Annotated in this window: 44 protein-coding genes, 1 tRNA gene and 1 riboswitch (1 of these 46 running past the window's edge); of the genes, 31 read left to right on the top strand and 14 right to left on the bottom strand. The window is 41.9% G+C overall.

The genetic code is table 11. From position 1 onward, the window contains the following. The 3 genes in view from H5058_RS06150 to dapA are tightly spaced (at most 15 nt apart) and all read right to left on the bottom strand, a layout consistent with a single transcriptional unit that may run on beyond the window. Window positions 1–693, bottom strand: the 5' portion of a protein-coding gene (locus tag H5058_RS06150; protein ID WP_182677320.1) for a PLP-dependent decarboxylase. The gene continues 513 nt to the left of window position 1, outside the view; 693 of the gene's 1,206 nt are visible here — the first part of the coding sequence; its start codon is at window positions 691–693; its stop codon lies beyond the left edge, outside the window. Continuing rightward, window positions 693–1,433, bottom strand: coding sequence for a 2,3,4,5-tetrahydropyridine-2,6-dicarboxylate N-succinyltransferase (locus H5058_RS06155; protein ID WP_182677322.1), 741 nt, complete (start codon window positions 1,431–1,433; stop codon window positions 693–695). The genes H5058_RS06150 and H5058_RS06155 overlap by 1 nt, the downstream gene beginning before the upstream one ends. Window positions 1,434–1,448: 15 nt before the next feature. After that, the gene (dapA, locus tag H5058_RS06160) at window positions 1,449–2,333 is read right to left on the bottom strand and encodes a 4-hydroxy-tetrahydrodipicolinate synthase (RefSeq protein WP_011326898.1); all 885 of its coding nucleotides are present in this window, start codon (window positions 2,331–2,333) and stop codon (window positions 1,449–1,451) included. Window positions 2,334–2,485: 152 nt separating this feature from the next. Then, window positions 2,486–2,683: riboswitch (Lysine riboswitch) on the bottom strand. A gap of 203 nt (window positions 2,684–2,886) precedes the next feature. Here dapA and H5058_RS06165 point away from each other — a divergent pair. The 6 genes from H5058_RS06165 to H5058_RS06190 all read left to right on the top strand — a co-directional run bounded on the left by H5058_RS06165 (window position 2,887) and on the right by H5058_RS06190 (window position 11,370). Continuing rightward, on the top strand, window positions 2,887–3,585 hold the full coding sequence (locus H5058_RS06165) for a DNA-3-methyladenine glycosylase I (RefSeq protein ID WP_011326899.1): 699 nt from the start codon (window positions 2,887–2,889) through the stop codon (window positions 3,583–3,585). A 9-nt stretch (window positions 3,586–3,594) separates the two neighbouring features. Further along, window positions 3,595–5,004: a YdiU family protein gene (locus H5058_RS06170; protein WP_179807390.1), complete on the top strand. Its 1,410-nt coding sequence runs from the start codon at window positions 3,595–3,597 to the stop codon at window positions 5,002–5,004. Window positions 5,005–5,334: 330 nt separating this feature from the next. Further along, window positions 5,335–6,399 carry an OmpA family protein gene (locus tag H5058_RS06175; RefSeq protein WP_179807391.1) on the top strand — a complete coding sequence of 355 codons (1,065 nt, stop codon included), beginning with the start codon at window positions 5,335–5,337 and terminating at the stop codon, window positions 6,397–6,399. Window positions 6,400–6,695: 296 nt separating this feature from the next. After that, window positions 6,696–9,293: a bifunctional aconitate hydratase 2/2-methylisocitrate dehydratase gene (acnB, locus tag H5058_RS06180; RefSeq protein WP_011326902.1), complete on the top strand. Its 2,598-nt coding sequence runs from the start codon at window positions 6,696–6,698 to the stop codon at window positions 9,291–9,293. A gap of 199 nt (window positions 9,294–9,492) precedes the next feature. After that, complete coding sequence (locus H5058_RS06185; RefSeq protein ID WP_011326903.1) at window positions 9,493–10,125, top strand: 2OG-Fe dioxygenase family protein; 633 nt, start codon at window positions 9,493–9,495, stop codon at window positions 10,123–10,125. A 9-nt stretch (window positions 10,126–10,134) separates the two neighbouring features. Then, complete coding sequence (locus H5058_RS06190) at window positions 10,135–11,370, top strand: cysteine desulfurase-like protein (RefSeq protein WP_182677324.1); 1,236 nt, start codon at window positions 10,135–10,137, stop codon at window positions 11,368–11,370. A 19-nt stretch (window positions 11,371–11,389) separates the two neighbouring features. Here H5058_RS06190 and H5058_RS06195 read toward each other — a convergent pair whose 3' ends face one another. After that, a complete protein-coding gene (locus H5058_RS06195; protein WP_179807393.1) occupies window positions 11,390–12,094 on the bottom strand; it encodes a 2OG-Fe(II) oxygenase in 705 nt (234 codons plus the stop codon). Between the two features lie 33 nt (window positions 12,095–12,127). On the opposite strand from H5058_RS06195, the gene H5058_RS06200 reads away from it, so the two are divergent. Further along, complete coding sequence (locus H5058_RS06200; RefSeq protein ID WP_011326906.1) at window positions 12,128–12,526, top strand: thioesterase family protein; 399 nt, start codon at window positions 12,128–12,130, stop codon at window positions 12,524–12,526. Here H5058_RS06200 and glpD read toward each other — a convergent pair. The 3 genes from glpD to H5058_RS06215 form a co-directional block, all read right to left on the bottom strand. Then, entirely contained in the window at window positions 12,523–14,043 is a 1,521-nt protein-coding gene (gene glpD / locus H5058_RS06205) for a glycerol-3-phosphate dehydrogenase (protein WP_179807394.1), read from the bottom strand. The two genes, H5058_RS06200 and glpD, sit on opposite strands and share 4 nt — an antisense overlap. Before the next feature lie 58 nt (window positions 14,044–14,101). After that, window positions 14,102–15,607, bottom strand: a complete 1,506-nt coding sequence (gene glpK, locus H5058_RS06210) for a glycerol kinase GlpK (RefSeq protein ID WP_182677326.1) — start codon at window positions 15,605–15,607, stop codon at window positions 14,102–14,104. A 202-nt stretch (window positions 15,608–15,809) separates the two neighbouring features. Next, window positions 15,810–16,052 (bottom strand): YdcH family protein, encoded by a 243-nt coding sequence (locus H5058_RS06215; RefSeq protein WP_011326909.1) that lies wholly within the window; start codon window positions 16,050–16,052, stop codon window positions 15,810–15,812. Window positions 16,053–16,323: 271 nt separating this feature from the next. Here H5058_RS06215 and H5058_RS06220 point away from each other — a divergent pair, with 271 nt between their 5' ends. The 8 genes from H5058_RS06220 to speD all read left to right on the top strand — a co-directional run bounded on the left by H5058_RS06220 (window position 16,324) and on the right by speD (window position 24,225). Then, window positions 16,324–16,905: an aminodeoxychorismate/anthranilate synthase component II gene (locus H5058_RS06220; RefSeq protein WP_011326910.1), complete on the top strand. Its 582-nt coding sequence runs from the start codon at window positions 16,324–16,326 to the stop codon at window positions 16,903–16,905. A gap of 45 nt (window positions 16,906–16,950) precedes the next feature. Continuing rightward, window positions 16,951–18,111 (top strand): HDOD domain-containing protein, encoded by a 1,161-nt coding sequence (locus tag H5058_RS06225; protein WP_182677328.1) that lies wholly within the window; start codon window positions 16,951–16,953, stop codon window positions 18,109–18,111. A gap of 368 nt (window positions 18,112–18,479) precedes the next feature. Continuing rightward, on the top strand, window positions 18,480–19,685 hold the full coding sequence (locus H5058_RS06230; RefSeq protein WP_011326912.1) for an aspartate aminotransferase family protein: 1,206 nt from the start codon (window positions 18,480–18,482) through the stop codon (window positions 19,683–19,685). A gap of 87 nt (window positions 19,686–19,772) precedes the next feature. After that, window positions 19,773–20,789: an arginine N-succinyltransferase gene (gene astA, locus H5058_RS06235; RefSeq protein WP_011326913.1), complete on the top strand. Its 1,017-nt coding sequence runs from the start codon at window positions 19,773–19,775 to the stop codon at window positions 20,787–20,789. Between the two features lie 16 nt (window positions 20,790–20,805). Next, on the top strand, window positions 20,806–22,275 hold the full coding sequence (gene astD, locus H5058_RS06240) for a succinylglutamate-semialdehyde dehydrogenase (RefSeq protein WP_179807397.1): 1,470 nt from the start codon (window positions 20,806–20,808) through the stop codon (window positions 22,273–22,275). A 128-nt stretch (window positions 22,276–22,403) separates the two neighbouring features. Then, on the top strand, window positions 22,404–22,742 hold the full coding sequence (locus tag H5058_RS06245; RefSeq protein WP_011326915.1) for a DUF3802 family protein: 339 nt from the start codon (window positions 22,404–22,406) through the stop codon (window positions 22,740–22,742). A gap of 169 nt (window positions 22,743–22,911) precedes the next feature. Next, window positions 22,912–23,325 carry an OsmC family protein gene (locus tag H5058_RS06250; protein ID WP_011326916.1) on the top strand — a complete coding sequence of 138 codons (414 nt, stop codon included), beginning with the start codon at window positions 22,912–22,914 and terminating at the stop codon, window positions 23,323–23,325. An 87-nt stretch (window positions 23,326–23,412) separates the two neighbouring features. Beyond that, window positions 23,413–24,225 carry an adenosylmethionine decarboxylase gene (gene speD / locus H5058_RS06255; protein ID WP_011326917.1) on the top strand — a complete coding sequence of 271 codons (813 nt, stop codon included), beginning with the start codon at window positions 23,413–23,415 and terminating at the stop codon, window positions 24,223–24,225. Window positions 24,226–24,308: 83 nt separating this feature from the next. Here the strand turns inward: speD and H5058_RS06260 are convergent, their stop codons facing one another. Continuing rightward, on the bottom strand, window positions 24,309–25,568 hold the full coding sequence (locus tag H5058_RS06260; RefSeq protein WP_182677330.1) for an aromatic amino acid transport family protein: 1,260 nt from the start codon (window positions 25,566–25,568) through the stop codon (window positions 24,309–24,311). Between the two features lie 332 nt (window positions 25,569–25,900). Between H5058_RS06260 and H5058_RS06265 the strand changes: the two genes are divergently transcribed. Beyond that, window positions 25,901–26,407: a GNAT family N-acetyltransferase gene (locus tag H5058_RS06265; RefSeq protein ID WP_182677332.1), complete on the top strand. Its 507-nt coding sequence runs from the start codon at window positions 25,901–25,903 to the stop codon at window positions 26,405–26,407. A gap of 143 nt (window positions 26,408–26,550) precedes the next feature. On the opposite strand, the gene cysQ is transcribed toward H5058_RS06265, so the two are convergent. Genes cysQ through cysG form a run of 6 tightly spaced genes read right to left on the bottom strand, consistent with a single transcriptional unit; the run spans window position 26,551 to window position 33,515 of the window. Then, window positions 26,551–27,321 (bottom strand): 3'(2'),5'-bisphosphate nucleotidase CysQ, encoded by a 771-nt coding sequence (cysQ, locus tag H5058_RS06270; RefSeq protein ID WP_086995166.1) that lies wholly within the window; start codon window positions 27,319–27,321, stop codon window positions 26,551–26,553. A gap of 10 nt (window positions 27,322–27,331) precedes the next feature. Beyond that, a complete protein-coding gene (gene cysC / locus H5058_RS06275) occupies window positions 27,332–27,925 on the bottom strand; it encodes an adenylyl-sulfate kinase (protein ID WP_011326927.1) in 594 nt (197 codons plus the stop codon). Window positions 27,926–27,959: 34 nt separating this feature from the next. Further along, on the bottom strand, window positions 27,960–29,684 hold the full coding sequence (locus tag H5058_RS06280) for an SLC13 family permease (RefSeq protein WP_086995169.1): 1,725 nt from the start codon (window positions 29,682–29,684) through the stop codon (window positions 27,960–27,962). 30 nt (window positions 29,685–29,714) lie between these two features. After that, complete coding sequence (gene cysN / locus H5058_RS06285; RefSeq protein WP_011326929.1) at window positions 29,715–31,139, bottom strand: sulfate adenylyltransferase subunit CysN; 1,425 nt, start codon at window positions 31,137–31,139, stop codon at window positions 29,715–29,717. Beyond that, entirely contained in the window at window positions 31,139–32,038 is a 900-nt protein-coding gene (gene cysD / locus H5058_RS06290; protein ID WP_011326930.1) for a sulfate adenylyltransferase subunit CysD, read from the bottom strand. The genes cysN and cysD overlap by 1 nt, the downstream gene beginning before the upstream one ends. Window positions 32,039–32,093: 55 nt before the next feature. Beyond that, window positions 32,094–33,515 (bottom strand): siroheme synthase CysG, encoded by a 1,422-nt coding sequence (gene cysG, locus H5058_RS06295; RefSeq protein WP_182677334.1) that lies wholly within the window; start codon window positions 33,513–33,515, stop codon window positions 32,094–32,096. Window positions 33,516–33,782: 267 nt separating this feature from the next. Here cysG and deoC point away from each other — a divergent pair, with 267 nt between their 5' ends. The 15 genes from deoC to H5058_RS06370 all read left to right on the top strand — a co-directional run. Then, window positions 33,783–34,529 carry a deoxyribose-phosphate aldolase gene (gene deoC, locus H5058_RS06300; protein WP_086995174.1) on the top strand — a complete coding sequence of 249 codons (747 nt, stop codon included), beginning with the start codon at window positions 33,783–33,785 and terminating at the stop codon, window positions 34,527–34,529. Further along, window positions 34,519–35,019: a hypothetical protein gene (locus H5058_RS06305; protein ID WP_089367604.1), complete on the top strand. Its 501-nt coding sequence runs from the start codon at window positions 34,519–34,521 to the stop codon at window positions 35,017–35,019. The genes deoC and H5058_RS06305 overlap by 11 nt, the downstream gene beginning before the upstream one ends. A 175-nt stretch (window positions 35,020–35,194) precedes the next feature. After that, window positions 35,195–35,271: transfer RNA gene (locus H5058_RS06310), tRNA-Trp, on the top strand. A gap of 132 nt (window positions 35,272–35,403) precedes the next feature. Then, window positions 35,404–35,781, top strand: a complete 378-nt coding sequence (gene secE / locus H5058_RS06315) for a preprotein translocase subunit SecE (protein ID WP_086995177.1) — start codon at window positions 35,404–35,406, stop codon at window positions 35,779–35,781. Between the two features lie 4 nt (window positions 35,782–35,785). Then, complete coding sequence (gene nusG, locus H5058_RS06320; protein ID WP_002958878.1) at window positions 35,786–36,349, top strand: transcription termination/antitermination protein NusG; 564 nt, start codon at window positions 35,786–35,788, stop codon at window positions 36,347–36,349. Between the two features lie 210 nt (window positions 36,350–36,559). Beyond that, window positions 36,560–36,988 (top strand): 50S ribosomal protein L11, encoded by a 429-nt coding sequence (gene rplK, locus H5058_RS06325; protein WP_058372361.1) that lies wholly within the window; start codon window positions 36,560–36,562, stop codon window positions 36,986–36,988. A 4-nt stretch (window positions 36,989–36,992) separates the two neighbouring features. Beyond that, window positions 36,993–37,697, top strand: a complete 705-nt coding sequence (gene rplA / locus H5058_RS06330; protein WP_011326937.1) for a 50S ribosomal protein L1 — start codon at window positions 36,993–36,995, stop codon at window positions 37,695–37,697. A gap of 322 nt (window positions 37,698–38,019) precedes the next feature. Further along, window positions 38,020–38,514, top strand: coding sequence for a 50S ribosomal protein L10 (gene rplJ, locus H5058_RS06335; protein WP_011326938.1), 495 nt, complete (start codon window positions 38,020–38,022; stop codon window positions 38,512–38,514). Between the two features lie 74 nt (window positions 38,515–38,588). After that, a complete protein-coding gene (gene rplL / locus H5058_RS06340; protein ID WP_011326939.1) occupies window positions 38,589–38,951 on the top strand; it encodes a 50S ribosomal protein L7/L12 in 363 nt (120 codons plus the stop codon). Between the two features lie 270 nt (window positions 38,952–39,221). After that, a complete protein-coding gene (gene rpoB / locus H5058_RS06345) occupies window positions 39,222–43,247 on the top strand; it encodes a DNA-directed RNA polymerase subunit beta (protein ID WP_086995185.1) in 4,026 nt (1,341 codons plus the stop codon). Between the two features lie 104 nt (window positions 43,248–43,351). Beyond that, window positions 43,352–47,524, top strand: a complete 4,173-nt coding sequence (gene rpoC / locus H5058_RS06350; RefSeq protein WP_182677336.1) for a DNA-directed RNA polymerase subunit beta' — start codon at window positions 43,352–43,354, stop codon at window positions 47,522–47,524. 192 nt (window positions 47,525–47,716) lie between these two features. Continuing rightward, on the top strand, window positions 47,717–48,091 hold the full coding sequence (rpsL, locus tag H5058_RS06355) for a 30S ribosomal protein S12 (RefSeq protein ID WP_008165517.1): 375 nt from the start codon (window positions 47,717–47,719) through the stop codon (window positions 48,089–48,091). Window positions 48,092–48,189: 98 nt separating this feature from the next. Beyond that, window positions 48,190–48,660 carry a 30S ribosomal protein S7 gene (rpsG, locus tag H5058_RS06360; RefSeq protein WP_011326942.1) on the top strand — a complete coding sequence of 157 codons (471 nt, stop codon included), beginning with the start codon at window positions 48,190–48,192 and terminating at the stop codon, window positions 48,658–48,660. Between the two features lie 27 nt (window positions 48,661–48,687). Continuing rightward, the gene (fusA, locus tag H5058_RS06365; protein WP_182677338.1) at window positions 48,688–50,802 is read left to right on the top strand and encodes an elongation factor G; all 2,115 of its coding nucleotides are present in this window, start codon (window positions 48,688–48,690) and stop codon (window positions 50,800–50,802) included. A gap of 62 nt (window positions 50,803–50,864) precedes the next feature. Next, window positions 50,865–51,361: GTP-binding protein (locus tag H5058_RS06370; protein WP_182677340.1), on the top strand; the 497-nt coding region annotated here is incomplete at its 3' end.

The following is a 51,361-nucleotide window of genomic DNA, read 5'->3' on the forward strand; positions in this document are numbered from 1 at the left end:
AATACCTAAGCCGCCACCTAAATCTAAAATTTTAAGGTTTATATTTAAATCGCGGGCAAGTTGGCTAAGTGGTGCAATCATTTGTGACCACAACTCACTGAGTTTTTGCGTGCTGAGCATATTTCCCCATTGAAAAATATGCAGGCCATCAAAGCTAAGTGCGTCATAGTCGGTAATATTAAGTGCCTGCCACTCTGTACAACCGAGTCCAAATGGCGTGAGGCTATCGCCACCTAGTGGATTTTTTTCGCCCTCGGGCCAACGTAACTGTACGCGCAGTAATACCTGTAGTTGACAGTTTTGTAGCTTGGCTTGCTCATTGAGCCAGCGAACTTGATTAAGACTTTCGGCAACAAAAGTACGTACGCCGCGCTCAATAAAGTGTTTAATTTGTTTTGGGCTTTTAGCTGGCCCGGTGTTGAGCACGCGATCGCTACTAACGCCTTGAGCAAGTACTTGCTCAAGCTCGCCTTTACTGGCTACGTCAAAATTAAACCCGGCGTTATCTAAGCATTGAATAATTTTAGACAGCGGATTCGCTTTAACCGCATACCAAAGTTTTACCTCGGTTTGTGCGACCAATTGTGCCAAGTGACTATTTAGCGTATCTAGGTCGTAAACAAAAAATGGGCTATCGAGTTGGCTTGATAATTCATTAATTGCCGTTTTAACGCCCGTGCTCAAAAAGCTCATTAACGTAAAACCTCTTCAAGTAGTAATGATGCATCACTTTGCTCATCGCGGTACTTAACAATTAACGCGCACGACATGCTTAAACCTTGTGCACGCGCCCATTCGTTTGAAGCAGGGCGAGAGCCTGGTATTACAATAGCGTACTCAGGAATTGGCTCGCCTTTGTCAAGTTGGCGCTCGTTTACACAGTCGTAAACCGGAATTGTGGCCGATAAACGCACACCAGGGGCAAGTACTGCGCCTTTTTTAATTACTACGCCTTCAACAATTACGCAGCCTGCGCCAATAAATGCATCATCTTCAACTACCACTGGGCTGGCACCAATTGGCTCTAACACACCGCCAAGTTGCACGGCTGCGCTAAGGTGGACATTTTTACCTACTTGCGCGCACGAGCCAACTAAAGCGTGACTATCTACCATAGTGCCTTCGTCAATGTATGCGCCAATATTTACATACGCTGGTGGCATAATAATAGTGCCTTTAGCTACATAAGCACCACGGCGAACGTTTGAGCCACCCGGGACCATACGTACGCCATCGGTGGCACTAAACTGTTGTGGCGCTAAGTTATGTTTATCAACAAAGCCACCGACAAATTCGGTGTTTGTACCATTTTTAAAGGCTTCTAAAATACCCTGTTTTACTGCAACGTTAGCCTGCCATTGGCCGCTTTCGTTTTGTGATGCTGCGCGTACTGCGCCCGACTCTAAATTATTTAATAGTTCTAACCAGCTCATTATAAAAACCTATGTTTAATGCCAAGATAAAATGGTGTTGTTTGCTTGTTCAATGCACGTTGTTTGCGTTAATTCGAGGTGAGTTAACGGTGGGCGTAAATACGAACTCGTTAATCGCCCTTGTAAATGCATGAGTACTTTAACGGGAATGGGGTTTGCTACAGTGAACAAGCTACTGATTGCGCTTGACCACTGAGTAAATAAATTGGGGTATTGGCCACTTAGGCTACGCTGTACGAATTCGTGAGTTTGTAGCGGCCAAGCATTAGCTGCTACCGATACCAGCCCTTTAGCGCCGGCTTGGGCAAAGTAGGGCATAAGCGCATCGTCGCCGCTAAAAATAGCTAAGTTAGGAGCCGCTTGACGGTAAGCTTCAAATTGCGCAATGTTGCCACTGGCTTCTTTAAGTGCCCATAGGTTTTTATGTTGTTGTAGGTTTTGAATGGTTGCCACTGGAATATCGACAGCGCTTCGCCCTGGTACGTTATAAAGCATACAAGGGTGTTTACTTATATTTAAAAGGCTTTCAAACCAATGGGTTTGCCCAATTACACCGGGCTTTGCATAAAGCGGCGAGCCAAGTAAAAAGCTATGAATAGGCAAGTGGTTACAGTATTCAACCCAGGCTAATTGCTGTTTGAGGTTCATACCACCTACAGCCACCATTAAGGGTACATTAGGCGATAATTGGCACACGTGTTCAACAATGGCTTGTTGCTCTTTAAGTGTTAAGGCTAAGCCTTCGCCTGTGCTGCCTAGTAATAAAATAGCATTATTGGCAGCGGCTTGCTCAGCAACCAAAGTGGTTAAGGTGCCATAGTCGATTGTACCGTTTTGATTAAACGGAGTAACGAGCGCCGTCCAGACTGAGTAGTCATCTAAATTAAAGTTTTTGATCATCTCTCGCGAACTTATAGAATGTTCGGTGAGTTAAGAAGCTATATAGGAAAGAGCCGCATTAACATCGTTCGAACAAATACCCACGTGTAGGGTATGTTATAATTCGAAGAGCGAATGGGCTTAAATAATAGGGCGCACGGCCTTATTATACTAAGACCAGAAGCTCTCCACCAAACTAATAAGCTACGTTTAAATAGCTATTGGTGACAGTCGCTAGGATTCAACCTAGTCGCCCGAAACAACAATGACACAAATATTGTTGTTTCTCGGCGTTGATTCCCCTTACGTATGCTCAATGGAGTTTGTGCTCCTAACATACGCTACCTGAATAACGCACCTCTTCCAGCCCTTTATATTTGTACTGCTAGCAATACAAATATAATTAAATAGGGTAAGTGCAATGATTAAATCATTTTAGCCATCTGGGTGTCAAGCAGCTAAGTGCAGATAGTGTCATCGATTTTGGTAACGGTTACGTATAAGGACAATTTCCCTTAAACTAGGGGGTAATCGCGGCGCGAAATTTGTAACTGCAAAATAAGGTTTCAAGCAGATGGAAAAATTTAATGATATTTATCAGCGAGCAGTAGAGCGAAAAGGCTCAACACAAATGCTACAGCAACTACTCGCTAAACCTGCATCTAAGCGACAATTAGTAGCTTTAAGTGATGATGATTGGCTGGAAGAGTTTACGCGCAAGGTTTTTCAAAGTGGCTTTTACTGGTCGGTTATTAACAGCAAGTGGGCAGGCTTTAGAGAGGTTTTTTGGCAGTTTAGCGTTGAAAAATTATTAATGATGCCACCCGATATGTTGGAGCAAAAAGCCAGCGACGAGCGTATTGTTCGCAATTATAAAAAAGTAAAAACGATCCCCGAAAATGCGTTCATGATCCATGAGGTTACCCAGCAACATGGTAGCTTTAGTCAGTTTATTGCAGACTGGCCAAGTGAAGATATTATTGGTTTGTGGGCGTACTTAAAAAAACACGGTGCACGCTTGGGTGGAAATACCGGCCCTTATACTTTGCGTGCATTGGGTAAAGATACCTTTTTATTATCGCGGGATGTTGAGAGTTATTTGCGCGCGCACAAAATTATTGATGGTGGCTTACAAACTAAAAAGTCGTTAACTGCAGCGCAAGCGTTCTTTAATGAATTACAGCAACAAAGCGGTTTGAGCATGCAAGAGCTAAGCTTAATTATAGCCTACAGTGTAGGCGATAATCGTGTAGGTATAAGCCAACAACAGTAGAGGGTAGTTATGAATTTAATGCCAAGGTACAGACAAGTAGCCGACAATTTTGCAATTGAAGATCGCCCATCTAAGGTGGCCGCCCCACAGCTATTACTTTGGAATGACAGCTTAGCTAAAGCGTTTAATATTAATGTCGTTCCTGAGTTACGGGCCAGTACTTTTAGCGGCAACGAACAGCAAGTAATTGCAGCGGTTGCACTGGGATACTCAGGGCATCAATTTGGACATTTTTCACCACGTTTAGGCGACGGGCGTGCTCATTTGCTAGGTGCAGTAGAGGATGCGCAAAACCAGTTGTGGGACATTCAATTAAAAGGCTCTGGTGCCACTCCTTACTCTCGTGGTGGCGATGGCCGCTGTGCACTTGGCCCAGCAATTCGTGAATATATAATGAGCGAAGCAATGCAAGCGTTAGGTATAAAAACTACGCGCTGCTTAGCTGTGGTTGGTAGTGGCGAAACAGTGTACCGAAACCCACCTCAACCTGGCGCTATTGTAACGCGCTTAGCCAGTAGCCATATTCGTGTTGGCTCGTTTCAGTATTTAGCAACGCAAGGCGACGTTGCAGGGCTTAAAAACCTTGCCGACTTAGCTATTGAGCGTCATTACCCAAAAATTCAAGCAACAGGACCTGAGCGCTATTTAGCATTTTTAGCTGCAGTGATTAAAAACCAAGTTGAGCTGGTGGTTAGTTGGATGCGAGTAGGCTTTATACATGGGGTAATGAATACCGATAATACGCTGGTTAGCGGCGAAACTATCGACTATGGCCCATGTGCCATGATGAACAGCTTCGATTTTGATACCGTGTTTAGCTCTATTGATAAGCAAGGGCGTTATGCATTTGGTAATCAACCTAATATTGCTAACTGGAACTGCGCCCGCTTAGCTGAGAGTTTAATACCGCTTGTAAATGATGACGACGAACAAGCTGTGGCGTTAATGACCCCAATAATAGATGGTTTTGCTGAGCAATTTAATGTTGAATTTAGTGCAATGTGGGCAAAAAAACTGGGCTTAGCTGGCACAGATACAGAAGATAAAGAGTTAATTGCAGAGCTATTACAGTTATTAAAAGAGCACCAACTCGACTATACCAACACGTTTGATGCACTAACCGAGTCTTTAACAGGTGGAGTGAGCATACCAGTGGTATTAGTTCAGTGGGCCGGTAAGTGGCAAAAACGTACCGATGATCGCAGCTATACCGTAATGCGCGCAGCTAATCCGCGAGTTATTCCTCGTAACCATGTGATCGAAAAAATACTTAGTGAGTATAATAAGACTGGCTCAAGTGAATTACTGCATGAGTTTATGCAGGTTATGCACACACCTTATGAAAATACTGACAAATTGGCAAAATTTCAGGATGCACCTAGCAGTGATAAAGAGTATTATACTTTTTGTGGTACTTAATTATTAGATTGAAATTTAAGTTGCTGATCATAAAAGCTCATTTAGCGGCTGCAGTGATGATTTATTATTGAGAGAAATATAAACTCAGCTAGTGAAGTCGGTATGGTTATTTAATAAATTTAGATACCAGCGATAGTATTTATTATCTAGGGGTTGGGTAAAGTAATTAATATGTCCTAAACTTACTGATACTTGTATATAGAGTGTTGAAACGAATTAATTTATCTTTTGTTAAGTATTGATTAATAAAGGATCAGGTAATATTAATAAAACTGGTTGAGCTAGAACGAATTAGCTATATTTTTTAATTGTTAAAATGGGAAGAAAACAATGAAATTAAAATCACTTACAATCGCAATCGCGTTAGCTGCAACTAGCGCATCAGCATTTGCAGCAGAAAAAACTGAAGGTTTTTACATTGGTGTGTTCGGTGACTATTACGATGCATCTTGGAAAAACTTGAACATGTACCAAAACTTGGAAGTTAATGAATCTGCAAGTTGGGGTGCTGAAGTTGGTTACCGTTTCAGTGATTACTGGAGTGCACGTCTTGAGTATGCAGATATGGACTTTAATGCATTTCTTAAAAATCCGATTCCTAATGGTAATCGTAACGACGTAGACGGCGAGCGTTTTGGTGTTGATGCACTTTACCACTTTGGTGGCGGTCCTTTCTATGGTTTATTTGGTATTAAAGAAGTAAAAGTAGCAACAGATAATACTTTCTTAAACGCAGGTGTTGGTTACCAGCACTTCATTACAGACGGCTTATTTGTTAACGCAGAAACATCTGTTTATCAAGGTCTTGACCGTGGTTATACCGATGTGAACGCTAAACTAGGTATTAACTACTTATTTGGTCAAAGTTCAGTAGCAGAAGAGCCAGTTCAACCAGCTCCAGAGCCAGTAATTGTTGAAGTTGCACCAGTAGATAGCGACAACGATAACATTCCAGATGCAGATGATCAGTGTCCTAACACACCAATGACAGATGCAGTTGATGGCACAGGTTGTACTTTATACGAAGATAAAGAAGTAACTGTAAGCTTATTAGTGACTTTCCCTAATAATACCTCTGCAGTATCTACACAGTACTTAAACGATATCGATAAAGTAGCTGAGTTCTTAAAAGAGTACCCAGATACAACTGTTCTTTTAGAAGGTCATACTTCTTCTGTAGGTAAAGCATCTTACAACAAGTGGTTATCTAAAAAACGTGCTGACGCAGTAGCTAAAAAATTAGTAGCTGATGGCGTAGCAGAAGACCGTATTACTACAGTTGGTCTAGGTGAAGAGCGTCTTAAAAATGAAGCGAACACTAAAGCAGCACACGAAGAAAACCGTCGTGTAGAAGCGCATATCAAAACGATTAAAAACGTTAAAGTTTTACGTTAATAAAATCGATTGAATTACAAAAACCCAGCTTTATGCTGGGTTTTTTTTTGTCTACTAAAAACCCAAATTAAAAATAAATACTAATGATTCTTACTTAATAAACATTCATGGAAATTGATTTTACTTTATCTACTATTCATAATACTTATAGTCGGTATAATCAGTTGCTGAACTGGATAGATTTTCATCTACCTATAAAAGCTTTATAATTAAGCGTTAGAATACTATAAGTATTGGGTAACATTGCGCTTATGAAGCGCTACCGAATACTTTCACGTCACCAAGAGGGCAATATTGTGCTACAAGAATATCGTAAACACGTAGAAGAACGTGCCGCGTTAGGTATCGTACCAGCGCCATTAGATGCTCAGCAAACGGCTGATCTTATTGAATTAATCAAAACTCCACCGGCTGGTGAAGAAGAATTTATTCTCGACTTATTTGCTAATCGTGTACCGGCAGGTGTTGATGATGCAGCTTATATCAAAGCAGGGTTTTTAGCGGCAGTTGCTAAAGGTGAAACTAATTCTCCACTACTTTCTAAAGAAAAAGCGGCAGAATTATTAGGAACTATGCTAGGCGGTTACAATATCGCACCTATGATAGACCTACTTGATGACGACACACTTGCACCTATCGTAGTAAAAGGCCTTTCAAACACATTATTAATGTTTGATGCATTTTACGATGTAGAAGAAAAAGCAAAAGCGGGTAACACATTCGCTAAGCAAATTATTGAGTCTTGGGCAAATGCAGAATGGTTTACTAATAAACCAGCTGTTGCTGAAAAGATCTCAGTTACTGTATTTAAAGTAACAGGCGAAACAAATACGGATGACTTGTCACCTGCACCAGATGCATGGTCTCGTCCAGATATTCCACTACATGCTTTAGCTATGCTAAAAATTGAACGTGACGGTATCACTCCTGACAAACCAGGCGAAGTAGGCCCAATCACCCAACTAGAAGAATTAAAAACTAAAGGCTTACCACTAGCTTACGTTGGTGATGTTGTTGGTACGGGTTCTTCACGTAAATCTGCAACTAACTCAGTGCTTTGGTTTATGGGCGATGATATCCCGTTTGTACCAAATAAGCGTGTTGGCGGTGTATGTCTAGGTAATAAAATTGCACCAATCTTCTTTAACACTATGGAAGATTCTGGCGCTTTACCAATTGAGCTAAATGTTGATGAACTTAACATGGGCGAGCAAATTGACATCTACCCATACGAAGGTGTTGTTAAGCAGCATGGTACTGATAAAGTAATCTCTAAGTTTGAACTTAAATCTGAAGTTATTTTAGATGAAGTTCGTGCTGGTGGTCGTATTCCACTAATCATTGGTCGTGGTTTAACAGACAAAGCACGTACATCACTTGGTTTAGGTGCTACTGATATATTTAAAGTACCAACAGCAACTGAAGTATCAGATAAAGGCTTTACACTAGCGCAAAAAATGGTTGGTAAAGCATGTAACGTTGCAGGTATTCGCCCAGGTCAATACTGTGAGCCTAAAATGACAACTGTTGGCTCGCAAGATACAACAGGTCCTATGACACGTGATGAACTTAAAGATTTAGCTTGTTTAGGTTTCTCTGCAGACTTAACAATGCAGTCTTTCTGTCATACATCGGCATACCCAAAACCTATTGATGTAAACACGCATCACACGCTTCCTGATTTCATCATGAACCGTGGCGGCGTTTCACTTCGCCCAGGTGACGGTATTATTCACTCATGGTTAAACCGTATGTTATTACCAGATACCGTAGGTACTGGTGGTGATTCGCATACACGTTTCCCATTAGGTATTTCATTCCCAGCTGGTTCGGGTGCAGTAGCATTCGCAGCAGCAACAGGTGTTATGCCTCTTGATATGCCTGAGTCAATTTTGGTTCGTTTTAAAGGCGAAATGCAACCAGGTATCACATTACGTGACCTTGTACATGCAATCCCTTACTACGGTATCAAGCAAGGCTTATTAACAGTTGAGAAAAAAGGTAAAATCAACGAGTTTTCTGGTCGCGTACTAGAAATTGAAGGCGTTGAGCACCTAACTGTTGAGCAAGCGTTTGAATTATCAGATGCATCTGCTGAGCGTTCAGCTGCAGGTTGTACGGTTAAGCTTTCAAAAGAGTCTATTTCTGAATACCTAGAATCAAACATTGTTATGCTTAAGTGGATGATCTCTGAAGGTTATGGCGATGTACGTACGATTGAACGTCGTATTAATGCAATGCAAGACTGGTTAGCTAATCCTGAGCTTATGGAAGCAGATAAAGATGCTGAATACGCTCACGTAGTTGAAATCGACTTAGCTGAGATTAAAGAGCCAGTTCTTTGTGCTCCAAATGATCCAGATGACGCGCGTTTACTTTCTGATGTTGCTGGCGAGAAAATTGATGAAGTATTCATCGGTTCTTGTATGACTAACATTGGTCACTTCCGCGCGGCTGGTAAGTTACTAGATGGCTTTAAAGGTCAACTACCTACTCAGCTTTGGGTTGCTCCACCTACTAAGATGGACAAAGACCAACTAATTGAAGAAGGCTACTATGGCATCTTTGGTCGTGTTGGCGCACGTATAGAAACTCCAGGTTGTTCATTATGTATGGGTAACCAAGCACGTGTTGCTGATAAAGCAACGGTAGTGTCTACCTCTACACGTAACTTCCCTAACCGTTTAGGTAATGGTGCAAATGTATTTTTAGCATCATCTGAACTTGCTGCAGTTGCGGCAATTATCGGTCGATTGCCAACTGCTGCTGAGTATCAAGAATATGCAGCGAAGATCAATGCAACAGCGTCAGATACATATCGCTACTTGAACTTCCATCGCATGCCTGCTTACACTAAAAAAGCAGACAACGTGATCATTCAACAAGCAGTATAATTTTTACAGCTTATTTAAAAACCCGCTTTTGCGGGTTTTTTATTAGCAAAAATAAATTTTAGATAGTTAATGTTGTTTTTTTGCATTTATTGTATTAATTTTGGTGGTTAATTGTTTTGAAGTTAAATAATAAAGCAATAAATCCTCTTTGCATGCATTAAAATCCCTGCAATATTATAATTACTATAGCAGGATTTTTATGACCGCTTTAAACCCCCAGAATTTACTGCAGCTGCGTTTTATTAACCAAACAAATATTGATTTGGTTAAGCCTTCTTTTGATAACCTGCCGACTAATCCTTATGCAGATGGTGCCTTTCGTAAACGCCGTTACTCTGTAGTTAAACTACAAAATGGTGAGCTAAAGCTACAAGCAACAAAAGCATTTGTACAAGATGATGCAATTAATACCTTTCAGGGTAATGTTGAGCGTAGTTACGAAAATTTAGAGCAAAGCCTACTTGAGTCAGCGGGCATGAAAAGTATTGTGAATGAGTTTCGTCAAATTACCGGGATTGATGAAGAACGTGATATCGAAATTCACCAATTTCGTATGTTAGCCATTGATAGTGATACGCCTGCAGCGCCAGAAGGCGTGCACCAAGATGGTTTTGATCATGTGTGTGTATGTGGAGTATCGCATGAAAACTTAGAGGGCGGTGAATTGCTTGTATACGAAAACAAGCAAGCCGATCCCTGTTTTAAAATGGCTATAAAAGACGGTATGTTTGCAGTAATTAACGACCGTCAAGTGTGGCATAACGCTACTCCAATGAATAAACTTGATGCCAGTAAGCCAGGTTACCTGGATTGCTTTGTATTAACCTCTTAAGGAATGAGCATGAATATAACGCAATTACGTGAGCAATTTCCGGCATTAATGCAAAGCGTTAATGGTAAATCTCCCGTGTTTTTAGACGGCCCCGGTGGCTCGCAAGTACCGCAATCGGTACTTAACGCTATGACTGCTTATTTGGGTTATTACAACTCAAATTTAGGTGGAGCATTTTTCTCAAGCGATAAAACCGTTGAGCTAATGGCAAATGCTCGCCAAGCTGCTGCCGATTTACTCAATGCGCCCAGCTCACAACAAATTGTATTTGGTCCGAATATGACCAGCTTAACGTTTAGCTTTAGCCGCGCAATTTCACGCGACTGGCAAACGGGTGATGAAATAATTGTCACTAACGCGGATCACTTTTCTAACGTTTCGTCGTGGCAGCAAGCCGCAGAAGATAAAGGTGTTAAAGTTAATACTGCGCTTATTAACGAAACCGACTGCACACTCAATATGGCGCAGTTCGAGAGTTTACTAAACAGTAATACTAAGCTGGTAGCGGTAACTTATGCTTCAAATACCACAGGTTCAATTAACAATATTAAACGTATTGTAGAGCTTGCCCACAACGTAGGCGCACTTGTTTATGTTGATGCCGTACATTATGCACCGCACGAACTTGTAGATGTACAAGCGCTTGATTGCGACTTTTTAGCCTGCTCTGCGTACAAGTTTTTTGGCCCGCATTTAGGTATGGTTTATGGCAAAAAAGAGCACCTTGAAGGATTTACGCCTTATAAAGTTGAGCCTGCCAAGGACGTTATTCCTGGGCTCTGGGAAACCGGTACGCAAAGCTTTGAAGCACTTGCAGGTCTAATTGCTGCGGTTGACTACATTGCTGATATTAGTGAGCTTGATGATAGTCATTCGCGCCGTGATAAATTAGCTGCGGCTTTTGCCAAAACCAAGCAACACGAAATGGCGCTGAGTGAGTACTTTTTAACGCGCTTAGTTAATTACCCGCGTATTAAATTGTTTGGTATAGATGACTTAGATCGTTTAAATGAGCGTACGCCTACTTTTGCGTTAACTTTTGAAGGTTTAGAGCCGCGCGCTGTATCTGAATGTTTAGGTAAGCAACATATTTGTGTATGGGACGGCAACTTTTACGCGCAAGGTTTGTGTGAGCAATTAGGCGTACTTGATAAAGGTGGCGTAGTGCGCATTGGTTGCATGCACTACAACACCACCGCAGAGCTTGATCAGTTATTTAATCTGTTTGATGAGCTACTAGGTTAATATACATAAAAAAGGTGCGCTAGCTCTTTGGCGCACCGTATATTTGCTCTGCGCGGTTAAACAGTACCCACGAGGTTAAAATATACTTATCGTTAGATACTGGCTTATTGCCACGGTGAGTGTGAGTAAAGTAGCCGGGCGCTATTACCATAGTGCCTTTTTTAGGCGCAATTTTACGCTTTTGATAATAAAACTCCGTTTCCCCACCTTGTTCAACATCGTTCAAATAAAACATAAACAGCAATACTCTATGTAGCGCCTCGTTATGATTTAACTGCGGATAAACTTCGCTGTGCCAATACGGGTAACCGCCTTTATTAACTTGGTATTTTTGCGCCTGAATATTTCCTAGCCTAAAAATTTGCTGCACTAATAAGGGCAGTTGTGGTTTACCCACTTCATCAAAGTTTGCGTGTGTTAAGTCAACAGGTTCGCCACTTTTAGGGTGATACACTTTTAGGCCAAAGGCACCAATCATAATAAAAATATGTTCTTCAATGTATTTAAAAACATACTGTGCAGTGGTTTGTTGAATATGTTTTAATTGCTCAACGTATTCTGGATGATTGTTTAAGTGCAAGTCGTGGCTATCTTTTTTATTTAAATCGATACCGCCAGATGTCATCCCTTGTTTTATATGCGGGCTTTGAGAAAAGGTAGTGATAAAGTTATCACAAAAGTCATTGCTGAGCGCGTTATTGTATACGCGAATAAAGTCCGTCATAGTTTACCTTTATATAATTATTATTGGATTATTATGTTTATTGAAAAAGTGATGCCGCGCTTTAGTGAAACAGATGCGCTAGGACATATTAACAATACCGTACTCCCTGTATGGTTTGAAGCTTCGCGTGCGCCTATTTTTAGGTTTTTTACCCCAGATTTAAACCCACATGACTGGAAGCTAATTATTGCCAAAGTCGAAGTGTCGTTTGTTGGTGAGTTATTTTATGGCCATGAAGTAACCATTAAAACCTCAGTAGAGCATGTAGGTACCAGCTCATTTGTATTACGCCAAGAAGCTCACCAGCAAGGTAACTGCTGTGCAGTTGGTAAAACGGTATTGGTACGTTACGATTTTGCAGCAAAAGCAAAGCAATCGCTTTCAGTATCTGAAAAATCGTCACTTAATGAGCATTTAGCCCCGGCTAGCTAGTTTGGTAAATGTTTACAGCGGTATTGAGCCATTATAATTTGAATATACTGGCTCAGCGCTGTTATTTGCTCAGTATTAAAACGCAAACCTAACTTACTACGACGCCACAATATATCCTCGGCGCTGCTAGCCCACTCGCTATTAACTAAATAATTTACTTCAGTGGCGTATAAACCATGGCCAAAATGCTGGCCTAAATCAGCTACGCTTTGGGCATCTGTAAGTAGGGTATAAGTGCCAGTACCGTAACTGCGTATAAAGCGATTTAAAATAAACTCAGGCAACCATGCGTACTTTACCTGTAGTTGTTGCTTTAATACTACCTTTGATGAAAAGTCGCCACCGGGTAATGGAGTGTTTTTTGTCCATGTTTGGCCCATATGCGGATAAAAGCTGGCGAGTTCGTTTACTGCGTTTTCAGCGAGCTTGCGATAAGTGGTAATTTTCCCACCAAATACACTTAGCATTGGTGCCTGGTTATTATTGCTCGATAATATCAGTTTGTAGTCGCGAGTAACGGCTTGTGCGTCGCATGAGTTATCATTTAGTAAGGGGCGTACACCACTAAAGGTATGCACTATGTCGTTATGAGTAAGTTGTTTTTTAAAGTAATTATTAGTAATGCCAATTAAGTAATCGACTTCTTTATCGCTAATTTTTACATCTGCTATATTGTCGCTGTATTCTTCATCTGTAGTGCCAATCAGTGAATAGTCATCTTCAAATGGGGTAACAAAAATAATACGCTGATCTTTATTTTGTAAAATATAGGCCTGCGGCTCAGTGTGAATACGCGGCACAATAATATGGCTGCCTTTAACTAAGCGAATATTATGTGGCGACGGCCCAGTAATTACCTCATCAAAAAGTGATGCAACCCAAGGGCCCGCTGCATTAACAACTCCTTTAGCAACTATAGAACATTGCTTTTTGCTACCTTGTTGCTCTAAGGTCACACTCCAATTATTGTTATTGCGAACTGCTTTAATACAGCGCGTGCGGCTTAAAATGGTTGCACCTTTTTGCTGTGCTGCTAACGCATTTAAAATAACTAACCTCGAATCATCAACCCAGCCATCAGCGTATTCAAAACCGCGGGTAATAGTATTATTCAATATACTATCGCGGGTAAATTTAATTGATTTTGATGCGGGTAAAGTAATGCGTTTGGCAAGATGGTCGTATATAAACAACCCAATTCTAATCATCCAGTAAGGGCGTAAATGCGCTTGATGTGGCAGCCTAAAAGATAGCGGCCACATAATATGTGGGGCATTTTTTAATAACACTTCACGCTCTTTAAGTGCCTCTTTTACTAGCCTAAATTGGTAATGCTCTAAATAGCGTAGTCCACCATGAATAAGTTTACTGCTACTTGATGATGTAGCAGAGGCTAAATCATTTTGCTCACATAGTAATACTTTTAAGCCTCTACCGGCGGCGTCAGCCGCAATACCAGTGCCATTAACGCCACCGCCAATAACCAGTAAATCATATTCATTATCGAGTAATTTCACTGAATACCTCTTTATTAATTTAAGCGATGGCATATCAATAGCCAATAACACTATCGCATTAGCAGTCGTCTTTTGTTGCGTTATTTGAAAGTGTGACTTGTGCTATACAGTGCTGCCATTTTGCGTATAAATCGTTACGTTCATCTATGCTCATGGTTGGTTCAAAACGACGGTCGCATTGCCACATAGTAGCTAATTGCTCCGTTGACTTATAAATCCCAGTTTGCAGCCCTGCTAAATAGGCAACACCCAGAGAGGTTGTTTCTGTTAGCGCTGGGCGTTCCACACTTGCGCCTAAAATATTAGCTAAAAACTGCATGGCCCAATTATTTTTTGCCATGCCACCGTCCACGCGCAAAATACTTGGGCGCAGGCCATCACCTTCCATGGCTTTTTGTAAATCTTTGGTTTGATAGCCAACAGACTGCAGCGCCGCTGCTACTATAGTGCTAATGCCCGAATCACGGGTTAAACCTAAAATAGCACCACGGGCATTGGCATCCCAGTATGGGGCGCCTAAACCGGTAAACGAAGGCACTAAAAATACGCCGTGATCCAGTGGCACGTCTTTGACCATAGCCTCGCTGTCGCCGGCATGTTCAAGTAGCTTTAAGCCCTCAACAATCCATTGCATAGTGGCACCCGCCATAAAAATACTGCCCTCTATAGCGTAGGTCACTCTACCATTGAGCCTGTAAGCCACAGTAGTTAATAAGCGGTTATTAGAGGTAAGGGCTTTATCGCCCGTATTAAGCATTAAAAAGCAGCCCGTTCCGTAGGTACTTTTAGCCATGCCTTCTTTAAAGCAAGCTTGACCAATTAATGCGGCTTGCTGATCCCCCGCCATAGCGCAAATTTTAATCGGTTCACCAAAAATTTCACTGTTGGTACTGCCAAACTCGGCTGCGCTGTCCATCACTTCTGGAAGCATAGAGTGTGGAATATTAAACTGCGTTAGTAACTCTTCATCCCAACATTGCTGATGTATATTAAATAATAGTGTACGTGAGGCGTTGGTGGCATCAGTACGGTGTACTTTGCCAGCGGTTAAATGCCACAGTAAATAACTGTCAACCGTACCAAATGCTAGCTCGCCGGCTAGCGCTTGTTGCTGTGCATCGGCAACATTATCTAAAATCCAGCGAATTTTAGTGGCTGAAAAGTACGGATCTAATAATAGCCCGGTTTTATCGCTAATTTTTTTACTGAGTTTATCGCTACGTATTTGCTCGCAATACTCGCTGGTACGGCGATCTTGCCACACAATGGCATTATAAATTGGTTGGCCAGTCTTTTTATTCCATACTAAAGTGGTTTCGCGCTGATTAGTGATACCAATGGCAATGACCTGCTCGGCTGTAACCTGGTTATTAGCCAGTACTGTTTTACAGGTACTTAGTACGGTTTGTAAAATATCGTTAGGGTCATGCTCAACCCAGCCATTATTGGGAAAGTGCTGCGGGAATGTTTGCTGAACAGTATCAACTACCTTGGCATCTTTGGTAAATAAAATAGCCCGAGAGCTGGTAGTTCCTTGATCAATCGAGAGTATGTATTTAGACATAAGCTTAACGTTATTTATCTTAGATACAGATAGCTTGTCTGCAAGTTAAATTAATAGCAATGCTTTTTAAATATTAGGAAGGGCTGTTATAGCTATAACGCTGTAATTTATACCAAGGGTGGTGGCAGTGTATATTAAGAAGCAAGAGTAATAAGAGCCCATAAGTCAGAGGGCTCTTAAATACAATGGGTATAAATTGCGCTTAGCTGGCTTTTAACAATTGTTGATGTAGCCAATCTTTTAACACCACACGGTCATGTTTTAATTGCAGCATTTCCTCGTCATCGATAGGCGCGTCTTGCAGCTCTAAGGTACGAATTTCTTTATCAAGCGCGTTGTATTTTTTGGCTTTATCTGCAAACTCTGGATCATTGCTATTGAGTTTTTTAATGGTATTTAGGTGCTCAGGAAAGTCTTGAGTTAATGAATGATCTTCGCCTAACATAGGTACTCCTTAACGGTGCGTGTAATAAATGTGTTTTAAAAATAACACGCTTAGGGTTTAGTTAAATTCAGATTGTATGGGTATTTATGTACGCCATAATATTAGAGCTGGGGGTTGCTTGAGTATAAATCAACACATAGCCGTTATTAATTATTATTACGGAAATACTTATATATCACTATACAAAGCACTGACACTCAAAGATGCTTAAGTTAGAATACAAAATGCAACAACTCCTCGCAAACAATAACTATTTTGAGTGCTTTATTACATGCTTTTAATGATCGACAATTACGACTCGTTTACCTATAACTTGGTACAGTACTTTCAGCGTTTAGATCAAGAGGTACTGGTTAAGCGCAACGACCAAATAACGCTTAGCCAAATTAAGCAGTTAAATCCTCAACATATTGTTATATCACCCGGTCCTAAAAGCCCAAGCGAAGCGGGTATTTCATTAAGTATTGTTGAGCAATTAAAAGGGCAGTATCCTATTTTAGGAATTTGCTTAGGGCATCAAACTATTGCCCAAGCCTTAGGAGCAAAGGTGGTGCGTGCTAAAAAAGTAATGCACGGTAAAACATCGCCAATTTACCATAGCGATCAAGGAGTATTTAAAGGTTTAGCTAAGCCCTTAACGGTATGTCGGTATCATTCTTTAATTGTTGAGGCACAGTCGCTGCCTAAAGAGTTGCAAGTAACAGCCTGGACACAAACCCAGCAAGGTGAGTTTGACGAAATTATGGGATTATTACATACAGACTTAGCACTTGAAGGTGTACAATTTCATCCGGAAGCTATTTTAACTGAGCAAGGTTTAGCGTTACTTGATAACTTTTTAACTCGCTTCTAAGCTTATAGTATTAAGTAAATATCATTACATTAAAGGCAGAGAGCCATGACCGAAATAGTGCAGCAACCGCGTATTGTTAAAATGCTTAATCAACGAGCACATGATTTGCTGCTTGGTCATAACTTTGCTCATCAACAAATTGGCTTTATTCATACGCTAGAAATGGACTATGGCGAACCACTAAAGCAACGCACATTACTTGAAGTAGAGGTTGCCGCTCAGCAAAAGCGCAAGCTAAAAAGTACCGCGCATCATAAATATCGTGCAGCAGCGAGCGAGCAACTGCATAAAGCAATAGAAAAAATGATGTCTAAGCAGCTTAGCGATATAGACAGTGTTATTCAAAACACCATAGGTGTAGAGGACAGCGTATGTGCCATGTTAGATATTTTAGCCACAAAAAGCGCATCGGTTGGGCGCTTAGAGCCTTTAGTTAACGACCTAAGCTGGCTTGGCAGAGAGTTAGTTACTTTAGTTAACTTGCCTTATTATCGTAATCAGCGCAGCAAAAATACCGCAGTGAAAGTAGATAGCCCCGCTTTAGCGCTGCGTTATATTGGCCTAGATAACTTACAGCTAGTAGTACCAACTTTTGCAGTGCGCCATTGGATGCCTTATAGCACAGAGCCTTTTTCGTTACTAAAAAGGCGCTTAAAAGAAAGCACCATGGCGAATGCTATTGCGGCACAAAAAATTGCTGAAGTTAACGAGGTTAACCCAAGCCATGCTTTTACTTTAGGGATGTTATTAAACGTGGGGCAAATAGCCTTAGTGCGTTTATATTTAAAAGTGTTTGAGCAAATTTGGCAGCGAAAAGTACAATTTGCTCGCACTACAGCGAATAAAGGCTTGCATACTGCATTGTTAGAGCTAAAACCAGACCCTTTATTTTTAACCACCTTACTGAGCGAACAGTCGTTGGCTATTAGCGCTAAAATAATTGAAAAAATGGCCTTTAAGTATTTGCCGTTTAATAGCGTAATGCAGCAACTTGTTAATGGGGTAGAAAAAGGCGATACAGCGCTGCCTTTAACGCAGGTAATGCTAAAAGCACGATGTTACTCTCAGTACTTAACGCTAAAGCAGCATCAGCTAGTTGAACCGGATGAAACGCTTAGTTGGTTTTCGTACTTTAAGTTCACCAAAAAAGAGCTAAAAGCACTCCAAGCAAGCAATTTTAATAATCTTGCTATTCAAATTGATTAAATTTGTTAATTTTTTTGCGACTATCCATTCACTTTTTATTATCTCTTTTCAATACATTTCCCCGTTTAAAGTGAGGCGCGCTCGTTGTTCAGGCGCTTTATTGGCTAAAAACGAGTTGCATAAAGCAAGCAAATAGTTATTCACTATCTATGAAATTATATCTCAAGCCCTTTATTATCAAGGGTTACATGAAAGTTTTTGAAGAGACATAATCAATGTTTTCTGAAATAATAAGCGTCTGAAAATTGAACCACACAGCCCTTTTTAGGCAAATATCGCTATACTGAGTTTGCTAAAAAACACATATGCTACAGGTTACCACACAGCTATTTACGGCTTTGTGATGTACACAATTAAGAGGAAATAAAATGACAGTCAATCGCGAATTATTTGATCACGTAATGGTTCCTAACTACGCACCTTCAAGCGTAATTCCAGTTCGAGGCGAAGGCTCTCGCGTATGGGATCAACAAGGTCGAGAGTTTATCGACTTTGCTGGTGGTATTGCCGTTAACTGTCTTGGCCATTGCCACCCTGCATTAGTAGGCGCATTAAAAGAGCAAGGCGAAAAGCTTTGGCATCTATCAAATGTAATGACCAACGAGCCAGCATTACGCTTAGCTAAAAAAATGGTTGATGCAACCTTTGCCGAAAAAGTTTACTTTGCCAACTCAGGCGCAGAAGCAAACGAAGCAGCACTTAAATTAGCGCGTCGTTTTGCCCTTGATCAATTTGGCGCAGAAAAGTCTCAAATCATCGCATTTAACAAAGGTTTCCACGGCCGTACATTCTTTACCGTAACTGTTGGTGGCCAAGCGGCATACTCAGATGGTTTTGGTCCTAAGCCAGGCGACATTGTACATTGTGATTACAACGACCTAGCAGCATTTGAAGCCCTTATTAGCGACAAAACATGTGCCGTAATGATGGAGCCACTACAAGGTGAAGGCGGTATTGTTTCGCCAACTGACGAATTTGCACAAGGCGTTCGTGATTTATGTACTAAACATAATGCACTGCTTATTTTTGATGAAGTGCAAACAGGTGTTGGCCGTACAGGTAACTTATACGCATACCAAGGTTTAAACGTTGTTCCTGATATTTTAACTACGGCTAAAGCATTGGGCGGCGGTTTTCCTATTGGCGCTATGATCACCACAACTGAAATTGCACAACACCTTAAAGTAGGTACGCATGGTTCTACTTATGGTGGTAACCCATTAGCGTGCGCCGTTGCTGAAGCAGCATTCGATACTGTAAATACCCCAGAAGTACTTGCTGGTGTAACAGCAAAAGCAGCATTATTTAACCAACTACTTACTGAAATTAATAATAAATACCACGTGTTTAGCGAAATTCGCGGCCAAGGTTTATTAATTGGTGCAGTAGTAAGCGAGCAATACAAAGGTCGTGCAAAAGAGTTTTTAGTGGCAGGTACTGAGCACGGTCTTATGTCATTAGTTGCCGGTGCTGACGTGGTTCGTTTTACACCATCATTAGTTATCCCAGAAGCCGACATTCGTGAAGGTATGGCACGCTTTGAAAAAGCAGTAGCCAGTGTTGTAAGCGCTTAACATAGCCAAACAATATCTATTAAGGGCAGACCTAGTTTGCCCTCTAATTTTAATTTACCGTTATAATATAAGGGAGTAAGCGGGTTTATGATGATCCTTCGCCCAATCCAACAAAGTGACTACCCTGCATTAGTGAAAATAGCCCACGAATCGGGTCATGGCTTTACTTCTTTACCTAATAATGAAAAGTTATTGCAAAAGAAAATAGATCATTCGGTTAGCTCATTTGCAAAAGCTGCTACCGAGCCGGGCGACGAAGGTTATTTATTTGTACTAGAGGACACCGAAACCGGTGAAGTAGTTGGCACCTCAGGTATAGAAGCCGCTGTTGGCTTAGATGATGCATTTTATCACTATCATTTAAGTAAAGTGATTCATTCTTCACGCACTCTAAACGTATATAAAGCAGTTGATATTTTAACGCTTTGTAACGATTACACCGGCGCTACAGAGCTATGTACATTATTTTTGAAAGACGCATACCGCAAAAACAGTAACGGTAAATTACTTTCAAAATCGCGTTTTATGTTTATTAAACAGCATCAAGAGCGTTTTGCACAAACCGTCATTGCAGAAATGCGTGGTGTGTCTGACGACAATGGCAGCAGCCCATTTTGGCAATGGCTAGAAGAGCACTTTTTTTCAATGGACTTTCCAACTGCCGACTATTTAACAGGCATAGGCCAAAAAGTATTTATTGCTGAATTAATGCCTAAGTACCCAATTTACGTTAATTTGCTCAGCAAAAATGCGCAAGCTGTTATTGGTAAAGTACACGACAACACACGCCCAGCAATTGAGCTATTAAAAAGTGAAGGTTTTACCTTTAATGGGTATGTTGATATTTTTGATGCCGGCCCCACAGTTGAAGCAAAAGTAGATAACATTGCCACCATTCGCAATGCTAAACACTTTAAAGTTGAAATAGGTGAACCAAGTGGCGACACCATGGTGTTATTAGCCAACGAAAAGCTTACAGACTTTAGAGCAACTGTAGTGCCTATGACGTTCGATGAGCGCATGAGCAGCATAGTAATAACGCAACAAGTAGCCGATGCACTGTATTTACAAGCGGGCGATAGCGTAAGCGCAACCACGATTTAATTTAGGAGAAAGTATAATGACTCATCCTGCACAATTTATTAATGGTCAATGGTCACAAGGCCAAGGAACCGAATTTAGTTCAGTAAACCCAGCCAATAACAATGTTATTTTCCAAGCAAACTCAGCAACAGCAGAGCAAGTAGACGCTGCAGTTAGCGCAGCGCGCGAAGCGTTTTATGCTTGGGCTGATAAAACATTTGCTGAACGTTTAGAAATAGTTAAAGCATTCGCAGCGCAATTAAAAGAAAACAGCGAAGAGCTAGCCATTACTATTGCACAAGAAACAGGTAAGCCACTGTGGGAAACTCGCACAGAAGCGGGTGCTATGGTTGGTAAAATTGCCATTTCTGAAAAAGCGTTTTTAGAGCGCACTGGCGACGTAGAAAATGCAATGCCACTAGGGCGCGCAATGATCCGCCACAAGCCACACGGTGTTGTAGCTGTATTTGGTCCGTATAACTTTCCGGGGCATTTACCTAATGGCCACATAGTGCCAGCGCTTTTAGCGGGTAACACGGTTATATTTAAACCGTCAGAACTTACGCCTAAAGTTGCCGAGCTTACGCTTAAGCTGTGGGAAAAAGCAGGTTTACCAGCGGGTGTAATTAACCTTGTACAAGGTGAAGTAGCAACGGGTAAAGCCCTTGCTGCTCACAAAGGTATTGATGGCTTGTTCTTTACGGGTTCTTCGCGCACAGGTCATATTTTACATGAACAGTTTGCGGGTCAACCTGGTAAAATTTTAGCGCTAGAAATGGGTGGTAATAACCCACTTATTATTACTGACGTTGAAGATACTAAAGCGGTTGTTCACGATATTATTCAATCAGCGTTTATTTCAAGTGGCCAGCGTTGTACCTGTGCACGTAAACTATTTTTACCAACGGGTAGCAAAGGTGATGTAATCCTGGAGCGTTTAATTACCGCAACTAAAGCGATTAAAGTAGGTAATTATGACGATGCAGATCAGCCATTTATGGGCTCAATGATCTCATCAGCCGCCGCTGCCGGTATGGTTAAAGCGCAAAACGAACTTGTTGAGCTTGGTGCTCAAGTATTGGTAGAGCTTGAGCATACAGTTAATACTGGCTTTGTAACACCAGGTATTATTGAGTGTACAAATATTAGCGACTTCCCAGATGAAGAGCATTTTGGACCACTTCTAAAAGTATTCCGCTTTGACGACTTTGACCAAGCAATTGATAAAGCCAACGACACAAGCTTTGGTTTATCAGCAGGTTTACTTAGCGACAGTGCTGCCGACTACGAGCACTTTTTACGCCGTATTCGCGCTGGTATTGCTAACTGGAACCGCCCAATTACTGGCGCATCAAGTGCTGCACCGTTTGGTGGTATTGGCGCATCGGGGAATCACAGAGCCAGCGCGTATTACGCTGCCGATTACTGTGCATACCCAGTAGCATCAGTAGAGCTTGAAAAAGTTGCTATGCCAGCTACATTAAGCCCAGGCTTAAAAATAGACTAAAATTACTACTAAATAATTATAAAAGCAGCTTCGGCTGCTTTTTTTGTATTAGCTATGTCGCTAAGCTAGTAATTATTAGTGCTTTCTGCTTAAATTACTGAATTAATTATTTTTAAGGTATACGTGTAATGGTTTTAAATAGGCAAGGGTACGACGACTTAATTATGTACCTAACTCAAAACTTAGCTTTATTTGAAAAGCCGGGTGAAATAAAACCAGGTGCACCTACGGTTATGGAATTAATCGAAGACGTGATTGCACAAAACGTAATGCTCATATGTCAGCAGCACACAGAGCTCACTACAGAGCAGCGTAGCCAAATTGTGCGTGAAGTTGATGGCATAGTTTACGATTTACAAGAAGTCCTCAGTAGCATCACCTCGCGGCCTGTTACGGTAGAGCAACACATGTTTATTGATGAGTTTGGTGGTTTGGTTAAAAACCTATTTGATAACGCCGTTTCTTAGCCCGCAACCCTTCTATATTTTCCGGTAGCACGCTTTAAATGCGCTGACGGTTTTACCACCCTTGCATAAATTTAAGTGCCTTAGTCAAGCTAATTTATATTATTGCTGGGCGCTCACTTATTAAAGCTGATTGGTATACAATCAAGAAAATAATTTTTGAGGTATAACAATGCAAGCAAATGTAAAATGGGTTGAAGGTAATACCTTTATTGGTCGCTCTAATTCAAATCATAATGTTGTATTTGACGGTGGTAGCGACAGTGCTGCACCAAGCCCTATGGAAATGGTATTAATGTCAATCGGTTGTTGTTCATCGGTTGATGTAGTGAGCATTTTAAAAAAAGCCAAACAAGATTTTAGCAACGTAGAAGTACAGTTAACGGCAGAGCGCGCCGAAACTGCCCCACGAGTATTTACCAAAGTTAATTTACACTTTGTAGCAACGGGCAATAATGTGTCGGAAAAGCACCTTGCACGCGCTGTTTCACTCTCTGCTGAAAAGTATTGCTCGGTCGCATTAATGCTTGATAAAACAGTAAAAATTACGCATAGCCACGAAGTTGTGCAAGATCAAGTAAAATAACGCTTTTTCCATGAGTAAAATTCGTATAAAATCCGCGAACTTTTATTCTGCTAGAGCAGATTTCACTAATTTATAGGTTGGTTTATTATGAACAAACCCTTCGATAAACTTAAACTTCATGGTTTTAATAATTTAACTAAAAGTTTAAGCTTTAGTATTTACGACATTTGCTATGCAAAGACCGAGCAACAACGTAAAGAATATATTGAATATATCGATGAGCAGTACAGTGCAGATAGACTAACCGACATTTTAGGTGAAGTTGTTGATATTATAGGTGCTAACATTTTAAATGTAGCGCGCCAAGACTACGAACCGCAAGGTGCAAGCGTAACTATTTTGGTTTCAGAAGAGCCGGTAGAAGAGCAGCAAAATTACGATGCTGACGAAGCTCCAGGCCCATTACCAGATTCAGTGGTTGCCCATTTAGATAAAAGCCATATTTGTGTACACACGTACCCAGAAGCTCACCCTGATGACGGTATTTGTACTTTTCGCGCCGATATTGAAGTGTCAACGTGTGGCATAATATCGCCACTTAAAGCGTTAAACTTCCTTATTCATAGCCTAGAGTCAGACGTAGTAACAATTGACTACCGTGTACGTGGTTTTACTCGCGATATTAATGGCGTTAAGCACTACATCGATCATGCAATTAGCTCAATTCAAAACTTCATGACAGAAGATACCAAAGAAGCGTACCAAATGATGGACGTAAACGTGTATCAAGAAAACCTGTTTCACACTAAAATGATGTTAAAAGAGACTGATTTAAATACCTATTTATTCGGCCTTTCTACGGATGATTTGTCAGATGAAGAAGAGGAAGAAATTCGCTCTAAACTGACCCGTGAAATGCAAGAAATATTCTATGGCCGTAACTTGCCAGACCTAGATTAAATAGCAAAATATAGTCAATAAAAATGGCGCTCAATGAGCGCCATTTTTTTGTGTTAAAAAGCTTATAGCCAGTATATTTAGTATTATTTAAGCATGCTGTAAAGCAAAGCCATTACCGCCATTGAGCCAACCACTAATATAAATAAGGTGCTTAAACGATTACGATGCTTGTGTAATGCCGGTACTTTATAAACAGCAATCATGGGCATAATAAATAAAATCATCGCAATAATAGGGCCAGATAACTGATCCATCATATCGAGTATGCTCGGGTTTTTAACCGCGCAAAACCAAATAGCAAAAAACATTAGTACAGCACCTACCTTATCGGCAACTTTAGCGCTTATGTTCGACTGCTTAGTTACTAAGCCAGTAAAGCTTTCACGTGCACCCAAAAAGTGCCCTAAAAATGACGACATAATCGCAATAAACGCCACCAATGGGCCAAGCGTAGCAATAAACGAATTGTCAGTAATATTGGCAAGGTACGATAAAACCGACACATTTGCCGCTTTAGCCGCCGCCATTTGCTCGCCAGTTAAGGACAACACACACGAAAACACAAACAGCAATACAAAGGTAATTAACAGTAAACTGGTGCGCTTTAATATCGCCTCAGACTTAGCAACCGCTTTATTACCATAATGACCGCGTTGTACGTTTACAAAGCTCGAAATAGCCGCTGCGTGGCTAAACGAAAATACAATAATAGGAATCGACAACCACAGTGTTTTACCAAAGCTGCCCACTTCTGGCAGCGCCATATTCGGCATTTGCCAACTAGGGATCAAATACAAGGATAAAAAAAACAATATGCCCACAAGCGGATAAACTAAAATAGCAAAAGCACGAAGCATCAGCTTTTCGCCGCCCATCATTAAGCCAATCATACCTGCAACCAATACACCAGAAAGCAACACCCGCGAAGGCGACTCCATACCAAGCTGGTTCACCATAAAGCTGTCTACGGTATTGGTTAAACCGACACCATAAATAAGTAAAATCGGAAAAATAGATAAAAAGTACAGTAAAGAGATTAGCCGACCCGCGGTCACCCCAAAATGTTCCTCTACTACATCGGTAAAGTCAGCATCTTTATTTTTTGACGACAGCACAAACCGCGCTAAACCGCGGTGCGCTAAAAAGGTCATTGGAAAGGCTAAGCACGCCATAATAATTAACGGCCAAAAACCGCCAATACCAATATTAATAGGTAAAAATAAAATACCGGCACCAACGGCGGTACCAAATAGGCTTAACGTCCACTGTGTGTCGTGTAAAGTCCAAGAAGACTGTTTTGCTGTAGATGCATTAAAATGCGTAGCATCTTGAGATGGGGGCATAAGCTCACCAGGTTTTTTTTAGAATAATAATGACGGCAAAGCATATAGTTTTTACTTAATGATTTCATTCGATAAACTAGCTTAATATTCGCTTATTTGTAGCGTACCAGTTACGCCTGTAATTAATTTGCAACAGCGTTATAAAAGTGAGCAGAGAATGGCAGTGGCTTTAGCTCAACGTTAAAAATAATAAGCAGGAAAGGTGCACTTAAAAAGGGGGTTAATAGCTTTTCCCCATAAAGTTTAAAGTTTACACACTGCAATCTAGAGTATAATTATTGTAAACCCTACTTTCCACCTAGGTTGTAAAGTGATTGAAAACAGGAGTTTTTGTGATATTTGAAACCTTGTCAGTTAAGCATTTAGCTATGTTATTGCAATTTGAATCAGAAAATAAAGCTTGGTTTGAATCAATGCTGCCGCCGAGAGAGGATTACTTTTATCGCGATTTAGGCATTAAAATGCATATTTATGATGCCATTATAAACATGCAATTAGGTACGCATTATTCGGGTGTGCTTATTGTTAATGAGCAAATTGTTGCGCGCGCAAATTTAAAAGATATAACAGGGCAAACAAACACTGCCGCAGTGGGTTATCGAGTTGCTAAAAATAGCATAGGTAAAGGCTACGCCAGTTTTTGCCTTAACGAATTAATTAGCATAGCCGCTCAGCATTATGCAGTTAACAAGTTAGAAGCCTTAGTGCTAGATAATAACCCCGCCTCAAAAGCCGTACTATTAAAGTGTGGCTTTAAAGCTCTATCACATAAAGACAACTACATGACAATAAACGAACTCACATTAGGCGTTACACACTTTTTACGCGCACCGATTTAAGTGTTTTTTGAGGTGAAATTGGAAGATTAAAATATTGTGGTTAACAGCGGTTATGCGTTGGGTTTCGCTTCACTCAACCCAACCTACGGTGTTTAAATTGACATAGAGCTGCTAGTAGCTAAAAGCCCGCAGCTCTAGGCGCTTTATTCTTCAATAGCTGAAACAATAAAATACGGATTCAAATACTCATCTTTGGTGTTGTAAATTAGCGGGCTACCATCAAGTTTAGTCACTTTAGCGCCGGCTATTGCGGCAATGGCATGGCCTGCACCGGTATCCCACTCACAGGTTGGGCCTAAGCGCGGGTAAATATCGGCGCTGCCTTCGGCCACTAAACATAGTTTTAGTGAGCTGCCTTTTGAAACCATTTCTACCTCGTCAAAGCGTTTTACAAATTCGGCTAAATCGGGTGAGGGGTGTGAGCGGCTGCCAACTACGCGTATTAACCCTGTGTTTGGCTTGGTAGTTACTTTTAGCTCTATGCGCTCATCGCCTTTGTCTTTAAATGCGCCTATGGCTTCGCTTGCTAAGTAAGATACGCCAAGGGCTGGGGCGTCTACTACGGCTAAAACCGGAATGCCATTTTCGATAAGTGCGATATTTACGGTGAATTCACCATTTTTTTTAATAAACTCTTTGGTGCCATCGATAGGATCTACTAGCCAGTAACTTTTCCATGCTTTGCGAACTTCCCAGCTTATATCGGCGTTTTCTTCACTTAATATAGGAATGTCGGGAGTGAGCTGCTGTAGCCCTGCGACAATAATTTTATGAGCTGCTAAGTCGGCGTCGGTTACAGGGCTTTCATCGGCTTTGTATTCAACGTTAAAGTCCTTTTGATAAATTCCCATTATGGCGCTACCCGCTTTGCGGGCAAGGATCAGGGTTTCTTCTAGCAGTTCGGTTTGGTTCATTGGGGTTAACCTATATTATGTGCTGTTGTTTTAGATACGTTATCAGCTGAACAACCGATTGGTCTAGCGTGTTTTTACTGGTATCTAAAATTATTTCTGGATTGATGGGTATTTCGTAACTGGAATCAATGCCGGTAAAGTGTTTAATTTCGCCAGCGCGGGCTTTTTTGTATAAGCCTTTAGGATCGCGGCTTTCGCATACATCGAGTGGGGTGTCGATAAATACTTCAATAAACTCCTTGTCATCTACTAAGCTGCGTACCATGTCGCGCTCTGCTCTAAAAGGCGATATAAACGCAGTAAGCACTAACAAGCCAGCGTCAACCATTAGCTTTGCTGTTTCGCCTACGCGGCGAATATTTTCAACTCGGTCTGCGTCGCTAAAGCCTAGGTCTTTACATAAACCGTGGCGTACGTTGTCGCCATCGAGCAGGTAAGTATGAATACCTTGTTGATTAAGTGCGGCTTCTAGCGCGTTTGCTACAGTGCTTTTACCGGAGCCCGAAAATCCGGTAAACCATATAATAGCGCTCTGATGCTTTTTTTGCTCACTACGTTGTGCTTTAGTGGTTGCGTAGTTATGCCAAACAATATTTTCATCCATAGTGAGTTATCTCTTTATGCTGTGCGTGCCGGTATTAAAACGGAAATACTAGCGGGATCAAGGTTAATACTGTTATTGAATAAATAATAGAAAGGGGCAAGCCCATCACTACATAATCTTTTAAACGATAGTTACCCGCGCTGTAAACCATAAGGTTAGTTTGATACCCAAACGGCGATATAAAACTTGCTGATGCGCCAAACGCAACCGCCATAATAAATGGCAGTGGGTCTACGTTAAAGCCAACGGCAAGTGAATAGGCAACCGGAAACGACAATGCTGCAGCGGCGTTATTGGTTATCAGCTCGGTAAATAATACTGTCATTAAAAATATTGCGATAAAGGCGCTGTATGGGCCAAAGTCGCCAAGTACTACAAACATAGCCGCCGATATTTGCCCAGCAAGTCCGGTGCCTATCATTAGTTTTGCTAAGCCTATGGCGCTGCCTACTACGGCGAGTAACTCAATAGGAAAGCGACGTTTTACTTCGCTAAGCTTAATAGTACCGCAAAGCATAAAGCCAATCAGTAATACTAATAAGCCTTTAACTAGCGGCACTAAGCCAATAATACTTAAGCCCAGTACAGCGGCAAAGCTTAGCAGCACAATGTTTGACTGTTTAGGCGCTAGGTGAGTTTGTAAATCAAACCCCGATATATACACAAATTCGCGCTTTAAATTAGGCAAGCTGTAAAAGTTTTTACCCGGGGCGAGTATTAGTGAGTCGCCTGCTTGTAAGTGCACTTGCCCTAAACCACCTTGCAGGCGATCGTGGCCGCGGCGAATAGCAATAACGGCCGCATGAAACTGCTCTCTAAAGCGGGCTTCTTTTACGGTTTTACCAATAAATTTTGAAGACTGACTTACGACAACCTCTACTAAGTGTTCTATGTCTTTTTGATGATTGTCGTGCACTACTTTTAAACCATCGAAACGCGTAAGTAGGGGGACTGATTTTATATCGCCCACAAAAAGTAATATGTCGTTTTGTTTAATTATTTGCTGTGGCGTGACCGCACAAATACGTTGGTTATCGCGAATTATTTCGCCTAAAAATAAGTCTTTAAGTTCACGCAGGCCATTTTCTTCTACGGTGCGACCAATTAGCTTTGAACCGGCTTGTACTTTACCTTCAAGATAAAAAGGTACGACTTCTTGGTCGCTTTTACCGTTGTCGGGTAAGTATTTTAACATGACTAAAATGGTGATTAAGCCCACGCTTAATGCGCCCAAACCTACTAAGGTAAAGTCAAAAAATCCCAGTGGTGCCATACCCGCATCTACGGCAAAACCATTTACGATTAAGTTGGTAGATGTGCCAATAAGGGTAATAGTGCCGCCTAAAATAGCAGTGTACGATAGTGGTAATAGTAACTTTGATGGTGAGTGATTGGGGTTGTCTTTTATCGCGGTAATTAAGGAAGCAACCACGGCGGTGTTATTGGTAAACGACGATAAAAACGCGGTCGAAAGTCCCAATTTAGTCACTGATTTAACTAAACTACCACTCGATAGCGATTGCGCTAATTTTTGAATAAGGGTGGTTTTTTCAATCGCAATTGACACTAATATTAATAGCACCAAAGTAATTAGCGACGGGTTAGTATAATTAACTAACATGCTTTCTAAATCTATTAGCCCTGCTAAGTAGCTGCTACCAATGGCTCCCACAAATAGCCATGCAGGATTAAGCCGAGTGCCAAAAAGGCACCCGACTAAGGTAAGCATAATGCCTGTTAAAATGAGCTGATCTATCATGCTTTATATCCTATAACAGGCTAAAAAGTATTATAACTTTGATATATCAAGCGCTTGCCAATGCGGAAAGTGCTTGCGTACTAAAGTGTTAAATTCAACTTCAAAAGCACTAAAGTTACTTTGCTGCGCTTGGCTTTGCAGTACTTGCTCTATCATACCGGCTGCAATAGTTAAGTTAGATAAGCGATCGATAAGTATAAACGAGCCGGTTTCGTGATTACTGTGATACTCATCAGCCAAAATAGTTTCGCTAAGTTCTAGCGTTACAATAGCGATTTCGTTTAACTGTAGAGTGTCGCTGCTACCATGCTCTAAGGTATTTACATCGATAGTGTGATCAATCTTAGTAACTTGAGCAGAGGTGTTTTTGCTACCAAGTTTAAAGTTATAGCTTTTACCTAGTTGCAGCGGCGTTTCGTGCATCCATACTAATTTAGCTTGTAGCTGGTTGGTAACTATTGCCGTAGAACTTGCAGGTACAATGACATCGCCTCGGCTAATATCAATTTCGCTATTTAGCGTAACGGTAATTGCTTGGCCAGCTTGTGCACTGTCTAGGTTGCCATCAAAGGTAACAATTTCTTTAATGCTAGAAGTTTTGCCCGATGGTAGTACTTTTATTGCATCGCCCACTTGTAACTTGCCTGAGGCTAGTGTGCCCTGAAAACCGCGAAAGTTTAAGTTAGGACGCGCCACATACTGCACCGGTAAACGTGCTTCAAAGTCAGTGTCGATTTGCGCTGCTGGCGAGTCTTCTAATAACTCTAGCAATGGCTTGTCGGTGTAATAAGGCGTATGTACAGAGCGAGTAACTACGTTATCGCCTTTAAGCGCCGACATAGGTACAAATTTAATGTTACTTACATTAAGTTGCTCGGCAAACTTTAAGTAGTCGGCTTTAATTTTTTCATAAACAGTTTCGTCAAAATCAACGATATCCATTTTATTAATAGCCACAACAAATTGCTTAATACCAAGCGAGTCACAAATAAAGCTGTGGCGCTTAGTTTGTACTTGCACGCCGTAACGCGCATCCACCAAAATAATGGCCACATCGCTGGTTGATGCACCCGTTACCATGTTACGCGTGTATTGCTCGTGCCCTGGGGTGTCGGCAATGATAAACTTGCGCTTAGCGGTTGAAAAGTAACGATACGCTACGTCAATGGTTATGCCTTGCTCGCGCTCAGCTTGTAGGCCATCTACAAGCAATGCTAAATCAAGGTCATCACCTGCGTTACCTACTTTTTCGTTATCTTTATGCAGCGCTGCTAGCTGATCTTCATAAATTTGGTGGCTGTCGTGCAGTAGGCGGCCAATGAGTGTTGATTTACCGTCATCTACGCTGCCACAGGTAAGCATGCGTAATAAGCTTTTGTCTTGCTGACGTGCTAGGTAAGCGTCTATACCGATTGCTTTTACTTCGTTAAATGTGTCGTTATTTTGATTAGCCATTAGAAATACCCTTCACGTTTTTTCTTTTCCATTGAGCCTGCCGAGTCATGGTCAATAACTCGACCTTCACGTTCAGATGACGTAGATAGCAGCATTTCTTCAATAATTTCGGTTAATGAGCTGGCCGTTGATTCCACTGCACCGGTAAGTGGGTAGCAGCCTAAAGTACGAAAACGTACCGACTTCATCATTGGCACTTCACCCTCCAAAAGTGGCATACGCTCATCGTCAACCATAATTAAGGTGCCGTCGCGATCAACCACTGGGCGCTCTTTTGCTAGATACAAAGGCACCATGTCGATGTTTTCTTGATAAATATATTGCCAAATATCCAACTCGGTCCAGTTAGACAGTGGGAATACACGAATACTTTCACCTGGATTTACTTGGCTGTTGTACGTATTCCAAAGCTCTGGGCGTTGGTTTTTAGGATCCCAGCGGTGGTGCTTATCGCGAAATGAATAAACACGTTCTTTAGCGCGTGACTTTTCTTCGTCGCGGCGTGCGCCACCAAAGGCAGCATCAAAGCCATATTTGTCGAGTGCTTGCTTTAAACCTTGAGTTTTCATTATATCGGTATGTTTACCAGAGCCATGCTCGAATGGGCTTATACCAATTTCCATGCCTTCTGGGTTTTTATGCACTAGTAGCTCAAAGCCGTATTCTTTGGCAATACGGTCACGAAATTCAATCATTTCGCTAAACTTCCAATTAGTGTCTACGTGTAATAACGGAAACGGAATTTTTGCAGGGTAAAATGCTTTACGCGCTAAGTGCAAAAGTACCGACGAATCTTTACCAATTGAGTAAAGCATTACTGGGTTCTCAAACTCAGCGGCGACTTCGCGCATGATTTTGATACTTTCAGCTTCAAGCTGCTGAAGGTGAGTTAAAGCCATTGTTAGTCGTCCTACTAAAATAATTAAAAGTTAAAATCTAATAAATGTATAAAGCTTATGCCACATCGGTAAGTGGTTGCGCAAAACTGCTAGTCTGCGCTTTGGCACCAAACCAATGTAACTCTTGGTGCAAGGATGCTACTTCGCCAATAATAAGCAGCGCAGGAGAAACCACACTGTTACGCGTAATTAAATCGGCAAGCTCGCCCAGCTTTCCAGTAATTACGCGTTGATTTTTACGGGTGCCGTTTTCAATAATGGCAACGGGTGTGTTGGCGTTGCGGCCATGCTTTAAAAGCTCAGCTTGTATATGTGGCGACTTTATCACGCCCATATAAATAGCTAAGGTTTGATTTGGTTTAGCCAGCGATTGCCAATCGAGTTCTTGGCCGTCTTTTTTACAATGCCCGGTTACAAACTGAATCGCTTGTGCGTGGTCACGATGGGTAAGCGGAATACCCGCATAGGCACTGCATCCTGCAGCGGCAGTTATACCAGGTACAATTTGATAATTTACCTTGTTAGCCGCAAGTACTTGTACTTCTTCGCCACCACGACCATAAATAAACGGATCGCCACCTTTAATGCGGCATACTTTTTTACCTTGCTTGGCTAAATCGACCAGCATTTGGTTAGTGTCTTGCTGCGCTACGCTGTGATCGCCTAAACGCTTGCCTACACAAATAAGGTCGGCATCGCGGCGCACTAACTCCATGATCTCGTCAGACACTAAATAGTCATAAACCACTACATCGGCTTGTTGCATAAGTTGCAGTGCCTTAAGTGTCAGCAATTCAGGATCGCCAGGGCCTGCACCTACTACATAAACCTCGCCTTCGGGCTCGGCTTTAGCATTTAGCATGTGTTCTAACTGTTGCTCTGCGGCTTGGGTGTCGCCGGTTTGTACTTTACTAACAACAGATGAGTCGAATACGCCTTCCCAAAACTGGCGACGATCGGCAAAGTGCTTAAAGCGTTGTTTTACTTTGCTTCTAAAGCCACCCACAAGCGTTGCCAGCGGGCCAATATGTTGCGGTATTAGGGTTTCTAGTTTTTCGCGTAAACGGCGCGCTAATACCGGGGCAGTGCCTGCGCTGGATATAGCAATTGTGATTGGGTTGCGATCGACAATCGATGGAAATATAAAGGTGCACTTAGGCTGATCGTCAACTACATTAACAAAAATGTTATGAGCATTAGCCAGTTCAAACACTTGGCTATTTACATGTTCCAAATCAGTAGCAGCAATTACCAGCATCATATTTTTTAAATGTTGCTCGTTAAAGTACTCATGTATAAGCGTTACTTTATTTTCGCTAGCAAGTTCAATGAGCTGTTGGCAAAATTTGGGAGCGACTAAAGTAATACTGGCACGCGCTTTTAAAAGCGCGCTGCATTTGCGCAACGCAACATCTCCACCGCCAACAACCAATACAGGTTTGTTGTCGAGTTTGGTAAAGATAGGTAAATACTGCACGTTAATCACACCCCTAAAATAAATGGCTCGTTTAGCCTGATAGCCACAATATAGCGCCACATACTAAGTAAAAAATAATTAAAACCCACTCGTTATAACTAAAAGTTATAACGAGTGGGTTTTTAAGGCCGAAATCTTAATTAGTAAGGCTTTGCGGTCGGTTGCATGTAAAACTAAGGGCTTAGAGTGTTTGGTTATGAGCTATAGCAAGTTTAGGTTACTATAATTACAGGTATTAAATCACGGTATAAATATGATGAGGTTACTATGATTAAACAACAAAAAGAGGCTGCTTTGGCTGTCGCCTTAATGGATTTAACCAGCTTAAATAGCAACGATGATAGTGCCGCTATTAATACGTTAGTGAACAGCATTAACCCTAAATTAGGCACGCCCGCTGCAGTATGTGTTTACAGTGATTTTGTAGCAGAAGCAAAAATAGCCTTAGCTACCAGAGAGCTAAGCCATATAAAAGTAGCCACAGTAACTAACTTTCCAACGGGTGACGCACCTTTAAATACCGTAATAAACGAAACACTAATTGCCATAGAGCGCGGTGCAGATGAAATTGATTTAGTTATTCCATATAAAGCGCTAATAGCGGGTGATAAAAGCCGTGTGCTTAAGTATGTTACCGAGAGCAAAAAAGTCTGTGGGTCGCGCGCTCTACTTAAAGTGATTATAGAAAGCGGCGAGTTACAAACACCCGATTTAATCGCATCAGCCACATTATTAGCTATTAAAGGCGGTGCCGACTTTGTAAAAACCAGTACCGGTAAGGTCGCCGTTAATGCCACGCTTGATGCGACAAAAACTATACTCAATACCATTAAAGAATCGGGCAAGCTAGTTGGCTTTAAAGCGGCGGGAGGAGTTAAAACAGTTGCAGATGCGAGCGATTACTTAACCCTTGCAAGCACTATTATGGGTAATGACTACTTACAAGCAAATACCTTTAGATTTGGCGCATCAAGTTTATTAACTAATGTGTACGCGGTATTAAATGAAGCGTGATAGCGAACAAGAAAAACAACAGTTAGAGCACGAGGCAGCGAGGTTGTTTTTACGTTGTTATGAGCAGCAATATGGCATTCATATGCGCCATATTTGGCATAATGAGCCCAATAAGCCCGACGTTAGCTGCTACAAAGGCGATCAGCAACTTGATATTGAAGTTGCGCATTTATATGCCAGTGAAACCGAAGCAATGGCAGTGCTTGGCCGGCCACTGTCAATTCCAATGCAACGGGCATTGGCCGATATGGCGCAAGCCCCAAGTGAGCAAAGGTTACGCCTAGCGTTAGAGAGATTACTGGAGCAAAAAGCCACTAAATCTTATCATTCAGCGCGAACTTGGTTATTAATTCGCAATGCCAGCACTATTTGGCATAAAGCCGACTTTGATGCTCAGCTTAAAATGATTAGTGTGCCGCAAACGCATGCATTTGAGCAAATTTGGTTGTTATGCGATTTTTATCGTGGCGAGTTGGTACGTTTATTTTGATTTTTTTACGGTAACTCATTGCAGGAATGACTTTTTATTGCATAAATAAATATTAATTTAGCGGGTTAAGTGGTTAAATAATGCGGTGTGTAAATTAACGGTGAAGATTTTATCAGATGACAATCTTTACTCTTGTGTTAATGAACTGCGTAAGTATAATAGGCATCCACTTTGCAGGGGCGTAGTTCCAATTGGTAGAACAGCGGTCTCCAAAACCGACGGTTGGGAGTTCGAATCTCTCCGCCCCTGCCAATATTACTCGCGTTGCGGGTAAGTCTGGGGTTAAAAATCGGTTTAAATAAGTCTGTTTTTAAGTTTGGATTTTAATGGATTAACCCTACCATAGCGTAGGGTTGTTGTGTCTGTAGTTAAGGTAATAATATTATGAGCACGAATGTAGAAACGCCATCAAGTGCGATGGAGTCAGTAAAGTGGTTAGTAGCAATAGTGCTACTTGCAGGCGCAGTTGTTGGTAATCACATGTTTGCAGATCAGTCTGTATTACTACGTGCGATTGGCGTTGTAGTTGCAATAGCAGCTGGTTTAGCAATTGCCTCGCAAACAGCTAAAGGACGTACTTTCCTTACTTTTGCTAAAGAAGCAAGAATTGAAGTGCGCAAAGTAATTTGGCCAACGCGTCAAGAAACTACCCACACGACATTAATTGTAATGGTTGCAACAGTGATAATGGCACTTATCCTTTGGGGATTAGATGGCATTTTATTCCGCGCTGTAGGCTTTTTAACTGGATTGGAGATCTGATCCCATGTCGGATGAGAACGAGAACAAAGAAATTAAGTTACGTTGGTATGTAGTACAGGCCTTTTCTGGTTACGAAAAGCGTGTAGCTCAAACGTTAATTGAACATATTAAAATCGAAGGTCTAGAATCGAGCTTTGGTGAGATACTAGTACCAACTGAAGAAGTTGTTGAGATGCGCGCTGGCCAAAAGCGTAAATCTGAGCGTAAATTCTTCCCAGGTTATGTATTAGTACAAATGGATATGAATGACGCAAGCTGGCACTTAGTGAACAGCACAGAACGCGTTATGGGCTTTATTGGCGGTACGTCTGATCGTCCTGCTCCTATCAGCCCTAAAGAAGCTGAGCGCATTCTTAATCGCCTACAAGAAAATGCTGAAGCACCTAAACCTGCTACCTTATTTGAACCAGGTGAAGTTGTTCGTGTTACTGACGGTCCATTTGCTGACTTTAGCGGTGTTGTTGAAGAAGTTGACTACGAAAAGAGCCGCGTTAAAGTGTCGGTACTTATTTTTGGTCGTTCTACACCGGTTGAACTTGAATTTGGTCAAGTTGAACAAGATAAGTAATTGATTAAAAAAGTGATGCTGATTTTTCTATAAAATTTGGCACGAAGCTTGAAAAAGGCCGCTGATTAACTTATAATCAGCGGCCTTTTTGTATTTGGGTAAATTAATTTACGCTACAAAAAGTACGAAACAATTTTTTAAATTGGGGAGCCGTTAGAGTACGCGTCCTCGCGCGCACAAGGCTGAGACCCACTTAATGAGGTATTTATAATGGCTAAAAAAGTTGAAGCTCTAATCAAGCTACAAGTTGCCGCTGGTATGGCTAATCCTAGTCCACCAGTAGGTCCTGCACTAGGTCAACACGGTGTGAACATCATGGAATTCTGTAAAGCGTTTAACGCACGTACAGAGTCTATCGAAAAAGGCGCTCCAGTTCCTGTAGTGATCTCTGTTTACGGTGACCGTTCTTTTACGTTCGACATGAAAACTCCACCTGCAGCATACTTGCTACTTAAAGCAGCTGGCGTTAAATCAGGCTCAGGCCGTCCTAACACTGAAAAAGTAGGCACAGTAACTCGTGCTCAACTTGAAGAGATTGTTGAGACTAAACGAGCTGACCTTACAGCTTCTGATTTAGAAGCTGCGGTTCGCACTATCGCAGGATCTGCTCGTGCGATGGGCTTGAGCGTAGAGGACTAAGAATATGGCTAAATTAACTAAACGTATGCGTACTATCCGCGAAAAAGTGGAAGTAACTAAAGATTACGAAATCAACGAAGCGATCGCGCTTTTAAAAGAGTTAGCGACAGCTAAATTCGTAGAAAGTGTTGACGTTGCTGTTAACCTTGGTATCGATGCTCGTAAATCTGATCAAAACGTTCGTGGTGCAACTGTACTACCTAACGGTACTGGTCGTGACGTTCGCGTTGCAGTATTCACACAAGGCGCTAACGCAGAAGCTGCGAAAGAAGCCGGTGCTGAATTAGTAGGTATGGAAGATCTTGCTGAGCTAGTTAAAAAAGGCGAGATGAACTTTGACGTTGTTGTTGCATCACCAGACGCTATGCGTGTTGTTGGTCAACTAGGTCAAATCTTAGGCCCACGTGGTCTAATGCCAAACCCTAAGACTGGTACAGTAACACCTAACGTTGCTGAAGCAGTTAAAAATGCAAAAGCGGGTCAAGTACGTTACCGTAATGACAAAAATGGTATCATCCATACTACTATTGGTAAGGTTGATTTCACTGCTGAGCAATTACAACAAAACCTTGAGTCACTAATTGTTGCGCTTAAGAAGGCTAAACCTTCTCAAGCTAAAGGTGTTTACGTGAAGAAAGTAAGCATCTCTACAACAATGGGCGCAGGCGTTGCTGTTGACCAAAACACGTTAAGCACTACTGTAGCTTAATCGGTGTTTACATGGCGTGAAATTTGTACTATAATTTCGCGCCATTTTGTTGATTAATTAGTTTTTCAGCAAAGTAAAGAATTCGGGTTGAAGTCCATAATTTCGTTGCACCTTAGGGTAAAGCGATAAATTGGACTTCCGTCCAAGACCGTAGGTGGCTTCGGCCTTAATACTCACCTACGTAGACGGTGTAGACCCCAGATAGATTTTTCCTAATCCTTCTGGCTCTCGCCGTAAAAAGCATCTCTATCTTGTTTGATAGGGAAGAGTAGAACAGGGGACACCGAGTGTCGGTAACCCCATTAAACCAGGAGTAACACCCATGGCTTTAAATCTTCAAGGCAAACAAGCAATAGTTGCTGAAGTCAACGAAGCAGCCAATGGTGCTCTATCTGCAGTTGTTGCAGATTCTCGTGGTGTAACAGTTGGCGCAATCACTGCCCTTCGTAAAGAAGCTCGTGCAAATGGTGTTTGGATGAAAGTTGTCCGTAACACTTTAGCAAAACGTGCTCTTGAAGGAACACAGTTTGAGTGCCTTTCTGATTCATTTGTTGGTCCAAGCTTAATCGCTTTCTCATCAGAGCACCCAGGTGCTGCTGCGCGTATCTTTTCTGCTTTTGCAAAAAAGAACGAGAAATTTGAGCTTAAAACGGCCGCTTTTGAAGGAAATGTTGTTGATGCAGCAATGCTTGCTACATTACCTACATACGACGAAGCTGTTGCACGCTTAATGAGCGCTATGAAAGAAGCGTCTGCTGGTAAATTGTGTAAAACAATTGAAGCAGTACGTGTACAGAAAGAAGAGCAAGCTGCTTAATTTTAAGTTGTTTAATCCCTTTCGGTGTAAAATTTATTTGGACTTAAAGTCCGTTAATTATTAGGAAATTTGAAATGTCTGTATCTAAAGACCAAATCCTTGACGCAATTGCTGAAATGTCAGTAATGGACGTTGTTGCTCTTATCGAAGCAATGGAAGAAAAATTCGGCGTAACTGCTGCTGCTGGTATGGTAGCTGGTCCAGCTGCTGAAGCAGTTGAAGAAAAGACTGAATTTGATGTAATCCTTACTGGCGCTGGCGCTAACAAGGTTTCTGCAATCAAAGCAGTTCGTAGCGCAACTGGCCTAGGCCTTAAAGAAGCGAAAGCTCTTGTTGAAGCTGCACCAACACCTGTTAAAGAAGGTATCTCTAAGGAAGAAGCTGAAGCTCTTGCTAAAGACCTTACTGAAGCTGGTGCTGAAGTTGAGGTTAAGTAATTTAGCTTTTGCTAAGTTCGCTGCCTGAGAAATCAGGCAAGGGCTGGTGATTATTTAATCACCGGCCTTTTTGCGCTATAGAGTGATGCACTCTTTTAGTTCAAATAAAATCTGGTTTTTTCTTTACTTTCAACGCTTTATAGTTTGCTAGTGTTAAAGTGGGACTAAATTAGAACAACAATCAAATGTTGTAAATCTTGGCATAGATGCCAGTTAAGTCTGTTCTTACAAGAACAGGTCGGGTCAAAGATCAGCAAGCTGAGGAACCCCATGGCTTACTCTTATTCTGAAAAGAAACGTATCCGTAAGGATTTTGGTAAACGTCCACAAGTTTTGGATATACCTTTCTTACTATCTACACAGTTAGAATCGTTTAAAAAATTCTTAGTGCCTGACGCTGATGGCGATCATGGTTTGGAAGCAGCCTTCCGTTCTGTGTTCCCAATTAAAAGCTACTCAGGAAATTCTGAGCTGCAATACGTAAGTTATCGTATTGGCGAGCCAGTTTTCGATGTAAAAGAATGTCAAATTCGCGGTGTGACTTATTCTGCTCCACTTCGCGTGAAATTGCGTCTTGTAGTTATGGACAAAGAAGCTCCAGGCACAGTTAAAGACATTAAAGAGCAAGAAGTTTACATGGGCGAAATTCCGCTCATGACCGATACCGGTACCTTTGTAATCAATGGTACAGAGCGTGTTATCGTTTCTCAGCTACACCGTAGCCCTGGTGTATTCTTTGATAACGACCGCGGTAAAACTCACTCATCGGGTAAAGTGTTATATAACGCACGTGTTATCCCATATCGTGGTTCATGGTTAGACTTTGAATTTGATGCAAAAGATAACTTATATGTACGTATTGACCGTCGTCGTAAATTACCGGCGTCTATTATCTTACGTGCACTTGAGTACTCGAGTGAAGACATTCTTGGTATTTTCTTCGACAACACTACGTTTGAAGTAACTGACGGTAAAGTTCTTATGGAACTGGTACCTTCACGTTTACGTGGTGAAACCGCCGCTTTTGATATTAAGAGCGAAGACGGTGAAGTGTTTGTTGAAAGTGGTCGTCGTGTTACGGCTCGCCATATCAAGAACATCGAGAAAAAAGGCATTAAGCAATTAGAAGTACCACATGAGTACATCATTGGTCGTGTATTAGCGAAAAACTATGTTGATGAGTCAACAGGTGAAGTTGTAGCTAATGCAAATGACGAGCTAACGCTTGAATTAATGGCTGAATTGGTTAAAGCCGGTCACACTAAAATTGATACGTTATATATCAATGAAGTGGACAGCGGTGCTTACATGTCAAATACCTTGAACATTGACTCTTCAAGCAGCCGTTTAGAAGCATTAGTAGAAATTTATCGCATGATGCGCCCAGGCGAGCCACCGACGAAAGACGCGGCTGAAGCCTTATTCCAGAACTTGTTCTTCTCAGAAGAGCGCTATGACTTATCAACGGTAGGTCGTATGAAGTTCAATAGCCGTGTTGGTTACGATACCGATACAGGCCCAGGCACATTAAGCAAAGAAGACATCGTGTCGGTTATGAAGGTATTGATTGCTATTCGTAACGGTGTTGGCGATGTAGATGATATTGACCACTTAGGCAACCGTCGTATACGTAGTGTTGGCGAAATGGCTGAGAACCAATTCCGTGTAGGTTTAGTGCGTGTAGAACGTGCTGTACGTGAGCGTTTAAGCTTAGGTGACCTAGATGCGATAATGCCACAAGATCTTATTAACGCTAAGCCTATTTCGGCAGCGGTTAAAGAGTTCTTCGGCTCGTCTCAGTTATCACAGTTTATGGACCAAAATAACCCGCTATCAGAAGTAACGCATAAGCGTCGTATTTCTGCATTAGGGCCGGGCGGTCTAACTCGTGAGCGCGCAGGCTTTGAAGTACGTGACGTTCACGTAACTCACTATGGTCGCGTATGTCCAATCGAGACTCCTGAGGGTCCAAACATCGGTCTAATTAACTCATTATCTACGTACGCACGTACTAATGATTATGGTTTCTTAGAAACACCTTACCGCAAAGTGGTAGACGGTGTTGTAACTGATGAAGTTGATTACCTATCAGCCATTGAAGAAGGTCAGTTTGTTATCGCACAGGCGAACTCAAACTTAACCGAAACCAATGAGTTTGTAGATGAACTTATTCCATGTCGTCACAAAGGTGAATCTACCTTTATGGGACGTATGGACCAGCAATATATGGATGTATCACCACAACAGGTGATCTCTGTAGCGGCAGCACTTATCCCGTTCCTAGAACACGATGATGCTAACCGTGCATTGATGGGTTCAAACATGCAACGTCAAGCAGTACCAACATTGAAAGCGGATAAGCCGTTAGTAGGTACTGGTATTGAGCTAACACTAGCGAAAGACTCTGGTGTTACTATCGTTGCAAAACGTGGTGGTGAAGTAATGTATTGTGACGCAAGTCGCATCGTTGTTAATGTACATGAAGAAGAACGCGTTCCAGGCGAAGCGGGCATCGACATTTACAACTTAACCAAATACACACGTTCTAACCAAAATACATGTATTAACCAAAAACCAACTTGTATGGTTGGCGAACCGGTTACTCGTGGCGATGTGTTAGCAGATGGTCCTTCGACTGACTTGGGCGACTTAGCTCTTGGTCAAAACTTGCGCGTGGCATTTATGCCATGGAATGGTTATAACTTCGAGGATTCAATCTTACTTTCAGAGCGCGTAGTTGAAGAAGATCGTCTAACGACTATCCACATTCAAGAACTACAGTGTATTGCCCGTGATACTAAATTAGGTTCTGAAGAGATCACTGCAGATATCCCGAATGTGGGCGAATCTGCACTAGGCAAGCTTGATGAATCAGGCGTTGTTTATATTGGTGCTGAAGTTAAAAGCGGCGATATTCTGGTAGGTAAAGTGACTCCGAAAGGCGAAACGCAATTAACTCCTGAAGAGAAGCTACTACGAGCTATCTTCGGCGAAAAAGCGTCTGACGTTAAAGACAGCTCTTTACGTGTACCAAATTCTGTAACTGGTACTGTAATTGACGTGCAAGTTTTCACCCGTGATGGTGTTGAAAAAGATAAGCGTGCGTTAGAAGTTGAAGAAATGCAGCTTCGCGATGCGAAGAAAGACTTCAACGAAGAGTTCCGTATTCTAGAAGCTGGTGTATTAGACCGTGCGCGTAAGTTACTTATCGCAGCTGGCTTTGATGAAGACAAATTAGCGTTATTAAATGCTGAGAAGCTACTTACGCAAAGCCTTGCTGAAGAAGACAAGCAAGCTGAGCTTGAGCAATTAGCAGCCCAGTATGACGAGCTTAAAGCTGAATACGATAAGAAGTTTGAAAACAAACGTCGTAAAATCACTCAAGGCGATGACCTAGCACCTGGCGTACTTAAGATTGTTAAAGTATACCTAGCTGTTAAGCGTTGTATCCAACCGGGTGATAAAATGGCGGGTCGTCATGGTAACAAAGGTGTTATCTCGACTATCGTACCAGTAGAAGATATGCCATACGATGATAAAGGTCGTACGGTAGATATCGTACTTAACCCACTGGGTGTACCATCACGTATGAACATCGGTCAGATCCTTGAAACACATATGGGTCTAGCTGCACGTGGTATTGGTGAACGCATTGAAGAAATGATGAAAGAGCAACGTGAGCTGCATGAGTTACGCGCCTTCATCAAGCAAGCCTACGAAATTGGCGAATCTCGTCAAGTAGTAGACATTGATAGCTTTACAGATGACGAAATTCGTCGTTTGGCTGAAAACTTAAAAGGTGGTTTACCAATAGCTACTCCAGCATTTGATGGCGCGAAAGAAAACGAAATCAAAGACATGCTAGAGCTTGCGGGCTACCCAAGAAGTGGTCAGGTTACACTTTATGATGGCCGTACTGGCGATCAGTTCGAACGTCAAGTAACCGTTGGTTACATGTACATGCTGAAACTGAATCACTTAGTTGATGACAAAATGCATGCGCGTTCTACTGGTTCTTATAGCCTTGTTACTCAGCAGCCGCTGGGTGGTAAAGCACAGTTCGGTGGCCAGCGTTTTGGTGAGATGGAAGTATGGGCACTTGAAGCTTACGGTGCTGCTTACACTCTACAAGAAATGCTAACAGTGAAATCGGATGACGTGAACGGTCGTACTAAGATGTATAAAAACATCGTTGATGGTAACCATAAAATGGAACCAGGTATGCCAGAATCGTTTAACGTATTGTTAAAAGAAATCCGCTCACTGGGTATCAACATCGAGTTGGAAGAAAATTAAGCCAATTAGATGCTGCAGTTAACGCTGCAGCATCTGTTACGGCCGAATAGAATGTAGGGACGAGACTACCCGTCCTCAAGATTAACTCCGACAGGAGAGCTAAGGTGAAAGACTTACTTAAGTTTCTGAAGCAACAAAATAAGACCGAAGAATTCGATGCAATTCGCATTGGTCTTGCTTCACCAGACATGGTTCGTTCGTGGTCATACGGTGAAGTAAAGAAACCTGAGACTATTAACTACCGTACTTTCAAGCCTGAGCGCGATGGCTTATTCTGTGCCCGTATTTTCGGCCCAGTGAAAGATTATGAATGCTTATGTGGTAAATATAAGCGTCTTAAACACCGCGGTGTGATCTGTGAGAAGTGTGGCGTTGAAGTTACACTCACTAAAGTGCGACGCGATCGTATGGGTCATATTGACCTTGCGAGCCCAGTTGCGCATATTTGGTTTTTAAAATCATTACCGTCACGTATCGGCTTAATGCTAGATATGACGCTTCGTGATATTGAACGTGTTCTTTACTTCGAATCATTCGTAGTAACTGAGCCTGGTATGACAACGCTTGAGCGTGGTCAGCTATTAGGTGAAGAAGAATACTTAGATGCACTTGAAGAGCATGGTGATGAATTTGAAGCTAAGATGGGTGCTGAAGCAGTTTTAGACTTGCTTCGTGAACTCGATCTTGCACAATTAATTGCTGAAATGCGTGAAGAGTTACCAACAATTAACTCTGAAACTAAGCGTAAAAAAATCACCAAACGTCTTAAGTTAATGGAATCGTTCCACCAATCAGGTAACAACCCTGAGTGGATGATCATGACAGTACTTCCAGTATTGCCACCTGATCTACGCCCATTAGTACCACTAGACGGTGGTCGTTTTGCGACGTCTGATCTAAATGACCTTTACCGTCGTGTTATTAACCGTAATAACCGTCTTAAGCGTCTATTAGATTTAGCAGCACCAGATATTATCGTACGCAACGAAAAACGTATGTTACAAGAAGCGGTAGATGCGCTACTTGATAACGGTCGTCGTGGTCGTGCAATTACAGGTTCTAACAAACGTCCTCTTAAATCTCTTGCCGATATGATCAAGGGTAAGCAAGGTCGTTTCCGTCAGAACTTACTTGGTAAGCGTGTGGATTATTCAGGCCGTTCTGTAATTACAGTGGGTCCTACACTTAAGCTTCACCAATGTGGTCTTCCTAAGAAGATGGCACTTGAGCTATTCAAACCATTTATCTATGGCAAATTAGAGCGTCGCGGCATGGCTACGACAATCAAAGCTGCGAAGAAGATGGTTGAACGTGAAATGCCGGAAGTATGGGATGTGCTTGACGAAGTAATTCGTGAACATCCAGTATTACTTAACCGTGCACCAACACTTCACCGTTTGGGTATCCAAGCGTTTGAACCTGTGCTTATCGAAGGTAAAGCGATTCATTTGCATCCATTAGTATGTGCGGCCTACAACGCCGATTTCGATGGTGACCAAATGGCGGTACACGTACCGCTAACAATTGAAGCGCAGCTTGAAGCTCGTGCCTTAATGATGTCTACAAACAACATTCTATCTCCTGCGAATGGTGAGCCAATCATCGTTCCTTCACAGGATGTTGTATTGGGTCTTTATTACATGACTCGTGACCGTATTAACGCTAAAGGCGAAGGCGCGATATTTAAAGATCCAAAAGAAGCAGAAAAAGCATACCGTAGTGGCAATGCAGACCTTCACGCAATTGTGAAAGTACGTATTAGTCAATCAGTTAAAAACGAAAACGGCGTAGTAGAAGATACTATCACTGTTATCGATACAACTGTTGGTCGTGCAATTCTGTCGCTAATTTTACCAAAAGGCATGCCGTATGAGTCAATCAATCAGCCGCTAGGTAAAAAGCAGATTTCTGGCTTAATTAATGAGTGTTACCGTCGTCTTGGTCTTAAAGACACAGTTATGTTTGCTGACCAAATTATGTACACCGGTTTCCATTATGCAATGAAGTCAGGTGTTTCAATCGGTATTGATGACTTAGTTATCCCACCGGTTAAAGCGCAGATCATTGAAGCAGCTGAAGCTGAAGTTACTGAAATCAACCAACAATTCCAATCAGGTCTTGTAACGGCTGGTGAAAAGTACAATAAAGTTATCGATATTTGGTCACGTGTAAATGAAAACTTATCACGTGAGATGATGTCTAACTTGTCGAAAGACACAGTTATTAATGCACAAGGTGAAGAAGTAGAGCAAGCGTCATTTAACTCAGTGTTTATGATGGCCGACTCAGGTGCTCGTGGTAGTGCTGCTCAGATCCGTCAGTTGGCGGGTATGCGTGGTCTAATGGCACGTCCAGATGGTTCAATCATCGAGACACCAATCACAGCTAACTTCCGTGAAGGTCTAAACGTACTTCAGTACTTCATCTCAACGCATGGTGCGCGTAAAGGTCTTGCCGATACAGCACTTAAAACAGCTAACTCTGGTTACCTAACGCGTCGTCTAGTAGACGTTGCACAAGATTTGGTAATCAATGAAGATGACTGTGGCACAGAAGATGGCTTAACAATGAAACCGCTTATTGAAGGTGGTGATGTTGTAGAAGCGCTTCGTGAACGTGTTCTAGGTCGTGTTGTTGCTGAAGATATTGTTATTCCAGGTACTAATACAGTACTTGTTGAACGTAACATTATGCTTGACGAAAAACTGTGTGACCTTTTAGAAGAGCATTCAGTAGATGAAGTTCGCGTACGTTCTGTTATCACGTGTGATAATGACTTTGGTGTTTGTGCTAACTGTTACGGTCGTGACCTAGCACGTGGCCATATCATCAACGCAGGTGAATCAGTAGGTGTTATCGCGGCACAATCAATTGGTGAGCCAGGTACACAGTTAACGATGCGTACATTCCACATCGGTGGTGCGGCATCTAGAGCGTCTGCTGAGAATAATGTACAAGTTAAAACTAACGGTACATTAAAGCTTCACAACGCTAAGTACGTATTAAATACAGACGGTAAGATTGCTATTATTTCGCGTTCTACGGAAATTACTATCATTGATAGTTATGGCCGTGAAAAAGAGCGTTATAAAGTACCTTACGGTGCAGTATTAACAGTACAAGACAATGCAGAAGTTCAAGGTAACGACATCGTTGCTACTTGGGACCCGCATAGTCACCCAATCGTACTTGAGCATAAGTCAAAAGTATCGTTCAGCGATATCGATGACTCGAATACTGAAACACAGACAGATGAACTAACCGGTTTAACCCGTATAGTTGTTAAAGATCTTTCTAAAGCGAATGCGAAAGAACCTAAGCTTATCATTGAAAGTGAAGAGCGCGGCTTACAAGAAACACGTCTTCCTTCATTCACTACGATTGAAGTAATTGACGGCACGACAGTAAACCCAGGTGACGTATTAGCACGTATTCCGCAAGAAGGTTCGAAAACTCGTGATATCACGGGTGGTCTACCACGCGTAGCCGATTTATTCGAAGCTCGTAAACCGAAAGAACCAGCTATTTTAGCTGAAGTTACCGGTACAATTAGCTTTGGTAAAGAGACTAAAGGTAAGAAGCGTTTAGTTATTACTCCAGATGAAGGTGATCATTACGAAGAGATGATCCCTAAATGGCGTCAACTTAACGTGTTTGAAGGTGAACGAGTGTCTAAAGGTGAAGTTATCGCCGATGGTCCAGAATCACCGCATGACATCTTACGCTTACGTGGTGTGACTCATGTTGCTAACTACATTGTTAACGAAGTGCAAGAGGTTTACCGTTTGCAAGGCGTTAAGATCAATGACAAGCACATTGAAACTATTATTCGTCAAATGTTACGTAAATGTACCATTATGCACGGTGGTGATACTGACTTCTTAGCCGGTGAGCAAATTGAAGTGGCACGCGTTAATATCGCAAACCGCGACCTTGAAGCTCAAGGTAAGATCCCAGCTAAGTTTGAAATCCAGTTAATGGGTATCACAAAAGCATCACTAGCAACAGAATCTTTCATCTCTGCAGCCTCTTTCCAAGAGACAACACGTGTTTTAACCGACGCAGCAGTGAATGGTAAGAGCGATGAGTTACGCGGTCTGAAAGAAAACGTAATAGTGGGTCGTTTGATCCCAGCCGGTACCGGCTTTTCGTATCATCAAGAACGTATGGCTCGCCGTAAGCAAAGAAATGTAGTAGAAGAGCAGACTGTAAGTGCAGAAGAGGCAACTCAAGCGCTAACTGATGCTTTAAATGCGGATTTATCTGGAAATCAATAAACTAAACCAAATCAATAGATTAGGTTTTCGCAAGGTAGATATCTTCTACCTTGCGAGCGGTTTAGGTTGACAGGTCAATCTTTGCTCATTAAAATTCCGCCACCCATTTACCTGTGCGTTTAAAACAAACTTGTAAAAACGGGCGGATTTTTTATTTTTTCAGTAGTAATTCTAATTTCAGGAGCTATTTAAATGGCAACTATTAACCAGCTAGTGCGTAAGCCACGCCGTAGCAAGGTTACGAAAAGTAACTCAGCTGCGCTTAAAGCGTGTCCGCAAAAGCGCGGTGTATGTACTCGCGTATATACAACTACACCTAAGAAACCAAACTCGGCGTTACGTAAAGTAGCTCGTGTACGTTTAACTAACGGTTTCGAAGTAACTTCATACATTGGTGGTGAAGGTCATAACCTTCAAGAGCACAGTGTAATCCTAATCCGTGGTGGTCGTGTTAAAGATTTACCAGGTGTGCGTTTTCACACCGTTCGTGGTGCACTTGACTGTGCAGGCGTTAGCGATCGTCGCCAAGCTCGTTCTAAATACGGTACTAAACGCCCTAAAGGCTAATAGTTCTCCGTTAGTAAGGCCAAGCACTAAATATTTTTAATTATTGTTTTGGGTTATTGACTCGATAAGAGCAAACCTGAATAAACCGGAGATACAAAATGCCTAGAAGACGCGTAATAGGTCAACGTAAAATTCTTCCAGATCCTAAGTTCGGATCGGAGCTTCTTGCGAAATTCGTAAACATCGTAATGTTAGATGGCAAGAAATCTACTGCTGAAAAAATCGTTTATGGTGCGCTAAATGTGGCTGCTGAGAAATCAGGCAAGTCGCACCTAGAAATCTTTGAAACGGCACTTGATAATATCCGCCCACAGGTAGAAGTTAAATCTCGCCGTGTTGGTGGTTCAACTTACCAAGTACCAGTTGAAGTACGTCCAGTTCGTCGTAACGCATTAGGTATGCGTTGGTTAGTAGACGCTGCTCGTAAGCGTGGCGAAAAATCTATGGGCTTACGTTTAGCTCAAGAAATCGTTGACGCTGCTGACAACAAAGGCACTGCGGTTAAGAAACGTGAAGACGTTCACCGTATGGCTGAAGCGAATAAAGCATTCGCTCATTACCGTTGGTAATCTGCCCTTAACCTTTAAGAGGATTTTATGGCACGTACAACTCCACTTGAGCGCTATCGTAATATCGGTATTTGTGCTCACGTAGATGCAGGCAAAACCACCACAACAGAACGTATTCTGTTTTACACGGGTCTTTCTCATAAGATCGGTGAAACGCATGATGGTGCTGCAACTATGGACTGGATGGAGCAGGAACAAGAGCGTGGTATCACAATCACTTCTGCTGCAACTACGTGTTTCTGGAAAGGGATGGACGCTCAATTTGACGCTCATCGTATCAATATTATTGATACTCCAGGACACGTTGATTTCACTATCGAAGTAGAGCGTTCTTTACGCGTATTAGATGGTGCGGTAGTTGTTCTTTGTGCTTCATCTGGTGTACAGCCGCAAACTGAGACAGTTTGGCGTCAAGCGAACAAATACGAAGTTCCAAGAATGATCTTCGTAAACAAAATGGATCGCACAGGCGCTGACTTCTTTGCAGTTGTTGACCAGGTGAAATCTCGTCTTGGAGCAACGCCTGTTCCAATTCAGTTGCCAATAGGCGCTGAAGACGGCTTTAAAGGTGTTATTGACCTAATCAAGATGAAAGCTATTAACTGGAACGAAGCGGACCAGGGAATGACTTTCACTTATGAGGCAATACCGGCAGAACTTCAGGAATTAGCCGATGAATGGCGCTCTCATTTAGTTGAAAGTGCTGCAGAAGCTACTGAAGAACTAATGGATAAATACTTAGAGGGTGAAGAGTTAAGTGAAGCCGAAATAAAAGAAGCTTTACGCCAACGTACATTAGCAAACGACATTGTTCCTATGACGTGTGGTAGCGCATTTAAAAACAAAGGTGTTCAAGCAGTGCTTGATTGCGTTGTTGAATACATGCCTGCTCCTACGCAAGTGAAACAAATTCAAGGTATCCTAGAAGATGGTACAGAAGAAGAGCGTCCTGCTGATGATAAAGCGCCGTTTGCTGCACTTGCATTTAAAATTGCAACGGACCCGTTTGTTGGCACCTTAACTTTTTTCCGTGTTTACTCTGGTACAGTTAAACAGGGTGACGCGGTATACAACCCAGTTAAAAGTAAGCGTGAGCGTCTTGGTCGTATCGTACAGATGCATTCAAACTCACGTGAAGAGATCAAAGAAGTCTTCGCAGGCGACATCGCGGCGGCTATTGGTCTCAAAGACGTAACAACAGGTGAAACACTGTGTGATCCGAAATCCATCATTACGCTTGAGCGTATGGAATTTCCTGAACCAGTAATCTCTGTTGCGGTTGAGCCTCGCACAATCGCTGACCAAGATAAGATGGGGATCGCGCTGGGTAAACTAGCGGCTGAAGATCCATCTTTTCGTGTACAAACCGACGAAGAATCGGGTCAGATTATAATATCTGGCATGGGTGAACTTCACCTCGATATCCTCGTCGAACGTATGAAACGTGAATTCAGTGTTGAATGTAACGTTGGTAAGCCGCAGGTTGCATACCGAGAAGCTATCCGTTCAACTGTTAAAGTTGAAGGTAAGTTTATACGTCAATCAGGTGGTCGTGGTCAATATGGTCACGTCTGGCTTAAACTTGAACCGATGGATATTACGGATGACGAAGCACCAATTTACGAGTTCGTTAACGAAACTGTAGGTGGTTCTATTCCCAAAGAATACGTCCCTGCGGTAGACAAAGGCATCCAAGAGCAAATGTCTCAAGGTGTGCTGGCAGGCTACCCATTACTTGGCGTTAAAGCGACTTTATATGATGGTTCATTCCATGATGTAGACTCGAATGAAATGGCATTTAAAATAGCAGGTTCATTGGCAATGAAGCAAGGCGCGCTGCAAGCGAGCCCGGTACTTTTAGAGCCAGTAATGAAGGTTGAAGTACTCACTCCTGAAGCAAACATGGGTGATGTAGTTGGTGACTTAAACCGTCGCCGCGGCATGATCGAAGGCATGGAAGATTCATTAGGTGGACTGAAGCAAATTAATGCACAGGTTCCCCTTTCTGAAATGTTTGGTTATGCTACTGCCTTACGATCTGCAACACAGGGTCGTGCTTCATACTCTATGGAGTTTTTGAAGTACGCCGAAGCATCGAAACATGTTGCAGAGACAATAATTTCAGCTCGCGCTGTAATATGATTTTTAGCTTGTTTAACTCAATAGTGAGTTAGACTTTAATTTCTTTATAGGAATTTTTTAAGATGGCAAAAGCAAAGTTTGAACGCGTAAAACCGCATGTAAACGTAGGTACAATCGGCCACGTTGACCACGGTAAAACTACACTAACTGCAGCAATCACTAACGTACTTGCAAAAGTATACGGCGGTGTTGCTAAAGATTTCGCATCAATCGATAACGCTCCAGAAGAGCGCGAACGTGGTATCACAATCTCAACTTCACACGTTGAGTACGATACGCCTACTCGTCACTACGCACACGTAGATTGTCCTGGTCACGCCGATTATGTTAAAAACATGATCACTGGTGCTGCTCAAATGGATGGCGCTATCTTAGTAGTTGCTGCGACTGATGGCCCTATGCCACAAACGCGTGAGCACATCCTACTTTCTCGTCAAGTTGGCGTTCCTTACATCATCGTGTTCATGAACAAATGTGACATGGTTGATGACGAAGAGCTACTTGAGCTAGTAGAAATGGAAGTTCGTGAACTTCTTTCAGAATACGATTTCCCAGGTGA

The organism is Pseudoalteromonas sp. SR45-4, from assembly GCF_014163535.1.
GTDB classification, from domain to species: domain Bacteria; phylum Pseudomonadota; class Gammaproteobacteria; order Enterobacterales; family Alteromonadaceae; genus Pseudoalteromonas; species Pseudoalteromonas nigrifaciens.

Excerpts from the sequence above, each read along its gene's own strand:
- H5058_RS06195 (WP_179807393.1), bottom strand. The coding sequence starts at position 12,094 with ATGACGGACTTTATTCGCGTATACAATAACGCGCTCAGCAATGACTTT.
- H5058_RS06305 (WP_089367604.1), top strand. The coding sequence starts at position 34,519 with ATGAAGCGTGATAGCGAACAAGAAAAACAACAGTTAGAGCACGAGGCA.
- rpsL (WP_008165517.1), top strand. The coding sequence starts at position 47,717 with ATGGCAACTATTAACCAGCTAGTGCGTAAGCCACGCCGTAGCAAGGTT.
- rpsG (WP_011326942.1), top strand. The coding sequence starts at position 48,190 with ATGCCTAGAAGACGCGTAATAGGTCAACGTAAAATTCTTCCAGATCCT.
- H5058_RS06155 (WP_182677322.1), bottom strand. The coding sequence starts at position 1,433 with ATGAGCTGGTTAGAACTATTAAATAATTTAGAGTCGGGCGCAGTACGC.
- cysC (WP_011326927.1), bottom strand. The coding sequence starts at position 27,925 with ATGGATGAAAATATTGTTTGGCATAACTACGCAACCACTAAAGCACAA.
- nusG (WP_002958878.1), top strand. The coding sequence starts at position 35,786 with ATGTCGGATGAGAACGAGAACAAAGAAATTAAGTTACGTTGGTATGTA.
- H5058_RS06225 (WP_182677328.1), top strand. The coding sequence starts at position 16,951 with ATGACCGAAATAGTGCAGCAACCGCGTATTGTTAAAATGCTTAATCAA.
- speD (WP_011326917.1), top strand. The coding sequence starts at position 23,413 with ATGAACAAACCCTTCGATAAACTTAAACTTCATGGTTTTAATAATTTA.
- H5058_RS06280 (WP_086995169.1), bottom strand. The coding sequence starts at position 29,684 with ATGATAGATCAGCTCATTTTAACAGGCATTATGCTTACCTTAGTCGGG.
- rplJ (WP_011326938.1), top strand. The coding sequence starts at position 38,020 with ATGGCTTTAAATCTTCAAGGCAAACAAGCAATAGTTGCTGAAGTCAAC.
- dapA (WP_011326898.1), bottom strand. The coding sequence starts at position 2,333 with ATGATCAAAAACTTTAATTTAGATGACTACTCAGTCTGGACGGCGCTC.
- rplK (WP_058372361.1), top strand. The coding sequence starts at position 36,560 with ATGGCTAAAAAAGTTGAAGCTCTAATCAAGCTACAAGTTGCCGCTGGT.
- rplL (WP_011326939.1), top strand. The coding sequence starts at position 38,589 with ATGTCTGTATCTAAAGACCAAATCCTTGACGCAATTGCTGAAATGTCA.
- H5058_RS06260 (WP_182677330.1), bottom strand. The coding sequence starts at position 25,568 with ATGCCCCCATCTCAAGATGCTACGCATTTTAATGCATCTACAGCAAAA.
- cysN (WP_011326929.1), bottom strand. The coding sequence starts at position 31,139 with ATGGCTAATCAAAATAACGACACATTTAACGAAGTAAAAGCAATCGGT.
- H5058_RS06170 (WP_179807390.1), top strand. The coding sequence starts at position 3,595 with ATGAATTTAATGCCAAGGTACAGACAAGTAGCCGACAATTTTGCAATT.
- fusA (WP_182677338.1), top strand. The coding sequence starts at position 48,688 with ATGGCACGTACAACTCCACTTGAGCGCTATCGTAATATCGGTATTTGT.
- H5058_RS06175 (WP_179807391.1), top strand. The coding sequence starts at position 5,335 with ATGAAATTAAAATCACTTACAATCGCAATCGCGTTAGCTGCAACTAGC.
- rplA (WP_011326937.1), top strand. The coding sequence starts at position 36,993 with ATGGCTAAATTAACTAAACGTATGCGTACTATCCGCGAAAAAGTGGAA.
- glpK (WP_182677326.1), bottom strand. The coding sequence starts at position 15,607 with ATGTCTAAATACATACTCTCGATTGATCAAGGAACTACCAGCTCTCGG.
- H5058_RS06200 (WP_011326906.1), top strand. The coding sequence starts at position 12,128 with ATGTTTATTGAAAAAGTGATGCCGCGCTTTAGTGAAACAGATGCGCTA.
- secE (WP_086995177.1), top strand. The coding sequence starts at position 35,404 with ATGAGCACGAATGTAGAAACGCCATCAAGTGCGATGGAGTCAGTAAAG.
- H5058_RS06215 (WP_011326909.1), bottom strand. The coding sequence starts at position 16,052 with ATGTTAGGCGAAGATCATTCATTAACTCAAGACTTTCCTGAGCACCTA.
- H5058_RS06220 (WP_011326910.1), top strand. The coding sequence starts at position 16,324 with ATGCTTTTAATGATCGACAATTACGACTCGTTTACCTATAACTTGGTA.
- H5058_RS06250 (WP_011326916.1), top strand. The coding sequence starts at position 22,912 with ATGCAAGCAAATGTAAAATGGGTTGAAGGTAATACCTTTATTGGTCGC.
- H5058_RS06165 (WP_011326899.1), top strand. The coding sequence starts at position 2,887 with ATGGAAAAATTTAATGATATTTATCAGCGAGCAGTAGAGCGAAAAGGC.
- cysD (WP_011326930.1), bottom strand. The coding sequence starts at position 32,038 with ATGGCTTTAACTCACCTTCAGCAGCTTGAAGCTGAAAGTATCAAAATC.
- deoC (WP_086995174.1), top strand. The coding sequence starts at position 33,783 with ATGATTAAACAACAAAAAGAGGCTGCTTTGGCTGTCGCCTTAATGGAT.
- rpoB (WP_086995185.1), top strand. The coding sequence starts at position 39,222 with ATGGCTTACTCTTATTCTGAAAAGAAACGTATCCGTAAGGATTTTGGT.
- astA (WP_011326913.1), top strand. The coding sequence starts at position 19,773 with ATGATGATCCTTCGCCCAATCCAACAAAGTGACTACCCTGCATTAGTG.
- cysQ (WP_086995166.1), bottom strand. The coding sequence starts at position 27,321 with ATGAACCAAACCGAACTGCTAGAAGAAACCCTGATCCTTGCCCGCAAA.
- H5058_RS06185 (WP_011326903.1), top strand. The coding sequence starts at position 9,493 with ATGACCGCTTTAAACCCCCAGAATTTACTGCAGCTGCGTTTTATTAAC.
- astD (WP_179807397.1), top strand. The coding sequence starts at position 20,806 with ATGACTCATCCTGCACAATTTATTAATGGTCAATGGTCACAAGGCCAA.
- H5058_RS06190 (WP_182677324.1), top strand. The coding sequence starts at position 10,135 with ATGAATATAACGCAATTACGTGAGCAATTTCCGGCATTAATGCAAAGC.
- H5058_RS06230 (WP_011326912.1), top strand. The coding sequence starts at position 18,480 with ATGACAGTCAATCGCGAATTATTTGATCACGTAATGGTTCCTAACTAC.
- H5058_RS06245 (WP_011326915.1), top strand. The coding sequence starts at position 22,404 with ATGGTTTTAAATAGGCAAGGGTACGACGACTTAATTATGTACCTAACT.